We start from the raw sequence: 55112 nt of genomic DNA on the forward strand, positions 1-55112 counted from the left end.
AGATCAGCCATGGCCAGACGCGCCGCGTTCTCAAGGCTCCGCGCCAGTTCGGCGTCGCCGGAATTTCCCGATCCCGCCGGAACCAAAAGTGCGACCGGAACGGGTTTGGACGTGTTGATTGACGGGCCTCCGCCAAGGCCGCCGGGCTCACATGCCGCGAGGAATGCGGCGGTTGCCAGGATCGCGGCGGATTTCGCCAGCTTGCGAACGGGCTTGCAAACGGTAAACATCTAAATGAAAACTCCCTGTCCCGGCGGCTTGGGGTACCACCAATCTGTTATGCCGCGATAATAAACGTCACGCTGTGAGGGTCCAGCTTTGAATTTTCAAAAAGTAAGATTGGGCGCGGGCCTGTATTTTGTTGCCACTCCGATCGGTGCGGCGCGCGATATCACGCTCAGAGCGCTGGATGTGCTGGCCTCGGCTGATGTCATTGCTGCCGAAGACACGCGCAGCTTGCGCCGGTTGATGGAGATTCACGGCGTACCGCTGGATGGGCGACGAATCTTGGCCTATCACGATCACAGCGGCGTGGGCGCGCGCGGCAAAATCCTTGATGCGTTGCAGGGCGGGAAGTCTGTCGCTTATGCATCTGAGGCCGGAATGCCGCTGATTGCCGATCCGGGATACGATTTGGGGAAGCAGGCCGCCGAAGCGGGTCATTCGGTGACCTGTGCACCGGGACCGTCAGCGGCGCTGATGGCGCTGACACTGGCCGGGCTGCCGACAGATGCGTTCTTTTTTGCGGGCTTTTTGCCGAACGCGACCGGCGCGCGCCGGTCGCGGATCGAGGCATTGCGAGACGTGCCGGGCACATTGGTGTTTTATGAATCTCCGAAACGCGTGGCGGCGTGCTTGTCGGATCTTGCAACCGTGCTGGGCAATGACCGTCAGGCCGCAATGTGCCGCGAGCTGACGAAGAAATTCGAAGAAGTTCGTCGCGGGACGTTGGAAGAACTGGCAGCCGACCTACAAGGGCAGACAGTCAAAGGTGAAATTGTTCTGCTCGTGGATCGCGGACATTCGGAAACTGTTAACGAATCCGACGTAGAAGAGGCGTTGAAACGAGCCTTGGAAACCCATTCGGTTCGCGATGCGGCCGATCTGGTATCAGAGATGTACAAGCTGCCGCGCCGCCCGATCTATCAGAAGGCTCTGAAATTGGGAAAGGGATGACATGGCCGCACGATCCGTTCGAAGTTCGGTGTCCTATCATGCCGGGCAGGCGGCGGAGCAGCAGGTTGCATCAAATTATGAACAACGCGGCTATTCCATCCTGAATCGCCGCTGGCGCGGTGCCGGTGGCGAGATCGATCTTATTGCGCGCGACGCTCACGGGATCGTCTTTGTCGAGGTGAAGAAAAGCACCAGTTTCGATGCGGCCGCCGCCCGGATCAATCGCCGCCAGATGGATCGCATCTGCGCATCTGCGGCCCAATTTCTGGAAACAGAACCAAACGGGCAATTGACGGATGTGCGGTTTGACGCAGCTTTGGTGGATGCTTCGGGCGCCGTTCAAATTATCGAAAACGCCTTCGGTTTAGCCTGATCCCCATTGAACCCCCAGCCCGGCTGGGCCATGTATCTGGCGTGAAACTGAGGGACACGCCATGAAAATCGCCTTTCAGATGGACCCGATTGGGGCCGTGGATATCAATGCCGACAGCTCATTCCGTCTGGCCGAAGAGGCGCAGGTGCGCGGACATACGCTGTTTTTCTACAGCCCGGACCAGCTTGCCTATCAAGAGGGGCGGATCACCGCGCGCGGTCAGGACATGAAAGTTCAGCGGGTGGCGGGCAATCCGGCGGAACTTGGCGCCGAGCGTGAAGTGGACCTGTCAGAGTTCGACGTGATCTGGCTGCGCCAGGACCCGCCGTTTGACATGCATTACATCACATCAACCCACTTGCTGGACCGTCTAAAGGGGCAAGTTTTGGTTGTGAATGATCCGTTCTGGGTGCGGAACTACCCCGAGAAACTGCTGGTTCTGGATTTCCCGGACCTGACGCCGCCGACAACAATTGCGCGGGATCTGCAGACCATCAAGGCGTTCAAGGAAAAGCACGGCGACGTCATCCTAAAACCGCTTTATGGCAATGGCGGTGCAGGAGTTTTCCGGTTGGATGCGAATGACCGCAACCTAACTTCGCTGCACGAACTGTTCACCGGATTTTCGCGTGAGCCTTTGATTGTTCAGAAATTCCTGCCGGATGTCAGCAATGGCGACAAGCGTGTGATTTTGGTCGACGGTGACGCAGTCGGTGCAATCAACCGCGTACCGGCCGCGGGCGAAACACGTTCGAACATGCATGTGGGGGGTCGTCCCGAAAAGATTGGCCTGTCCGAACGCGACCTGGAAATTTGTGCCGCGATCGGACCGCTGCTGAAAGAAAAAGGTCAGGTTTTTGTCGGAATCGATGTAATCGGTGACTACTTGACAGAAATCAACGTGACCTCGCCGACCGGCATTCAGGAACTCGAACGATTTAATGGCGTGAACGTCGCCGAAAAGATCTGGCAAGCGATCGAGGCCAAGCTCTAAAGCGCAACCTTGGCGCTGATGCGAAAGCTCAGCGCCTCGGCGATATGAGGGCGCCGGACATCCGGTGCCCCGTCCAGATCAGCGATGGTACGCGCCACACGCAGGATTCGGTGAAAAGCGCGGGCGGACAGGCCAAATCGCTCGGCTGCCTTCAGCAACAGGTCTTTGCCCTCAGCATCCGGGGCAGCGATTTCATCCAGCAATTTACCCTCGACATCGGCGTTCTGACGGGTGGACGGTGTATCGCAAAACCGCTCTGCCTGAATCGACCGGGCTTGTTCGACACGCGCGGCAACGGTGGCGGAACTGTCGCCAGAGGGTGGCAGGTCCAGATCGGTGAATCCGACCGGAGGCACCTCAATCCGCAAATCGAACCGATCCATCAGCGGTCCGGAGATTCGGCTCAGATAATCCTCTCCGCAAACAGGAGCGCGGGAACAAGCGCGCCCGGGATCGGTGAGGTAGCCGCATTTGCAAGGGTTGGCCGCCGCGACCAGCATGAACCGGCAGGGGTATTTCACATGGGCATTTGCACGCGCGACCATGACCTCTCCGGTTTCGATCGGCTGGCGTAGTGTCTCCAGAACCGTGCGCGGAAATTCCAGGAGTTCGTCCATGAACAGAACGCCGTTGTGGGCCAGTGAAATCTCGCCCGGCTTTGCCCCCCTGCCGCCACCAACGATCGCAGCCATGGACGCCGTGTGATGAGGTTCGCGAAACGGCCGGCTGCGGCTGATCCCACCTTCGTCCAATAGCCCGCACAACGACTGAATCATCGAAGTTTCTAACGCCTCGGTCGGTGTCAGCGGCGGTAAAATCCCGGGCAGGCGTGCAGCCAGCATGGATTTGCCGGAACCGGGTGTGCCGGTCATGATCAGATGGTGCCGACCTGCTGCGGCGATTTCCAGGGCGCGCTTTGCACGTTCTTGCCCTTTGACGTCGCGCAGGTCACGCGCGCTGGGCTCAAGTGTGACTTCGCCGGGCTGTGCGGCGGGTAGCGGAGACTGGCCAGAGAAATGCCGCACCACGTCCCCAAGCGACCCAGCGCCGATCACCTGTGTTGCATCAACCCAAGCAGCCTCCGCACTAGAGGCGCGGGGGCAGAGCAAGGCCCGATCCTCAGCCGCCGCAGTCATTGCAGCGGGCAGGGCACCGACCACAGGCACCAGTGAGCCGTCCAAAGATAGCTCGCCTAGCGAAACCGAACCTTCGGCGGCGTCCCGCGGAATGATCTCTAAAGCAGACAGCAAGGCAACTGCGATGGGCAAGTCGAAATGGCTGCCCTCTTTGGGTAGGTCGGCAGGCGACAGGTTGATGGTGATCCGTTTTGAAGGCAACGCGATCGCCATCGAGCTCAGCGCGCTGCGGACGCGGTCCCGCGCTTCGGACACGGCTTTGTCGGGCAGCCCGACGATGGAAAATGCGGGCAGGCCCGGTGAGACGGCGCACTGCACCTCGACCGGGCGGGCATCGACCCCTTGAAAAGCAACAGTGTGGGCGCGGGCAACCATGAATGACCTTTTTGGTTAACAGGTCGTTGCTGCCACGGCTGCGGTTTAAGAATCGTTAACGGCGCGGGTCATCTCGGTGAATTTTGGCCAGGCACCGGGATCAGCGACTGTTTTGTCACGGCAAAACTGGTTGCAGAACCCCCAACGCTGGCCGTTCAGTTCAAGAACTGCGGTGATGGCTTTGCCGGAATAGGGGCAGGCGTCGTTGATTGACATATTTCCGTTCACGGCTTTTGCCTGAGAAGAACCGGCAATTGGCCAAGGTTCGGATGGCAGATCCACGGGGTATGGAAATGGGTCGTAGTTGACCGTCAGCCCCATCGCACGCCACTGGCGGACAGAAACATCCGACAGCAACTCAAGACAGTATTCGCGATTAGCATCAGCAACTGGCAAGCCATAGCCAATAATCCGTGCCGCGACCGGCGTATAGAACACGTCCGCAAGGGAATAGTGGCCGAACAAAGGACCGGAGTCCCCGCCTGACACATTACGGGCATGGGCCCACAAGGTCTCGATCCTTGCAAGATCGGTGCGTGTTTCGGTCGACGGAGCGAACCCCTGCCAGCACTGTTTGAGCTGCATTGGACACTGTCCGCGCAACGCGCCAAACCCGGCCACCATTTCAGCACATAGCCACCGCGCGGTGGCGCGCGCGGCGGGGTCTTTGGGCCAAAGCCCCGTTTCGGGATGTAACTCGGCAAGGGTTTCCGCCATCGCCAGGCTTTCCCCAACCACGGTGCCGTCGGGCAATCGCAGGGCCGGGACAAGGCGGGCCGGTGCGAGGGGTTTCATATCCTCGGCCATGGTGCCGGAATAGAGGCCGATCATGTGGGAACGATAGGGCAAGCCGAACTTTTCCAGCATCAACCACCCGCGCATGGACCAGCTGGAAAACAGGCGGTCTCCGATAAACAAATCATAAGTCATGCGGCTAGGATGGCGTGGCCGATCCATTCCGTAAATCAGTGATTTGTGCGCGGTTGCATCACGGAAGATGATTGATCAGTCCGACAGACCAGCGATCGCCGTGATGCGTGATTTCGGTAACCGAAAGGTTGTCGATGCGATGGCCAAAAGCCTCTTGCGCGTCAACGTCGAGCGCCCTTTGGACTTGGGTCAGGATCACGCCAAAATGCGCCACGACCACCAGATCGCATCCTGTGTGTTGTTGGATCAATTGGTCAACGGCTGCGTCGACGCGCGCGCGGACCTCGTTCCAGCTTTCCCCGTTTGGGGGGCGCACATCGCCGGGGTTGTCCCAATATGCAAAGGCAAGTTCGGGGTCTTCAGCCTCAATCTCTTTGAAGGCGCGCAGCTCCCAAGTGCCGAAATTGATTTCGCGCAGCGCAGACTGATGTTGCAGCCGCCGCCGTGTGCCTTGAATGGCCGATGCAGTATCGGCGGCGCGGCTCAGGTCAGAGGAAACAAAGATAGCGTCCGCAGGCAGGTGGTCATGCAACCGGGCAACGGCGGCGCGATCGCTGAGGTCAGCAGGCAGGTCGGACCAGCCAACCATCGTTTTGGCATGGGTTGGACCGTGACGCACGAGATGCAGACGTGTCAATCCAGTCGCCCCTTCAATACCAACGGCAGGCCAGCCGTGACTTGCACCACCAGATCGGCTTCGGCGGCCAATGCGATGTTCAGCCGTCCCTGCGCTTCGCGAAACCGGCGGGACAGCGCGTTGTCAGGGACGATCCCGTGTCCAACCTCGTTCGAGACGATGACGACCTGTGCGGAACACAGGCGTAGCGATTGTAAAAGCGCGCTTTGCGTCTGTTCCAGATCGTTTGCTGCAAGCAGGTGATTGGTCAGCCACATGGTGGCACAGTCGATCAGACAGACAGAGTTCGGGGGCAAATCCGCCAACGTCGGGCCAACGTCAAACGGTGCCTCGATTGTCTTCCAGCCTACGCCTCGTTGGGAAACATGGCGCTGGACCTTACCTCGCATCTCATCATCAAACACTTGTGATGTCGCCAGGTAAACTCTATTTTTTCCTGATGAAACAACAAGATGTTCGGCAAAAGCCGACTTGCCCGAGGCCGCGCCGCCCAACACAAAGGTTAAATCCGGACTCACGATAATTACCTTCCATGTGATCCACCCGGTTTTGTTTTGCGTATCGTTCATAGGTCGGCAAAGCAACCCCGGCCCGCGCCTGTGAAAAGGGGAGATTTCAATGGCACTGGACAATGCGAACGACTTCTCGATGTCCCGGAGGGCAATGAAAGCCGAGCTTCTGGACGCGGAAACCGAATTAAAGTTGGCATATGCGTGGCGGGACGACCGCGATGAACAGGCCCTTCACCGATTGATCACGGCCTATATGCGGCTGGCCATTTCGATGGCGGCCAAGTTCAAACGCTATGGGGCGCCGATGAATGATCTGATCCAGGAGGCCGGGTTAGGATTGATGAAAGCTGCCGACAAGTTCGACCCCGACCGGGGCGTGCGGTTTTCGACTTATGCGGTCTGGTGGATCAAGGCGAGCATTCAGGACTATGTGATGCGCAACTGGTCAATGGTGCGCACCGGGTCCACGTCTTCGCAAAAATCCCTGTTCTTCAACATGCGACGTGTGCAGGCCCGGCTAGAGCGTGAGGCCGCGTCCGATGGCATGGATCTGGACCGTCATCAATTGCACCAGATGATTGCCGCAGAGATCGGCGTTCCGCTGCGGGACGTGGAAATGATGGAAGGTCGTTTGTCCGGCTCCGATTTCTCGTTAAATGCCGTTCAATCGGCAGATGAAGACGGCCGGGAATGGATCGACGCGCTGGAAGATGAGCGCGAACAAGCCGCAGAGGCGGTCGAAAACAGTCACGATACCCAGCAATTGCGCGAATGGCTGGTGACGGCAATGCAGGCATTGAATGATCGCGAACGGTTCATTGTCCGCGAACGCAAGTTGCGCGAACCCGCCCGAACGCTGGAAAGCCTTGGGCAGGAACTTAGCCTATCCAAAGAACGCGTGCGTCAGCTTGAGGCGGCGGCTTTTGTGAAAATGCGCAAGAACCTTGAAGCCCAATCGCGTGAGGTGCAACACTTCATCGCATGAAACATCTTGCGATTCTGCTTTGTGCACTGGTGGTTATGGCCAACCCTGGCCATGCCGATGAGCTGATACCCGACGACGTTGTGTCTGCGATGACGTCTGCGGACGTCGTCATATTAGGCGAAATTCACGACAACCCGCAGCATCACATCATTCAGGCCGAGGCGTTGAAGGCCATCAATCCCTCGGCGGTTGTCTGGGAAATGGTGACTGAAGAAGGTGCTCAGAGATTGGCGGACAAGGCCATTTCCGATCCGGAAGAGCTTGCCAGAATTCTGAAGTGGCTCGAATCCGGCTGGCCGCCACTTAGCATGTACTACCCGGTCTTTCAGGCCTCAGACGCGCCGGTTTACGGTGCCATGGTTCCGCGCGCGGCGGCGCGCGCGGCAATGGAACGTGGCGCCGCCACGGCTCTGGGTGCTGATGCTGCCCGTTATGGATTGACGGTGCCATTGCCGAAGGTTGAGCAGGCCGAGCGTGAGGCCGATCAACTCGCTGCCCATTGCAATGCCATACCCGAGGCCGCCTTGCCACAACTGGTCGCAATCCAACGGTTGCGGGATGCGGTTCTGACAAGGGCCATATTGCGCGCTGTGGAGGATACCGGTGGACCGGTTGCGGTGATCACCGGCAATGGTCATGCCCGTAAGGACAGGGGGATTCCAACCTTTCTGTCCCGACTACGCCCCGGTTTGAAAGTTTTTGTACTGGGTCAGTCCGAGGATGGCGTCATCGACGGTGAGTTCGACGCTGTGATCGACAGCCCCGGCATCGAACGTGAAGACCCTTGTCTGGCGTTTGAGACACAGAATTAACCGCTGGAACTGTCCGTTGGCCTTGCCTAATGTCGGGCCGACCGGGACGGGAAGGGCACAATATGCTGGCATCGAAACGCATTCTTCTAATCATCGGCGCTGGAATCGCGGCCTATAAGTCGCTGGATCTGATCCGGCGGCTTAAAGAACGTGGTGCTTCGGTAACACCGGTTCTAACAGGCGCGGCAGAAGAGTTCGTAACCCCGCTGTCGGTCTCGGCGCTGGCTGGAGAGAAGGTTTATCGCGATCTATTTGACCTGACGGATGAGGCCGAGATGGGCCATATTCAACTGTCACGGTCCGCCGATCTGATCGTGGTCGCACCGGCAACGGCGGACATGATGGGAAAGATGGCGGCTGGGCTGGCCAACGATCTGGCCTCGACCCTGCTGATGGCGACAGATACCCCGGTTTTGTGCGCACCGGCGATGAATGTCCGCATGTGGGACCATCCGTCAACACAGCGCAACCTCAAGCAATTGCAAGAAGATGGCATCCGGTTTGTCGGACCCAATGAGGGTGACATGGCTTGCGGAGAGTACGGCCCAGGTCGAATGTCGGAGCCTCTTGAGATTGTGGCCGCGGTCGAGGCGCAACTTGGCAACGGTCCGCTGAAGGGCAAGCGCATTCTGGTCACCTCCGGCCCGACACATGAACCGATCGACCCTGTGCGCTACATCGCCAACCGGTCCTCGGGCGCGCAGGGCACCGCGGTGGCACGGGCGTTGTCTGCGCTGGGCGCTGATGTGGTTTTTGTTACCGGCCCTGCCGATGTTTCGCCGCCCGAAGGTGTGCAGGTGATCCACGTGGAAACCGCGCAGCAGATGTCTGACGCGGTCGACGCTGCACTGCCGGTAGATGCGGGTGTGTTTGCTGCTGCGGTTGCGGATTGGCGCATGGCGGCTGCTTCGGACAAGAAGCTTAAGAAAAGCCGCGATGGTCTTCCGGTGCTTGAGTTTGCTGAGAACCCGGACATCCTCAAACGCGTGTCCAGGCTGGATGCGGGGCGGCCGACGTTGGTAGTTGGCTTTGCTGCAGAAACTGACAACGTGCTTGAACACGCGACCGCAAAACGTGCGCGAAAAGGTTGTGATTGGATCGTCGCCAATGATGTCAGCCCGGCGACCGGCATCATGGGGGGCTCGGAAAACGCGGTTACCCTGATCTCGGACGATGGGGCTGAAGAATGGTCGCGTATGGGCAAGGATGCCGTGGCGCAACGTCTGGCGCAAAAGATCGCCGACGCTTTGGCAAGCTGAACAAGAGGTGCAGTGATGGTAGCAATTCGTGTGATCCGCGAAGACGGGGCTGATCCGGCCATCGCTTTGCCGTCTTATGAAACGACTGGCGCGGCGGGAGCGGATGTCAGGGCGAATCTGCCGAATGGAAATTCGATCATGTTGGAACCGGGGCAGCGCGCTTTGATTCCTACGGGTCTTCGGATCGAGATTCCAAACGGGTACGAGGTGCAGGTACGACCCCGATCCGGCCTTGCGCTGAAATACGGGATTACCCTGCCTAATACGCCCGGTACGATCGACAGTGACTATCGCGGCCCGCTGGGGGTGATCCTGCTGAACGCCGGTCAGGAAAGTTTTGAGATTGCGCATGGCGAACGCATCGCGCAACTGGTCGTCGCCCCAGTCGTGCAGGCTGCGTTTGAACCCGTTGAGGTGCTCAGCGACACAGATCGCGGCGCAGGCGGTTTTGGCTCGACTGGACGCGGTTGATGCTTCTGGTTCTGATCCTTGCCGGTGCTCTGTGGGGCATTGGGTACGTGGCGGGGGTGTCCCGAACTGCTCGCTCCGTGTCGGTCGGCGTTTTGCTGATCGGAGTACTTGTTATCCAACTGACGTTGCCGAGTGGACACCCGCTGCGCGAGGCAACCGGCGGGTCAGCGGCCTTGTGGTTGATCCTAGGAGGTGCCGCGGTTTTGGTATTGAGCTATGGCAAGGTGCTCAAAACGCTGCGCAACCGTGCCGCGCCACAGCCAGCCGAGGAAACCGCGATGCAGTCTGGCAAGTTCTCTGAGACCGAGTTGGAGCGGTATGCCCGCCATATCGTTTTGCGCGAATTGGGCGGGCCGGGGCAGAAAAAGATGAAACAGGCCCGTGTGCTGGTTATCGGCGCGGGCGGTCTTGGTGCGCCGGCGTTGCATTACCTTGCGGCGGCTGGCGTGGGCACCATCGGTGTGATCGACGACGATATTGTTGAAAACGCCAATCTGCAGCGGCAAGTGATCCACCGCGATGCCGACATTGGCATGCCCAAGGTTTTCTCGGCCCAGCAAGCCATGCAGGCGCAAAACCCGAACGTGATTGTTCTGCCCTACCATCGTCGTCTGACTGATGAGATTGCAGCAGACCTGTTCGCCGATTTCGACCTGATCCTCGACGGTACCGACAATTTTGACACGCGCTACTTGGCCAATCGTACTGCGGTCGCACTGGGAAAACCGCTTATTTCAGGTGCGCTGTCGCAATGGGAAGGTCAGCTAAGCGTCTTTGACCCCGCCAATGACGCGCCTTGTTATCAGTGTATCTTCCCCGAGGCACCGGCCCCCGGTCTGGCCCCGTCCTGTGCCGAAGCGGGGGTTATTGGTCCGTTGCCCGGCGTTGTGGGGTCGATGATGGCGGTTGAAGCGATCAAGGTGATCACTGGGGCCGGGCAGGCTCTGCGTGCCGAAATGCTGATCTATGACGCGCTCTATGGCGAAAGCCGCAAGATCACCCTGACCCGACGCTCTGATTGCCCCATTTGCGGAAAAGTCGACGCGTAAGCCTGCCGTCGCGCTAGATTGGCTAGAGATTTCGGCTGTATCGCGGGCACCCCCTCTGGACCATTTCGGCCCGCCTCCCTAGCTTGACCAGCAAAGGAGATCCGCATGACCAACCCGATCCTGTCCGCCTGGACCACTCCATTTGAAATCGCGCCATTTGCCGAGATTTCGGATGATGATTTTGCGCCTGCATTGGACGAGGCGTTGGCTGCCCATAACGCGCAGATCGACGCGATTGCCAACAATTCCGACCCAGCCAGTTTTGCCAATACAATCGAGGCGCTTGAGGCGGCCGGAGAGCAGATGGACAAGGTGCTGTCTGTCTTTTTCACCGTTTCAGGTGCCGACAGCAACCCGGCACGGGAAGAGCTGCAACGCGCATTCTCACCAAAACTCTCGGCGCATTTTTCGGGGATTTCGTCAAACAAGGCGCTGTTTCGGCGAGTTGCGGACCTGTGGGTGCGCAAGGATCAGCTTGACCTGACCGATGAACAGGCCCGCGTTCTGATGCTGACCCATCGCGGTTTTGTGCGCGCTGGTTCGGCTTTGGAAGGCAATGATGACACTCGCATGCAAGAGATCAAGTCGCGCCTTGCCACGCTGGGGACGTCCTTCACCCAGAACCTTTTGGCGGACGAGCGCGAATGGTTCATGAACTTGACCGAGAATGATCTGGAAGGATTGCCGGGTTTCGTCGTGGATGCAGCCCGCACTGCCGGGGAAGAGAAGGGTGCTGATGGTCCTGTCGTCACTCTGTCGCGGTCGTTGATTGTACCGTTCCTACAATTCTCACCGCGCCGCGATCTGCGTGAGAAGGCGTATCGGGCTTGGACCGCGCGTGGTGCCAATGGTGGTGAAACGGACAACCGCGAGATTGCGGCCGAGATCCTGAAATTGCGCGAAGAACGTGCCAAGCTATTGGGATATTCCAGTTTCGCGGACTACAAACTGGAAACCGAAATGGCCCGAACGCCGGACCGCGTTCGCGATCTGCTGATGCAGGTTTGGGGGCCGGCAAAGGCAAGGGCTGACGCCGACGCCGAATCCTTGACCGCGATGATGCAGGAAGACGGCATCAACGGTCCGCTCGAGGCGTGGGACTGGCGCTACTACGCCGAAAAGCGCCGCAAGGCTGAACATGATTTGGATGAAGCTGCGCTGAAGCCGTACTTGCAGCTGGATCGTATGATCGAGGCCGCCTTTTCCTGCGCCAACCGGCTGTTCAGGCTGGAGTTTGCCCCGCTGGATGTACCGCTTTATCACTCCGATTGCCGGGCTTGGGACGTAACACGCGACGGGCAGCATATCGCTGTTTTCATCGGTGACTACTTCGCGCGGGGTTCCAAACGATCGGGCGCATGGTGCAGCGCCATGCGGAGCCAGGCAAAGTTCCCCGAGGTGCAGGCCCCCGTCGTGATCAACGTTTGCAACTTCGCCAAGGGCGACCCGGCGCTGCTGTCTTATGACGATGCGCGCACGCTTTTCCACGAGTTCGGTCACGCATTGCACCAGATGTTGTCCAACGTGACCTATGAAAGCATCTCTGGCACCAGCGTCGCGCGTGACTTCGTAGAGCTTCCCAGCCAGCTTTATGAACACTGGCTGGAGGTGCCCGAAGTACTGGCCGAATTTGCGACCCATGCCGAAACTGGTGAACCGATGCCGCAAGATATGCTTGAGAAGGTTCTGAAGGCCGCGAATTTTAATCAGGGGTTCCAGACCGTGGAATACGTAGCCTCAGCCTTGGTCGATCTGGCATTCCACGAAGGCGAAGCGCCAGCTGATCCGATGGCGAAACAGGGCGAGGTCCTTGATGGTATCGGCATGCCGAAAGCCATCGGTATGCGCCACGCGACACCGCATTTTGCCCATGTCTTCGCCGGCGATGGCTATAGCTCGGGCTATTACAGCTACATGTGGTCCGAGGTCATGGATGCCGACGCATTCGCGGCCTTCGAAGAAGCTGGGGGTGCCTTTGACACAGAGCGCGCCAAAGCACTGGAGGACAATATCCTGTCCACCGGCGGCTCGCGCGAAGCTGAGGAGCTGTATCTGGCGTTCCGCGGGCGTTTGCCAGGGGTCGAGGCGCTTTTGAAAGGTCGCGGGCTTATCGCGACCTGACCGGATCAGTAGCCCAGATTGCGGTCGACGAGGTGGAGGAAGGGTTTGCCTTCCTCACCTCGGATAATATTTTGGCAGATCACTTGGGCCGCAGTTGTCGGACGGGTTTCCGACGCGATATGCGGCGTGACGGTCACATTGGCATGCGCCCAATACGGGTGTTCCGGCGGCAGGGGTTCCACGCGGAATACGTCTAACGTGGCGTGGGCAATGTGTCCTGAATCCAGTGCGGCCAGCAGTGCGTTGTCATCGATCAATGGACCGCGACCGGGATTGATGATCCGAGCGCCTTTGGGCAACAAGGCCAAAGTGTCCGCATTCAGTGCGTTTTCCGTTGCGGGGGTGTCGGGCAGCAACAGGACAACGATCTCGGCACTGGACAACGCGGCGCGCAGACCTTCAACGCCATGCAGGCACGTTACCCCGGGGATGTCCTTTGCGGTTCTGCTCCAACCGGTCACTTTGAAATTCAGCGCGGAAAGCGCTGTTGCTGCGGCTTCTCCCAACGCACCAAGGCCCAGCACGCACACATTCCGTTCGCTGGCAAGCGGTGGGGCATCGGGCGTCCACACGCCGTCCTGCACGGTGATATAGCGGTCCATGCCCAGGTGATAGCGCAGCACGTGGCCGACGACCCACTCGGTCATGCCATGCATCAGCCCGTGGTCCACCATCCGGGCCAATGGCACGGTCAGCGTTTCGTTGCCCGCGATTTTTTCAACACCTGCCCAAAGACTCAGAACCGCCTTCAAACGTGCATAGGGTGAAAAATCCAGCAACCCGCTTGTCGGTGCATAGACAACATAGTCGACCTGATCAGGCGCAAACTCGGTTGCCAGACGGAAATCCAGACCGGTATAGGACAACCCTTTTGTAAGCAGAGGTTCATATTCCGGCCATTGTTCAGGGCGCGCGGAAAACAGGATGTTGACGGGCATGAAGGGCCTTTCAATTCAGCGAGGGCGGTGAATATGCGCGCTTTGAACAATGCCGAAGGCAGCCATCAGAACCAGCATGGCGGACCCGCCGTAGCTGACCATCGGCAGGGGCACGCCCACAACCGGCGCAAGGCCCATGACCATGGACATATTGACCGCAAAGAACAGGAAGAAGTTGAGCGCAACCCCCAAGGTGACCAGGGATGAGAACCGGTCCTTTGTCGCCAAAGCCGTAACCATGCAGAAGATAATAATCAGGGCGTAAAGGGTCAGCAAAGTGATGCCTCCGACAAACCCGAATTCCTCGGCCAACGTGGTAAAGATGAAGTCCGTGTGCTTTTCGGGCAGAAAGTTCAGGCGCGACTGCGTCCCTTGCATAAACCCGCGCCCGTTCCAGCCGCCTGACCCCAGCGCAATTTTCGACTGGGTAATGTGATAGCCTGCACCCAGCGGATCGGTGGAGGGATCAAGGAAAGTGTCTATTCGGCGGAACTGATAATCCTTGAGCAACTGCCACTCGGTGCCCCGACTGTTGAACACGGTCGCAATCAAGCCGACCACTGCCGCGATAACGGCGGCGAAATAAGCCCAGTGCACACCAGCCAGGAACATCAGTCCCCCGCCCGCCGCTAACAACAGGATCGAGGTGCCCAGATCGGGTTGTTTCAGAACCATAGCCGTAGGGATCAGGATCAGGATGACCGGAATAAGCACCCAGAGCGGTCGCGATGTCTTATGAGACGGCAACCAATCGTAGTAGGCAGCCAGAACCATGACCAGCGCAATCTTCATGACTTCGGAAGGCTGGAGCCTCATGAAGCCAAGGTCGATCCAACGCTGCGCACCCATGCCGATGGTGCCGAAGAGTTCCACAAAAATTAGCAGAACGATCGAGCCGAGATAGGCCAAGACGGACATGTTGCGCCAGAACCAGATCGGTACCAACGCGATGATGAACATAACGGTCAGTCCCAGTCCGAACCGCTCAATCTGGGGTTCGGCCCAGGGCATCCAGGACCCGCCCGCGACCGAATACAGCATCAGGAATCCGGCGCTGGCGACGCTGATCAGCAACAAAGTCAGCGGCCAGTTCATGTAGAGGAACTTGCGAAACCCTGTTGGCGTGGATTTGACGGCGTACTCAAGATAGCTCATGCGCGGTCCTTTTCATCAGGTCGCGCTTTGGGGCGGCGGTCGCCCTCAAGCCGTTTTTGTTGTTCCTTGATGCGGTCACGATCTGCAACCGGATAAGCCTCGAGCGGTGGCGTGCCGTTGTACAGAGCCTGCAGCATGATATCCCGCGCGACCGGCGCCGCTGCCTTGGATCCGCCACCGCCGTGTTCCACCACCACTGCCACGGCGTATTTCGGATTGTCGTACGGCGCATAGCTGACGAACAGCGCATGGTCGCGCCGTTCCCACGGCAGGTCTTCGTTGCGGATTACGCCAGCCGCGCGTTCGGCCTTGGTGATGTTGCGCACCTGGCTGGTGCCGGTTTTGCCGGCCATGCGGAATTCATCATTGATGATGCGGCTGCGATAGGCGGTGCCAGCCCTATCGTTTGAGACTGAGAACATCGCTTTGCGCACCTGATTCAGGTTGTACGGATTGACGTCCAGCGGCTCACCTGCTCCTGACGGTTCCTCGACGCCATTGACGGACCGCACCAAACGCGGCTTCACGGCCCGGCCTGTGGCGATCCTTGCCGTCATGACCGCAAGCTGAAGGGGCGAGGCCAGCATGAACCCTTGCCCGATCGAGGCATTCGCCGTGTCGCCCACTAGCCAACCTTCACCGTGGACCCGCTCTTTCCATTCCTGATTGGGGGCCAAACCGGCAGCGACAGCTGACATCGGGATGTCGTGCTTGACGCCCAGTCCGAACTTGCGCGCCATTTCAGAGATTTTGTCGATGCCAGTACGCACCGCGACATCGTAATAGTAGACGTCGCAGCTGCGCTTTAGCGACAAATTGAGATCCACTGTCCCATGCCCGCCGCGCTTCCAGCAGTGGAAGCGGCGGCTACCGACCTTCAGGTGGCCGGGGCAATAGACGGTGTTGCCGGGGCCAACAACTCCGGCCTCAAGTGCGGCAAGCGCGGTGATCATCTTGAAGGTCGAACCCGGCGGGTAGGTGCCCTGAACCGTCTTGTTGGCCAGCGGGCGGTAGTTATCTTCAGTCAATGCCCGGTAATCCGCGACCGATATCCCGCGCACGAACAGGTTCGGGTCGAAACTGGGGGCAGAACTGATGGCCCGGATATCCCCGGTTTCGCAGTCGATGACGACTGCAGCCGCGCTTTCACCGGCCAGGCGCGCTTGGGCGTATTGCTGCAGGTCCGCATCAACGGACAATTGCAGATCGGCCCCGGCCTCGCCTTCTTGCCGGTCAAGCTCGCGCATGATGCGGCCTGTGGCGTTGACCTCGACACGTTTTGCGCCAGCTTTTCCGCGCAGGCTGATTTCCTGTTTGGACTCCAGGCCGACCTTGCCGATCTGGAACCGGGGGATACGCAGCACCGGTTCGGGATCTTCGATCAGGCTGAGATCATAGTCACTGACCGGCCCGACGTAACCAACGACATGAGCGAAATCCTCGTAGCGGGGATACTGACGGGCCATGCCCACCTCAGGCGTAACGCCGGGTAGCGCGGGCGCATTGACCGCGACCTTGGAGATATCTTCCCACGTGACCTGATCGGCCAGTGTGACTGGCAGGAACGGGGCAGAGCGGCGCATCTCAGACTTGGCGCGATTAATCTCTTCCTGAGTCAGCGGGATAAGCTCTGAAAGTTTGGCGATGACTTTGTCGACGTCGCCTGCATCTTCGCGGACCATAACAATACGATATGACTGCGTGTTTTGTCCGATGATCTGGCCGTTGCGGTCATAGATGCGCCCGCGCGTTGGCGGGATCAGGCGAATGTTGATCCGGTTTTCTTCGGCCAGAAGACGGTACTCGTCAGCCTGATCCACTTGCATAAAGCGCATTCGCGCTGCCAGGCCGCCGATAAACGCAGTCTGCAACCCGCCCAGGATCAACGCGCGGCGCGGTAGGCGTTTGTATGCCAATCCTTGCGCTTTGGGATTGCGTTGTTTCATGCCCTGGCCCCTCTTGTGCCGGGGTCCGACACTGATACGCGCCGAACGCCAAGCACATTCTGGCTGAGAAGAACGACCAGAGGGTAAACCGCAATTGTCAGAACCACTTGTATCACCACAGGACCCAAAGCTGCTTGCTGTACCGATAGAATAGCAAGAATGACACGGTTCAATATGAAAATTCCCGCGATCACCACAGCGGCCGTTGTCCATTCAGCCATAAACCCGGCGTCGCGCATTCCGGGTGCGGCCGAGCGCAGATACGACGATCCCAAAACCACAAGTGCTGCCAGCAGGCCCGGAGGTCGTTGCAGCAGCAAATCGGCCATCAGCATCACCGCAGCAACCAGAAAAATGGGAACGTATTCCGGTCGACGAAGAACCCAGGCGAACGTTAACGCAATAAGCATGTCCGGAAACGGCCAACGGTCCGGCTGTGTATCCAGAGGCAGAAGATGCAGGAACATAATCAGTAACGACAGAAACACGTACAAACAGCGTTTGAGCCAAAGATGAGAGGTTTGCCTATCCATCGCCGACCTCCGGTGGGGTCAGGGCAGCCTCGGGTTGCCGTGGACCCACGATGCCGCCAGGATCCGAGATCACCGGGGCCAAGTGGAAGCGTAGAACGCGAAGGAATTCCAGTCGTTCGAAATCTGCCGAGAGGCGCACCCGCAAACGCCCGCCTGGGTCTTCGGTGATCTGCCCGATCAGCAACCCTCCGGGGAACACGCCGCCATCACCCGAGGTTACAACGCGGTCGCCGGGACGTACCAGTTCGCGGTTTTCCAGAAACTCCACAGACGGGGATTGTGTGTTGTCGCCGGTGATCAGAGCGGTTTGGCCAGACGGTTGAATCGTGGCAGGAATTGCGCTGGATGCATCTGTCATCAGGATGACACGGGCGGTGTCGGGGCCAACGCCCGAGATACGCCCGACGACGCCAATCCCGTCCATGGTGGCCCAGCCGTCCCTGATCCCATCCCTTTCACCCACGTTCAGCAGGACTGACTGGCGGAAGGGCGAGCCGCTATCGGCCATGACCACCCCGGTGATATAGGTCAGGCGCGGATCAAGACGCACATTGTTCAGGTCCAGAAGCCGGGCATTTTCCTGCTCCAGCTGCAACGCGGCCTCTTTCCAGGCGCGCATGATGCGCAACTCGCTGCGTAATTCCTGGTTCTGGTCGCTCAGCCGTTGGTAACTTTGGAAATCGCGCACCAGATTTACGGCGGCGGTGACAGGAACCATGGCCCATTCCATCGACGGCACAACACTGTCCACGACCTGTGCGCGAAACCGTTCCACGCGCGGGCTGTCGATCCGCCAGATCAGAAAGATGCCTAGCAGACACAACACAACAATCCCCAGCAGCAGGCGGCGCAAGGGGGGTGTGTATTCATCGCGCTGTGATCGGTCTTTTGCCACAGGACTCCTTCCCGTGCTGCTCGCGCCGAATTTACCCTATGTAGTAAAGGGTGCGCGCCTTAGCTTTCGTAGTCAATCGCGTGGCGCAGTTGTTTTTCGTATTCCAGCGCCTTGCCGGTGCCCAAAGCCACACAATTCAGGCTTTCGTCGGCTATCGACACGGCCAAGCCGGTCTGTTCGCGTAGGGCAAGGTCCAGATCGCCCAAAAGTGCACCGCCGCCGGTCAGCATCACGCCCCGGTCCACGATATCCGCCGCCAGATCAGGCGGAGTGGTTTCCAGTGCGGTCATTACCGCCTCGCAAATCTGCTGGACGGGTTCGGACAGCGCCTCGGCCACTTGGGCCTGGCTGATTTCAATTTCCTTGGGCACACCATTCAGCAAGTCGCGTCCGCGAATGTGCATCGACTGGCCGCGGCCGTCGTCGGGCATGCGCGCAGTGCCGATGGTGGTCTTGATCCGCTCGGCCGTGGATTCACCGACCAGCAGGTTCTGCTGGCGGCGCAAGTACGAGATGATCGCCTCATCCATACGGTCACCGCCAACGCGGACCGAGCGGGCATATACGATGTCACCCAGCGACAGAACAGCAACCTCGGTGGTGCCGCCGCCGATATCGACAACCATGTTGCCGGTCGGGTCGGTGATGGGCATGCCCGCTCCAATCGCGGCAGCGATAGGTTCGGCAATCAGACCGGCGCGGCGGGCGCCTGCGGACAGAACCGATTGACGGATCGCGCGTTTTTCAACAGGGGTCGCGCCGTGGGGAACGCAGACGATGATCTTGGGCTTCGAGAAAGTTGAACGCTTGTGCACTTTGCGGATGAAGTGCTTGATCATTTCCTCGGCAGTATCAAAGTCGGCAATCACGCCTTCGCGCATCGGGCGGATGGCTTCGATCGAACCGGGGGTCCGGCCCAACATCAGCTTGGCGTCTTCGCCAACGGCCAGAACCTTTTTCACGCCGTCTTTGACGTGATAAGCTACCACGGAGGGTTCAGAAAGGATAACACCGCGGCCCTTGACGTAAACCAGCGTGTTCGCTGTCCCAAGGTCGATAGCCATGTCCGCTGTGAACAGGCCGCCCAGATTGCCAAAGATCCCCATATTTTTCCCTGATCCTGTATGTCAGTTTTCTACTGCCCGCGACTCGACGGTTCCGGGACGGATGACTTATAGGGTGCCAACTCGCCCGGTAAAAGGGCTGATTCCGCGACAATCAGCACCTTTCCGCCTTAATTGCAGGGACTTTAGAAGGCATCATGCTCTCATATCAACATATTTACCACGCAGGTAACCTTGCGGACGTCCATAAGCACGCAATTTTGGCAGAAACGCTGGCCTATCTGACCCAAAAGGACAAACCGCTAAGCTACATCGAAACCCATTCGGGGCGCGGGCTGTACCAGTTGGACTCGGATCAGGCGGTTCAGACCGGTGAAGCAACAGCGGGAATTGAACGTGCGTTGACCGAAGGCTGGTTTGACGCCGATCATCCCCTAAGCAGGGCCATTGCCGTTGTGCACGATCGGTATGGCAAAACGGCGTATCCGGGGTCGCCACTGATCGCAGCGAGCCTGTTGCGTCCGCAGGACAAGATGAACCTTGCTGAATTGCATCCGCAGGAATATCGGGCGCTGAGCGACGCCATGATCACGACCGGTGCCCGGACCTATCAGCAGGATGGCATTGAACTAGCCCAGTCCCTTCTGCCGCCAACACCGCGCCGTGGCGTTTTGCTGATTGATCCAAGTTATGAAGTCAAATCCGATTATGACAGGCTGCCCGGCATCATCGCTTCGCTGAATCGGAAATGGAACGTGGGTGTCATCGCGCTGTGGTATCCGATACTGGCCAATGGACGGCATCAGGCCATGCGCGACGCTTTGGCGAAACGGGATTTCCCCAAAGTTTTGCATCACGAGGTGCGCTTTCCGGCCGCACGTGAAGGGCACGGTATGGTTGGTTCGGGCATGTTCGTCGTGAACGCGCCTTATGGTCTGAAGGAGTCCGCTAAAACGCTGGACGGCTTGTTCGGCAAACTTCGTTGAAGAAAAACCGGTGATTACACGGGATTTTGCCTGAAAGTGAACTTCTCAGGGGCAAAAACTGATGTGACAGCAATGGCTTTGTCGGAAGGTCCCGTTTTTCTATGCGGGGATCTTGATTTTTAGTATTGGCTCCGTAAATAAGTTGTCACATATGACAACGAACGGATTCGGATTACTTCGATGGACTTTCTAAGCCGCCATATCAGTGACTTTCACCTGAGTTACTGGGAAACTTTGATCGACGACTGGTTCTTTGTCTTCGCAATGGGCTTCCTGGCCTTCGAATTGGTCCGCTATGCCGTCCTCAAAAAACTGAACTGGCAGATGATGGGGGATACCTTCACCAACTTTATCACGCTGGTTTTCTTCATCGGTATCAGCTTTGTACTATTGGCCGGGTTTTACATCGGTGCATATGTCTGGGCTTCGCAATTTGCCGTGTTTGACATTCCGACGACATTGGCCTCGTTCATCATTGTGCTGATACTTGCAGACCTTGCCTACTACTGGGAGCATCGAATCCTGCACCGGATCAACTTCCTTTGGGCCACGCATTCGGTTCACCATAGCTCTCCCTTCTTCAATATATCAGTGGCTTATCGCCATGGTCCGCTGGATGGCTTCTGGCCGTTGTTTTTCCACTTGCCGCTTGTGCTTTTGGGGTTCAACCCATTCATGGTGCTGATCGCGGAACTGCTGGTGCAGCTGTATCAGACGGCCCTGCATACCGAAGTTATCAAAAAGCTGTGGCGCCCGATTGAATACATCTTCAACACGCCGTCGCATCACCGCGTTCACCATGGATCAAATCCGAAATACCTAGACAAGAACTATGCCGGGATTCTGATCATCTGGGACCGCATGTTCGGAACGTTCGAGGAAGAAAAGGAAGAGGTGGTCTATGGCCTCGTCAAACCGATCGACTCGATCAATCCCTTCGTCGCCTTCCTTCACGGCTTTGCCCGCCTGTTCAAGGATGTCCGGAACATGCCGGGGTTCGGCAACAAGCTGGGTGTTTTCTTCGGACCTCCGGGTTGGCAGCCAAAGAACGGTCGTAAACTGAACAAACCCGCCAAGTAACTCGAGGGATTGTAAAATATGCCAAGCAACACTCAACGCATCGTGGCGGCCATTGTAACGGCAGGTCTGTTCGTCGGAGGCGCCTGGGTCGCCTCGGGGTTCACCACAGATATTGACCAAGCAGCGGCTTCCACCACTGGGACCTCGCAAGACAAGGGTCTGACCGTCAATCTGCATGGTGCGCGCAGCAACAAGGGCAACGTGATTGTCATGGCTTTTGACCAGGCGACGGCCTTCGACAATATGGATTATACCAAGGCCGCCGGTTATCTTGAGGCACCAGCGTCCGAGGACCCGCTCCGCTTCGACTTTCCCGACCTCGACAATGGGTATTTTGCTGTTATCGCGTTTCACGATGAAAACGGGGATTACGATCTGAACTATGACGCGAACTACATACCAACCGAAGGGTATGCAGTATCGGGGCTGAACGATCTCAACGAAACGCCGGTGTATGACTACTCGTTGATTGGGACAGAGAAGCCAGCAGATCTGACCTTGTTCTATTGGCCGTAGTGCGGCTGGAGATAATAGAGAAGGGGCGGTCGACAATCGACCGCCCCTTTTTTGTTCAAGTAAGATCTTTGTAGCTGATTTCCCGGGTATCTGCGCCCGGACCGGCCTTTTGACGGCGCACGATCAGGCGGTTCAGCGCGTGGATATACGCCTTGGCCGATGCCACAACCGTATCGGTGTTGGCGGATTGGCCGGTTGCGATCATGCCGTCCTCTTCCAGACGCACCGATACCGTGGCTTGCGCGTCCGTGCCTTCGGTCACGGCGTGCACCTGATAAAGCTGCAGGTGCGCCGTATTCGGATGCACAACGCGAATGGCACGGAATGCTGCGTCGACTGGGCCGTCGCCTTGTTCGGTGGCGATGATTTCCTTGCCGCCCACTTCCATTTCGATTGTGGCTTCGGCCTTGCCGACAGTTCCGCAGGTGACTTTCATCGAAACCAGCTGCAGGTGATCGCTGCCGTCGTCGTCATCCAGTGTCATCAGCGCGATCAGGTCGTCGTCGAAAACTTCTTTTTTGCGATCGGCCAACTCTTTGAACCGAAAGAAGATATCCTTGAGTTGGTTGTCACCCACCTCATAGCCCAGCGTGTTCAGTTTGTCGCGAAGCGCCGCGCGGCCCGAGTGTTTGCCCAGCGGCAAAGATGTGCCAGACAGTCCAATATCCTCGGGGCGCATGATCTCAAAGTTTTCGCGGTTCTTAAGCATGCCGTCCTGGTGGATGCCGCTTTCATGCGCGAACGCGTTCTTACCGACAATGGCCTTGTTGAACTGCACGTTGAAGCCGGACACGGTCGCGACGCGGCGCGAGATATGCATGATCTTGGCCGTGTCGATACCGGTGGACCAAGGCATGATGTCATTGCGGGTGCGCAGCGCCATTACCACCTCTTCCAACGCGGTATTTCCTGCGCGTTCGCCCAGACCGTTGATGGTGCATTCGATCTGACGTGCACCACCCGCAACCGCAGCGAGGGAGTTCGCGGTCGCCAGGCCAAGGTCGTTGTGGCAGTGGGTAGCGAAGACCACCTCATCCGCGCCGGGAACCGTTTCGATCAGGCGTTTGATCAGGTCGGCGGATTCCATCGGTGCGGTGTAGCCGACCGTGTCGGGGATGTTGATTGTCGTTGCACCAGCTTTGATGGCGATCTCGATCACGCGGCAGAGGTAATCCCATTCGGTCCGCGTGGCATCCATCGGTGACCACTGCACGTTCTCACACAGATTGCGCGCATGGCTCACGGTTTCGTGGATTTTGTCGGCCATCTCGTCCTGCGTCAGGTTCGGGATGGCACGGTGCAGCGGTGAGGTGCCGATGAAGGTGTGAATTCGGCTCTTGCCTGCGTGTTTCACAGCTTCCCAACAGCGGTCGATATCCGCGAAATTGGCACGGGCCAAACCACAGATGCGGCTGTTTTTGGATCGTTCGGCAATTTCAGAGACGGCCTTGAAGTCGCCCTCGGAAGCGATTGGGAACCCGGCTTCGATGATGTCGACGCCCATTTCGTCCAGCAGCTCAGCAATCTCAAGCTTTTCGGAATGGGTCATGGTCGCGCCGGGGCTTTGCTCGCCGTCGCGCAGGGTTGTGTCAAAGATCAAGACGCGGTCTTGGTCGGTCACATTGGTCATGGGAATCTCTTTCTTGTCTGTCCTAAAGCCTATGGCGCGCGGGCGTCCTCCTCTGAGCGGGCGCGCCGGATGGCACGCTCAGAGGCGGATTAGGATCAGTAGGCCACGCAAAGACGCACCGCGAAGGGCGGTGTCGGCAATCAGGATATCTGCGCGGTTGATCATGGGGTTGAGGTTATACATCGCGCGGCGGGAATGAAAAGAACGAATTTTCCTCCGGCATATGAAGAGATTTCTTTTTTCCCACATGTGTTGATCACGCATTGCCGACGGCTAGTTCAACCCACATGGAAACAGCACTTATCATCGGCGCCTCGGGTGGGATCGGAGGTGCAATCGCCGACAGGCTTCGGCAACAGTCGGTCGACGTCACCACATTGTCCCGGTCACAGGACGGATTTGATTTGACCGACCCCGAGATCGTAGATCGGACGTTGGCGGGCGTTTCCGGTCCGTTCGACCTGATCCTGGTCGCGGCTGGCGCTCTTGAGGTTAATGGTGCCACCCCCGAGAAAACCATAAGACTGCTATCCGCGCCGGCGATGATGGATCAGTTCGCGCTGAATGCGGTCGGACCTGCGTTAGTTCTTGCGCATGCCGCGCGCTTGCTGCCGCGCGACCGGCGTGCCGTCTTTGCCGTGTTGTCTGCGCGAGTGGGTTCGATTGGTGACAACCGGCTTGGTGGATGGATCAGTTATCGGGCGTCCAAGGCGGCGCTGAACCAGATTGTCCGCACATCCGCGATCGAGCTTACCCGTAGCCATAAACAGGCGATTTGCGTCGCCTTGCACCCCGGTACGGTCACGACAGCATTCACCCGGAAATATGTCGGGCGGCATCCTGCGGTTGCACCTGATGAGGCCGCCCGGAACCTGCTAACCGTCGCAGCCGCCTTGGACCCTGTTGATACGGGTGGGTTTTTTGACTGGGCAGGAAAGCCAGTACCCTGGTAGCTTGATTACCCGTCAGAGGCTGATGTATCAGGCTCGGTTTCGGTATCCGTCGCGTCGGGCGCACTTACGTTCTCACTGGGCAGGACTCCGTTTTCCCAAACACCGGTTTCTTCCAGACCATTGGCATAACGCATCGTGCCATTACCGTGGCGTTTGTTATCCAGAAAGGTGCCTTCGTACACGTCGCCGGTGGCATAGGTTGCCACACCCTGACCACTGATTTTGCCTTCGGCCCAGCCGCCGGTATAGCTGAATCCGCGTGGGGTTTTTATAGTTCCCTCGCCGTGACGCTGACCGTCTTGGAAATCACCTTCATAGGATGTTCCGTCAGGAAAAGTTGCCTTGCCTTTACCCTGACGCGCGCCATCTACCCAGTCGCCTTCGTACCGATACCCGTTCGCGAATGTCAAAACGCCGGTGCCATGGCTGAGGCCGTTCTTGAACTGGCCCTGATAGACAACACCGTTGGGGTAGGTGGCCTTTCCATTCCCTTCGAAAATACCGGCCGTCCATTCGCCGTCATAGACGGTGCCATCCGGATAGGTTTGAACCCCTTTGCCGTGCGGCAGATCTGCGCTGAAATCACCTGTATAGGTGGCGCCGTCGGGGTACGTGACCTCACCCAGCCCTTCAATTTGACCGTCCACCCATTCGCCGGTGTAGTCAAAGCCGTCGGTCCCAAGAAAGCGTCCTTTGCCATGGCGGCGGTCATCGGCATATTCGCCTTCATAGGTCGCGCCGTTGGCATAGGTCGCTTTGCCATTGCCTTCGCGGCGGCCGTCCACAAGATCGCCTTCGTAGAGGTCACCATTGGCCTGCAACAGGCGGCCCTTGCCGGTCATGCGGTCCTGAGACCATTCGCCAGTATATGTCATGCCATCCGGGATGGTCAGTGTGCCCTGGCCATCGCGCAGACCGTTCTTGATTTCCCCTTCATAGATGCTGCCTTGCGTCGAGGTGATTTTGCCCTCGCCATGCTTTACACCATCGGCCCAGTTGCCATCGTAAACGTAACCACTGGGGTCCGTCAGGACGCCTTTGCCGTGATAACGAGCGTCCTTGAAGCTGCCCTCGTACCGGACGCCATTCGTGTATTTTGCGACTCCGGTTCCATTTATCGACCCTTCAGCCCATTCCCCTTCATAGCTGCCGCCGTCGGGGTAGATGATCTTGCCCTGCCCCTCGGGTTGCCCCTTTGCGAACATCCCCTCATAGACCGAGCCGTTGACATAGCGCGCTATGCCGTTGCCCTGAATTTCGCCTTCGACCCATTCGCCGACATATTCGAACCCGTTCGGCAGGCGGTAAGTGCCTTCGCCGTGGCGCAGGCCGTTCAGGAAAGTGCCCTCGTACACGCCGCCAACATCATCATCCGCAACGATAACCTGCCCGTCCTGCGCAAAGGCGGATGTGGCCAGCAAAGCCATCGCCGTGGCGGCCAAAGAAATGCGGATAGCGTTCATGGTTTTTCCTGCCTTGCCCGGTTGTCACGTTTTAAAGCAAAACTAAGATACCTGTGCGGACAGAGCAACGTGTTTTGCCGCATTTGACTTTCACTCGCGGTGCGATCTGCTAAATGGCATTAGGACTGACGAGGGCAAGAGGGCAGCATGGCCAACCGTTTCCGCATTACTCTGGCACAACTCAATCCCGTTGTTGGGGACATCCAAGGCAATTTGGACAAGGCGCTTGCGGCGTGGGAGCAGGGGCGCGAAGCTGGTGCCGACCTTGTGGCTTTCCCTGAAATGTTCATCACAGGTTACAACACACAGGATCTGGTGATGAAGCCGGTCTTTCACCAGGCTGCAATGGCTGCGGTTCAGGAGTTGGCGGCCCAATGTGCCGATGGGCCGGCCATTGCAATCGGTGGTCCGTGGACCGAAGACGACAAGCTTTTCAATGCTTACCTAATCCTCAAGGCTGGTCGTATTGGTAGCAAGGTGTTGAAGCACCACCTGCCGAATGAAACAGTGTTCGACGAGGTGCGCTTGTACGACGCCGGCCCGTTGGGCGGCCCATACTCGGTTGGCAACTCGCGGATCGGTAGCCCGATCTGCGAAGATAGCTGGCATCCGGACGTCTCGGAAACTCTGGAAGAAACCGGGGCCGAGTTTTTGCTGATCCCCAATGGCTCGCCTTATTTCCGCAACAAATATGATGTGCGCCTGAACCATATGGTCGCCCGTGTGGTCGAGACCGGTTTACCGCTGATCTATCTGAACATGGTGGGCGGTCAGGACGATCAGGTCTTTGATGGCGCGACTTTCGGCCTGAATCCGGGCGGAGAACTGGCCTTTCGAATGCCGGTCTTCGATGAGGCCGTAACACATGTCGATTTGGAGCGCGGTGATGAAGGTTGGCGTATTGTGCCTGCTGAAGTTGTGCCGCAGCCGGATGAATGGGAGCAGGACTATCGCGCTATGGTCCAATCCCTGCGCGATTACATGGGCAAGACCGGGTTCAAAAAGGCGTTGTTGGGGCTGTCGGGTGGAGTGGACTCGGCGTTGGTCGCGGCAATTGCTGTTGATGCAATCGGTGCGGAAAACGTCCGTTGCGTGATGCTGCCGTCGGAATACACCAGCCAGGCCTCGCTAGATGACGCTGAAGCCGTCGCCAAGGCGCTGGGCGCGCATTACGACTATGTTCCGATCTCGGACAGTCGGGCGGCGGTGACAGACACTCTGGCCCCGTTGTTTGCGGGCCGCGAGGCGGATTTGACCGAGGAAAACGTCCAATCCCGCCTGCGCGGTTTGCTGCTGATGGCGATCTCGAACAAGTTTGGCGAAATGCTGCTGACCACGGGCAACAAGTCCGAGGTGGCTGTGGGTTACGCGACCATCTATGGCGACATGAATGGCGGCTACAACCCGATCAAGGATCTGTATAAAACGCGCGTGTTCGAAACATGCCGCTGGCGCAATGCCAATCACCGTGACTGGATGATGGGCCCCGAAGGCGAGGTGATCCGACCGTCGGTCATTGATAAACCCCCCAGTGCTGAGCTGCGCGAAGACCAGAAAGACAGTGACAGCCTGCCGGACTACCCGGAACTGGACGCGATCCTGGAAATCCTGGTCGACCGCGATGGCTCGATCGCTGATTGCGAAGCAGCAGGATTCGAAGCAGATGTCGCCCGTCGCGTAGAGCATCTGATCTATATCAGCGAATATAAGCGGTTTCAGTCCGCACCAGGTACGCGCTTGACCAAGCGAGCCTTCTGGCTGGACCGCAGATACCCGATTGTGAATCGTTGGCGTGATCGGTCTTGAGCTGAAACCACGCGTATTTTTTAAGTCTCCTATCGTTTCCAAAAAGGGTGCTTGATGGCGCCCTTTTGTTCATTGCCCCTGTGGCGGGGACAGTGCGTATCTAGAATCGGCTTAGGCCGTTTAACACGCTTGAAATCAGGACATTTTTCTGACACATTTTAGCTTAATTGCCGCCTCATGTGGGGCAGATGCGGCGCATTCTTAAGTGGCTCGATGTTTATGATCGAGTTTTGTTTGTTACGCATCGTGAATTGCGTGTCTGTGTTAACGATTTGGTGTGAAAATGCGTGAGCAATACGATAGACCACTCCACTCGCCACTTCCGTGGCGTTCGATGGAAACCAAGGGTCATGAACTAGACGAAGATCAGGTTGATTCTGCCATTGCCGACCTTTTGGGGGCTGAAATGCCGTCAGAGCAAAAATCGGAACCAGCGGAATCTGTGGCCTCTTCGGTTCTGCCTGAACTGCCTTCACAAGAAAGCATGGGTGAAGATTTGGCCGGCAACGATGCCGGATTGACAGCCACATTGCGTCAGAAGTGGGCTGAACTCTGCGGCGCGGCTTAACGGCTGGACCTGTTGAATCCAACAGTGCCAGAGATCATTCTGGCACTATAACCACAGCTTGTGAAAATTATGATCCGTGCATCCGGCGGCATGTTGCCTATTGCCTGATACCGCGCATTCATTGCAGTCCGAGCAATGAAGTAAGAGCGGCGGATGCCCGGTCCAAAACCAACTCCTGTAGAACCTGATCTGCATCTGCCCAAGTCTGTTGACGTTGTGGTCATAGGCGGCGGAATCATCGGCGCATCAACGGCTTTAGAGCTATCAGAGCGGGGCGCGTCGGTTTTGCTGTGCGAAAAAGGCCATATCGCGGGCGAACAAAGTTCGCGAAACTGGGGATGGGTGCGATTGGGGCTGCGAGACCCCCGGGAAATCCCGCTCATGTTAGAGGCGCAGCAGATCTGGCAGGGCCTGGATCAACGTACCGGACGCCAAACCGGTTTTACGCGTTCCGGCATCCTTTTTGGCGCATCGGGGAAACGGGATCATGCAAATCTTGGACGCTGGATGCGCCATGTTGAAGGTTTGCAAACTGGCGCTCAGATGGTTTCGGGTGCTGAATTGGATGGCTTGTTGCCCAACAATCAATCGGGGCTGAAAGTTGCCCTGCACATGCCAAGGGATGGACGAGCCGAGCCGCAATGGGCCGCCCCTGCGATCGCTGAAGCCGCACGTGACAAAGGGGCGTGCCTGATGACCAACTGCGCTGTGCGCAGCGTGGATGTTGAGAACGGTCATGTCTCGGGCGTGTTTACTGAGCGTGGTCGGGTGGCCTGTGCGCGAGTGGTTCTGGCCGGGGGGTCATGGTCGCGCCTTTTTGCGGGAAATGCGGGGATTGACCTGCCACAGCTTAAGGTTCTCAACACGGTCTTACGCACTTCACCGGTGAATGGGCCGGAAACAGCAATATGGTCAGATGACTTCGCGATGCGAAAAAGGGCCGATGGCGGTTATACAATTGCATCCGGGCACGAGAATACGGTTGATATTGTCCCGGATAGTTTTCGGCTTGCGCTTCAGTTTGTTCCGGCGTTCCGACAGGAATGGCGATCCTTGCGTTTCAGGCTGTCCGAACGCTGGGCGGCAGAGGCCGGTGAGGACCGAACATGGTTGCACACCGACGTCACGCCATTCGAACATTGCCGTGTGCTGGATCCTGAGCCTTCGGCCAAGGTCCTGAGGCGGACATGGGCGCGCGCGCGCAAAGGGTTCCCGGTGCTGGAGCAGGCAGAGATCGTTCAAAGCTGGGCAGGTTTGATCGACGTCACCCCGGACGCCATTCCGGTAATATCTTCAGTCGATACCATGCCAGGGATGTTCATCGCCACGGGGTTTTCAGGTCATGGATTTGGGATCGGCCCCGGAGCGGGGCGTTTAATGGCCGATCTGGTTTGTGAAACCACGCCATGCGTCGATCCGGCCGCCTTTCGCCTGTCCCGATTTACGGATGGTTCAAAGGTGCGGCCGGACCCGGGATACTAGGGTACTATCCCATCATCTGGTAGCTGACCGGCACAAAGCGGAACCCGTCGCCACGGGGTTCAACGAAGCCAGCTGCCGGGAATGGCATGTGATAGCCGATCATCGGAACCTTGTCGGCGGCCAGCATGCCCAGCACGTCGCGGCGCGATGCCGTGGCGGCTGCTTTGTCCATGTCAAAACGGACTTCCCATTCCGGATGGGCAAAGGACCAGACATAGTGGTTTGCCAGATCGGCGGTCAGAACCAGACGCTGCCCGTTGCTTTCTAGATGATACACCGTGTGGCCAGGTGTATGGCCATAAGCTGCAACAGCGGTGATACCCGACGAGACTTCGCCGCCATTTTCAACAAAGGACATCTTCTCGGCCAAAGGTGTGACCTTGGCCGCGACCAGATCTCCGACACGATTGCCTGCGTCCTGCGCCGCCCAGAAGTCATATTCCGGAGAGGAGGTGACATAGCGCGCGTTCGGGAAGGTCGGCGCGTCATCGGTCGTCATGCCGCCGATATGGTCGGGATGCATATGGGTGATGACGACGACATTGATTTGATCGGGTGTCACACCCGCATCGGCCAAGGCCGCCTGAATACCACCTTGCCCCAGCCCCGTGTCGAACAGGACCAGCTCAGACCCGGTGTTGACCAGAGTCGGGGTAAAGAAGAACTGCGCGACATCCGGCGAGATGAAATTGTCTGCTGAGACTTTCGCGAAGTCTTCATCTGACGCTCCGCCGCCAAAGATTTCTTGGGCGCCATCGCGCGGCAGGCTGCCGTCCAGCAATGTCGTTACGGTAAAATCGCCCAACGCAAAGGATTTGGCGACGGTTGAATTTGCCTTTGTCTCAGCTCCGGCTGCCAGAACCGGCGCTGCAGCTGCGGCAAAGGGCAAAGCTGCCGCAGTTCCCAGTGCCGCGCGGCGGGTCAATTTGATGGTCATATTGGTTCTCCCTGTCAGAACAGCATTCAGTGAGTTTAGGTCGGTGCGAGTCTCTTGCCAGTGTATACCCTTTTCAAATGGGCTGCGTGGATGAACATTACGTGTTAATTTTTGTTTATGGCGCGATCTGAAAACAAAACCGTTCCCACAGGGCAAAGCGTCGAGGGCTTTTTGGCGGCTGTTCAACCGGCGAAGAAGGCAGATGATGCGCGGGCGTTGGATGCCCTCTTTCGGCACGCGACCGGGTTTGAACCTGTTATGTGGGGTGCCTCGATTGTGGGCTATGGTCGTTACCATTATCGCTACAAGTCCGGGCGCGAAGGAGAGTTTCTAGCAACCGGGTTTTCCCCGCGCAAAACGGCTTTGTCGATCTACATCATGCCCGGCTACGCGGATTTCGGGGATATTCTGTCACGACTTGGTAAACACAAATTGGGCAAGTCCTGTCTCTATGTGAACAAGTTGGCGGATATTGACACGAATGTTCTGTCTGAACTGATCTGCGCCGGGTTAAAGGACTTGGATCGGCACTGGCCGGTCCAGCCGACCTGAACGCCTTTGCTGGACAATTGGCCAATCCTGTGACAAGAGCCGCGCCAACAGGAGACACCTATGACAACCACCCGTTTTGCCCCGTCGCCCACCGGTTACATCCACGTGGGCAACCTGCGCACCGCCTTGATGAACTATCTGATCGCCCGCAAAGCAGGCGGCACGTTCATCTTGCGGATCGACGACACCGATCCTGAGCGGTCGAAAGAAGAATATGTCGACGCCATCAAACAGGACATGGAGTGGCTGGGCCTGCATTGGGACCGGGTTGAACGTCAGTCGGATCGTCTGGACCGGTATGCCGAAGCCGCAGACAAGCTGCGCGAGATGGGCCGGTTCTATGAGGCGTTCGAGACGCCGACCGAGCTGGACTTGAAGCGCAAGAAGCAACTGAACATGGGCAAGCCGCCGGTTTATGACCGCGCTGCGCTGAACCTCTCGGATGCTGAGAAAGAGGCGCTGCGGGCCGAGCGTGGCAGCGGCGTCTGGCGCTTCAAACTGGATCATGAGCGGATTGAGTGGAATGACGGCATTTTGGGCGACATCTCGATCGATGCGGCATCTGTGTCCGATCCGGTTCTGATCCGGGGCGATGGTCAGGTTCTCTACACGATTGCGTCGGTGGTGGATGACACCGAAATGGGCGTCACCGATGTGGTGCGTGGCTCGGACCATGTGACCAACACCGCAACACAGATTCAGATCATCGAAGCGCTGGGCGGCACCTGCCCTCGCTTTGCACACCATTCGCTGTTGACCGGTCCGCAAGGAGAGGCCCTGTCGAAGCGACTTGGCACGCTTGCCCTGCGTGATCTGCGTGAACAGGGCGTGCAGCCGATGGCGTTGCTGAGCCTGATGGCGCGTCTGGGCTCCTCCGACCCGGTTGAGCTGCGCTCGGAAATGGCGGAACTGATTGAAGGCTTCGATGTGAACCGTTTTGGGGCCGCGCCGACCAAGTTCGATGTGCAGGACCTGTTCCCGCTGACGGCAAAGCATTTGCAATCCCTGCCTTTGGCCGTCGTGGCCGAGGCCGTGGCTGATGCTGGTGTTCCTGCCGATCTGGCCGAACCCTTCTGGGCGATGGCACGCGAGAACATCACCACTTTGGCTGATCTCAAGGGCTGGTGGGAGCTGTGCCGCGATGGGGCTGAGCCGCTGATCGCGGATGAGGACCGTGAGTTTATCGCCGAGGCTATGGCGCTGCTGCCTGAAGGTTCGTTCGATGGCGAAACCTGGGGCAAATGGACCAGCACTGTCAAAGAAGCGACCGGCCGTAAGGGCAAAGGGCTGTTCATGCCGCTGCGCAAGGCGCTGACCGGCATGGAGCGGGGGCCTGAGATGGCCACTCTGTTGCCACTGCTGCAGGTGATCCGCGCAAAAGCTTGAACATATTGCAGAGAATGAGGAAAGGCGGGGTCGTTCGATCCCGCCTTTTTTCTATGCGTTCTGAACAATCCGGGCTGAGAGACGGCTGAGACGATCATCCACGAATTCGGTCTCAACCGGATTCAACTGCTGATGGCGCGGGTATCGGGGCTCGGCCCGGTCGTTCAAGATTGGTGCATCCCATCCATCTGTGGTGGCAAAGAAACGATCTGCGCCGTCTTCACCAAATGCGCGCAGGTATCCCTGCACGACCACATCAATGTAACTCAGTAGCAATGGGTGGTGATTGCTTGGAGCGTTGTGCCGGTCAAGAGGCACAGCGTAGACGGCAATCTCGACCTCGTACTTTATCGGGTGCGTGACGGATTGTGTGGCGGGAATTCGGCTATAGGCCCACTCCCGTTCGTCTAGCGCGATCCAATCATTTTTCGGCACATGCGCAATCATGCCTTCGATCTTGGACGCAGGGTCCGAAACTGCCGTCAGAAAGGCGACCGGTCGCAGGTCAGTGTGTCGCCACGCGCGCCGCCAGCCTTTTAGCCGGGCAGGATGCGGATCGGGAAAGTCATGCGTCGAAAGGTTCACAAGGCTGCCGTAGCCAAAGAAATAGGGATCTGCCATGGGCCTGTGCGTCCTTTCCTGACGATTGATGTATGTCAAACCGCTTTTTGGCCAGACATGCAATAAGTCTGCATCTTGAAATTTGGGAGGTCACGATGCGGATAACCAAACGGACGAACATTGCGGTGCGGCTGCTGATGTATTGTGCAGCGCATCAGGATAGGCTGGTTACCAAGTCCGAGATTGCCGAAGTGTGTAATATTTCCGAGAACCATCTGGCGCAGGTCATCAATCAGCTTAGCCAGTTGGACTATCTTAGCACCCAACGCGGTCGTAACGGTGGTATGGTTCTGGCGCGTTCGGCCGAACAGATCCGGATCGGATCGGTGTTTCGTGATGTCGAAGGCAACCTGCCGCTGGCCGAGTGTTTTGCGGATGCCGACAACACCTGCCCATTGACGGATGCATGTCGATTGCGGATGGCGCTTCAGGACGCGGCTGAGGTCTTCTATGCCTCACTGGACGAGATCACGCTGGACGCCCTGATCTGTGACAACGATCCTTTGCTGCAGATTCTGCAACCGGTTGCCTGCGCGCGCGCAGGTTAATCGCTGGCACGCAGGATGCGGGCAGGACGGACAGCCAGAGGACGCAGGGCAAAGATCAGCCCCGCGCCAAGCGTCACGATGATGCCCGCCAGAACAATTCCGATTGCGGACGGCCAGATCACCGAGAATTTCGTGTCGAAAATATAGGTGGCAACGGCCCACCCACCTAGGACGCCGGTCAGTAGCGCAACGCCACCAGCAGCCGCACCCAACAGCGCGGCGCGCAGGGCAAAGCTGAACAGGATGCGCCGCCGGTCCGCGCCCAGTGTTTTGAGAATCGCGGCCTCATATCGGCGCGCGGGTTCCCCGGCCGCGGCAGCACCGATGAGGACCAAGAAGCCGGTCAGCAGAGAAATACCCGCGCCATAAGACGTGGCCGCTGCGATGCCCGCCAGCAGGCCCGAAACGCGGTCAATCGCGTCGCGCACCCGGATCGCCGTTATGTTGGGGTACTTCCCGGCCAAATCGCGCAGAATTTCCGTTTCGGCCTGTTCTTCGGCATAGACCGTCGCGATAAAGCTGTGCGGGGCACCTGCAAGGGCCGATGGATTCATAGACATAATAAAGCCCATACCGGCGTTTGAGAAATCAACCTCGCGCGTCGATGTGAGTTCTGCGGTAATGTCCCGGCCCAAAATGTTCACGGTCAGTTGGTCGCCGAGCTTAAGGCCCATTTCTTCCGCCTCCTCGGCTGCGAAACTCACCTGTGGGGTACCGGTATAGTCATCGGCCCACCATTCGCCCGAGGTGATGCGTGCGTTTTCGGGCGGACGGACGGAATAGGTGACGCCCCGGTCGCCATCCAAAACCCAATGATCGCCTGCCATTTCGCGGGCGGGTTTGCCGTTGATCTGTGTGATGATCCCGCGCAGCATCGGTGCGCTTTCAATCCGGCTGACGCCGGGGTCGGTGGTTAACCTGTCGTTAAAACCCGGCATTTGGTCCTTCTGGATGTCGACGAAGAAGTAAGACGGGGCAACGTCCGGCAAGTTGCCGGAAATTGCATTGCGCAAGGTGCCGTCGATCTGTCCAACGGCCGCCAGAACCGAAAGTCCAAGACCCAGAGACAGTACAACGGATGCAGCGCCCTCTCGCGGGTCGGAAATGGCCGACAAGGCCCACCGAAGGGCCGGACGCCCGCGCGCTGATGGGGCGCTAAGCCGAGCCAGCCGGCGCACCGCATAGGCCGCAGTGGACAGCAGCAGCAACGCGCCCACCAACCCTCCGGCGGTCCAGAACGTCAGGCGCGCCGAGCCGCTGAACCAGGCAGCTGACGCGATCAGCAGCGCGAGGCCGAAACCAGTTGCGATGAGGTATACCCCTCGTGGAACCGTACGCGCCGAGGTCAAAGCATCCCGAAACAGGGTCGCTGCGCGGACGTCTTCGGTGCGGGCAAGGGGCCAGAGCGTGAACAGAAAGGCCGTCAGTAAACCGTACAACGCTGCTTCGGCAAGCGGCGCCGGATAAAACGAGAAAACTGCGGGTACAGGCAGCCGTGCTTCAATCAAGGGGGCCAGCAGCAGCGGCAGCAACCCGCCCAAGGCAAGGCCCAGCAAGATGCCGATCCCGGACAGGACACCGATCTGGATCATATAAGTTTGGAATATTGTCGCCTTGTCAGCGCCCAGTGTGCGCAGTGTCGCGATGGTCTCTGTCTTTTGGGACAGATAGGCGCGTACGGCTGCGGAAACTCCGATGCCGCCGACTGCAAGGCCTGATAACCCGACCAGAACCAGAAATGCGCTGAGCCGTCCGACGAATTCCGCAATCCCCGGCGCTCCGTTGCGAGCATCAGTCCATCGCATACCGGTGCCCTCAAAATTCTGACGCGCTTCTACCGCTAGATCTTGCAGATCGGTTCCTGATGGCAGGGCCAGGCGGTATTTGGTGGAAAACAGAGTTCCCGGGGCCAACAGGCCGGATGCTTGCAAGTCTTCGGTCCGCACCAGCGTGCGAGGGCCCAGACCAAAGCCATCTGCCGCCCCGTCCGGTTCATGGATCAATGCGGCGGTCAGGATGAATTCCTGCGTCCCCAGTGCAAAGCGATCTCCGACGGAAAGACCCAACCGGTCAATCAGCGACGGATCCATTACCGCGCCGGGAAGACCTTGATGTGTCCCTAAAGCCGCCGACAGGGGCATTGCAGGTTTCAAAACCGGAGATCCCAACAACGGGTAGGTGTCGTCGACTGATTTAACCTGTGTCAGCGCGCGTTGCGTTTCAGCGTCCTGATCGGCAACGGCCATTGAGCGAAAATCGACCACTTCAGAGACAGCTGTTCCGGTCTGGTCCATCCAGGCGCGTTCGTCATTTGTAGCAAACCTGTAGGTGAATTCCAGTTGCGCATCCCCGCCCAACAGGGCCGCGCCTTCCTCGGCCAATCCAGCCTGGATCGCGTGGCGCACCGACCCAACTGCTGCGATTGCTGCGACACCCAGCGCAAGACACGCGAGGAAAACGCGAAACCCACGCAGCCCGCCCCGAAGTTCACGGCGTGCCAGCCGCCCGGCCAGCCGAAGGCTCATTCCGCTGCCTTTTGCTGGCTGTCTTCCGAAATCCGCCCGTCGCGCAAGCGCACCACCCGATCGCACCTGCGCGCCAGACTATGACTATGGGTTACAAGCACCAGAGTGGCACCGTGTTTGTCGCGCAGGCCGAACAATAGATCGACGATCGCCGCGCCGTTCGTTTCGTCCAGATTTCCTGTCGGCTCATCCGCCAGCAAAATTTGCGGACGCGGTGCGGCGGCCCGGGCCAGCGCAACGCGTTGTTGTTCGCCGCCCGACAATTGCGCCGGATAATGATCGCGGCGGTGCGACAGGCCAACCGCGTCAAGTTCTGCCGCAGCGCGTTGAAACGCATCCTTGTGTCCGGCCAATTCCAGCGGCGTGGCCACATTTTCCAGGGCGGTCATTGTTGGGATCAGATGAAAGTTCTGAAAGACGACCCCCATCGCATTGCGCCGGAAACGGGCCAGAGAATCCTCATCCATACCAGTCAGATCCTGGCCAAGGGCCGTGATCTTGCCCGCGCTTGCCTGTTCCAACCCGCCCATCAGCATCAACAGCGAGGATTTGCCAGACCCGGACGGCCCGACAAGCCCAAGCGTTTCGCCTTTTGCGACGGTCAGGTTAATCTCATGCAGGATATTGACCCGGCCGGCATTGCCATCCAGCGACAAAGCGGCATTTTGGAGCGAAAGAACAGGTGTCGTCATAGGTACTTCCAAAAGGAGGCGGTCATTTTGGGATATGGAGTGGTTGGAAAAATGCGCAAGGCTCTGATGGCTTTACTGTTTGCGTGTTGCGGCTTTGCCGCCACAGCGGAACCGTTGGTCATCGCGGCGCTCGGGGACTCGCTGACACAAGGATATGGGCTACCGGAACAGGACGGGTTCGTACCACAGTTGGATCAATGGCTGAAGGATCAGGGCGCAGATGTGCAATTGATCAATGCCGGAGTTTCCGGGGATACGACAGCCGGCGGCGCGGCTCGTGTGGATTGGACGCTGACACCTGACGTGGACGCGATGATCGTAGCGCTGGGCGGCAATGACCTGCTGCGCGGTATCGACCCGGCTGTCTCGCGCGCACACCTTGAGACAATCGTAACCTCCGCCCGGGCGGCGGAGGTTGAGGTTTTGCTGATCGGAATGCAGGCACCGGGGAATTACGGGGTCGATTACAAGCAGGCATTTGATGCGATGTACCCTGATCTAGCCAAGGCATATCAGCTTGTGTTTGCGGAAAGCTTTTTTGAAGGGTTGCAGCCAAACGGCGACCCGAGCGCAGTCCGGCAGTTCATGCAATCGGACGGAATTCACCCCAACAAAGAAGGCGTGGCGCGGATTGTAGCAGCGCTTGGGCCTTACGTGCTGGAGCTGGTCGAAACCTCGACCAAGCAGGATTGAGAAGATGCCCGGGCGATTTTTTCTGACACGGCCAATGTCTGAGATCGCCCAGTTTTTGAATGTCCGGTGTGATGTGGACCCACAGCCGCCGCGAAGGAACATTCAACCGGGTCAGGAACTGATCGTTCTGACTACCCAAGGTCTGACGCCCATGCGTTGGGGCATGATCCCGGTTGGGCGCGTCAATGCGCGCGGTCGACCGGTGATGGAAATCATAATCAACGCCCGATCCGAAACCGTCTTTGACAAAACCGCCTTCGATGGCGTTGGCCGAGCCGTTGTTCCAGTCGACGGGTGGTACGAGTGGACAGGCGAAAAACGTCGAAAAACCGCATGGCGCATCGCCTCGGCGGATGGCTCACCTCTGTTCTTCGCTGCGATCTTCGACAGTTGGCAGGCTCCGGGCGGTCTGCGGGTTGACCAGTTTGCAGCTGTGACCTGCCCACCTAATGCTGATCTGGAGCCGATACACCATCGAATGGGCGTCCTGCTGCAACCTGCCGACATTCAGACATGGGTTACAGGAACCGAGGACGACGCCAAGGCGCTGGCGCAACCTTGGCCGGACGGGTTGTTGCAGATCGAAGAGGCGACGGACGTAGACTGGTCCGGGTCGTGACCGCCTCAGACCACCGTGACCACAGTTCCGACCGGTACACGCTCATACAGGTCGATGACATGGGCGTTCAGCATCCGAATGCATCCGTTTGAGGCCGCGCGGCCGATGGTTTGCGGCTGCGTCGTGCCGTGGATACGGAAATAGGTGTCGACTCCATTCTGAAACAGGTAGAGCGCGCGCGCGCCTAGCGGATTATCCCCGCCGCCGGGCTGGACAAAATCATTGTCCTTGAACTTGGCGTAAGTCAGCGGTTCACGTTCGATCATCTCGTTCGTGGGGCGCCATGTCGGCCACTCTTTCTTGACGTCGATCGTGGCTGTGCCGGTGAATTCCAAACCTGCCTTGCCAACGCCGCACCCATAGCGGATCGCCTTGCGCGGTTCGGTGATGAGATAAAGATAGAAAGACCGAGGCGCGACGAGAAGCTGCCCCGGCAGAAATTGTTTCTTGACCCGAACGAACTGGGGCGTGGGGTCGTATTCAACGGCTTTCTTCTTGGCCGAAGCAATACCGGGTGTCAGGCCAGCGGCAGCAGATGCTGCAAGGAAAGTACGACGTGTGAACATATCGGTTCTCTTAAGGACAACAGGAAAATCGTAAACCAGTGTCGGAATGATAACCGATCTGGTCAATCATCTGCCAAGAGTAACCGTATTGTGATGTAATCGCAGAGACACACTTGTGTTGCAGTTTTGTCCCGCGTGATGTGAAAAGGGCAGAGGTGACCTCTGCCCTTTCACGGCCTTAGGCCAGTGCGATATCGTCGGCGCTTTCGCGGCCGTCACGACCAGCGCGCAGCTCGTAAGTGACTTTCTGGTTGTCGGCCAGACCGGTCAGGCCCGAACGCTCGACAGCCGAGATGTGAACGAAGATGTCTTTGCCGCCATCTTCAGGTGCGATAAAGCCAAAACCTTTGGTGGTGTTGAACCATTTTACGGTGCCTGTGGGCATATCCGTTGTCTCCTGTTTAGTGCTGCCCACGGAGTTGCGGCAGCCCGGCGTCGTTGTCTGTATCGATAGACTGAGCGCCGGAAACGGTGACAGTGGGTCGAAATAGAAAAACGTAAGCCCCATTGATATGGCATCGGGGTGGGCGTGTGACAAGGGATTTTGTGCGTTTCCTACAAGGGTTTGAGGGCCAGTTTCCCGATTTGCACAAGAATCCGCCGACGGGTTTGGTTATTGGTTCAGCGGCCATTGATAAGGTAAAGCTATGCGATCGGGGCGCTGGATGGGCATTTAGAAACCTTTGACCAAGCCTGTGATCAGGTTGCGGCATGACGAGTTACTGCCGCATCCGAATGCCCGGAGCCAGGTACTTTCCCACCGTGTCTCTGGCTGATCGGTCATCGGAGCAGTTAGTGCGCGAGGTGGCACATTTGCGGGCGGCCTTTGAGATGACACAGAGAGAGCGGCCATTCTGGTGTGATGCGTTTATTGTGTTGCCCGATCATCTGCACGCGGTTTGGACCTTGCCGCCGGGGATGCGGATAATTCCACACGGTGGTGGTTAATAAAAAGTCGCTTTGTGTGGGGCGTCGGCGCGTTTGGCCCGCGGAGTGGGTCGAAAGTTGTCAAACAGGAACGTGGGTATTGGCAACGCAGGTTTTGGGAGCGCTGGATCCGTGATGGACGAGATTATCGCAATCACATGGCATATTGCTGGGTTAATCCCATCAAACACGGATTCGTAAACCATCCAACCCAATAGCCATGTTCGCCGATGTACCGCGATATTCGTGCGGATCGGGTTGATCTGGAATGAAGAGGCTGCGTTACCAAAAGGAAGCTTGGGGGACCGTAGGGTCGGTGAATTCACCTATCCTTTTTATAGTTGGATTCTTTAAAACTGAGGAATGAAGGTTGCGAGCACCCATCCCGCGCTGCCGAAAAACCTCAGTTTAGAATCCAGACAATCCGCAAAAGAAGCACCCAAAACTATCAGCAATAAATAGTGTCGTAACGTCACAATTGGGGCAGTGGCGTGAGCTTTAGCTCGCAAAGCCGCATCACAAAATGACTTTTTGACGGGCTATTCAAAAATGATGCGGAGCGCGGTTTTCTTCCCCGTTGGCGCTTGATCTTTCTTTCATATGTACGCTGCACCGCTGCGGGTGGCCACTCACGGAAACACGGTCCTTGAGCCGACGTCCACCGCACGCTCGGATCGGCCCGCAGCGGGACATTGCGACGAATATTCAGTTTCAAACAATTTCGAGAAACCCAACACGCACGGTGAAAGATATGTTTTTCAAGTTGATCCTAGACCATATTTTCAAGTCAGCGGAGCAGGCAAATTCGATGCCCAAAGAGCTTGCCGGGAAAACGCAAATTGCAAATTCTGGAGCGGTTAACAAAAAAGAACTGACTGTGCTTTTTGGAGATGTTCTGAACGAGAAACAGGTTGGGATTGGTGAAAACCAACAGCCAGTCGGCCAGTCGCGAAAGTAACTGATTTCCGCCGGCTGTTGTAAGGCACAGATCGAGAATGCGCAGACAACCTGATTTATGTTGTGAGAGGCTGAACTCTGACCGGCTGCTTGAGGCTCACAAGTGGTCTGGAGAAGCTGAGAAAGATAGCAGCACGCATCGGTCAAACCGTATTACCGATATCTACGCTGCTACTCACTCCAAACAGGCTATTTGAGGCCCGGAATCACATCCGTTGGTTCCGGGCTTCAAACAAAGTTTTTACCGCGCAAACTTCTTATGCTTCAACCGCTTGGGCTCCAGCGCGTCCGGTCCCAGGCGGCGCTTTTTGTCCTCTTCGTAGTCTTCGAAGTTGCCCTCGAACCATTCCACATGGGCATCGCCCTCGAACGCCAGAATATGCGTACAAATACGGTCCAGGAAAAAGCGGTCGTGTGAGATGACGACGGCGCAGCCGGCGAAATCGACCAACGCGTCTTCCAGCGCGCGCAGGGTTTCGACGTCCAGATCGTTGGTGGGTTCGTCGAGCAGCAGGACGTTGCCGCCCTCTTTCAGCAGGCGGGCCATGTGGACGCGGTTGCGCTCACCACCGGATAGCAGTGAGACCTTTTTCTGCTGATCGCCGCCCTTAAAGTTGAAGGACGAGCAGTAGGCGCGGGAATTGACCTGTGCGTCGCCCAGCTGGATGATCTCGGCGCCGCCGGTGATCGCCTCCCACACGGTGTCGTTGTCTTTCAGGTCGTCGCGGGACTGGTCGACATAAGACAGTTCGACCGTGTCGCCCAGAGTGATGGTGCCGCTGTCGGGCTGTTCCTGACCGGTGAGCATCTTGAACAGCGTCGATTTACCGGCACCGTTGGGGCCGATGACGCCGACGATGCCGCCAGGGGGCAGGGCAAAATCGAGGTTTTCGATCAGTTGCTTGTCGCCCATGTGCTTGGCCAAACCCTCAACCTCGATCACCTTGCCGCCAAGGCGCTGGCCGTTGGGAATGACGATCTGGGCGCGGGTCAGCTTTTCGCGTTCGGACTGGTCTGCCAGCTCGTTATAGGCGTTGATCCGGGCCTTGGATTTGGCCTGGCGGGCCTTCTGGCCCTGACGCATCCATTCCAGTTCGCGCTGTAGGGTCTTCTGCTTGGACTTGTCCTCGCGCGCCTCCTGCTCCAGCCGTTTGGCCTTTTGTTCAAGCCATGCGGAGTAGTTGCCCTCGTAAGGCAGACCCCGACCACGGTCGAGTTCAAGGATCCAGCCGGTGATGCTGTCCAGGAAATAGCGGTCGTGGGTGACGATCAGGATGGTGCCCTTGTAGTCGATTAGGTGTTGCTGCAGCCAGGCGATGGTTTCGGCGTCCAGGTGGTTGGTCGGTTCATCGAGCAGCAGCATGTCGGGGGCCTGCAGCAGAAGTTTGCAGAGCGCGACGCGGCGTTTCTCACCGCCCGAAAGGTTGGCTATGTTGGCGTCGTCGGCCGGGCAGCGCAGCGCCTCCATCGAGACGTCAATCTGGCTGTCGAGGTCCCACAGGTTCTGGCTGTCGATCTCGTCCTGCAGTTTGGCCATCTCATCAGCGGTTTCGTCGCTGTAGTTCATCGCCAGTTCGTTATAGCGATCAAGGATCGCCTTCTTTTCGGCCACGCCCAGCATGACGTTTTCACGAACGCTGAGGGTTTCATCCAGTTTAGGTTCCTGCGGCAGATAGCCGACCTTGGCACCCTCGGCGGCCCAGGCCTCGCCGGTGAAGTCCTTGTCGAGGCCCGCCATGATCTTCATCAGCGTCGATTTACCGGCGCCGTTGACGCCGACAACACCGATTTTCACGCCGGGCAGAAAGCTCAGGTGGATGTTTTCAAAGCACTTCTTGCCACCGGGATAGGTCTTGGAGACACCCTGCATGTGGTAGACATATTGATAGGCGGCCATGTCGCGTCCTCTGGGTCGGGGAAATCAAGTTGGGCGGTGTGATAGCGGATGGTTGGGATGGGGGCAATCGCGGATGATTGCAACGGCACTATCTGATTTCCAGTGCGCTAGAGTCAAAGACCTCCAGATATTCGTCACATGTTTCTGGAAGGAGATACTCGGATATCAATAGCTGGCCTGGTCCCCATTCCACTTGGCTTCCAGAAGCAGCCTTCAATACAAGATTCCACAGGTGCTGTTCGTCCGAACCAAAGCTAAAAACCTGTTGCAGGTTTTGTACCGTTACCTCGTTGCGTCTCATCGCTTCGTAAACGCCGGGAGCGCAAACCTTCACGATTTCTGCAGTGACCAATATCTCGTCTGAAATGTGTTGCGGCCTGTTTGGTGGAAGCAAGGCAAGAACTGACAGAATCCGTTGAATAGTCCTTGGGGTCATAGGTGTCGGACCTTTGTAAAGCTTTAGCAACGCACCTGTCATTTCGTGAATGGATTTGGGTATCTGCATTTGGCCAGACGCGTGAAGGAAGTAGAGTTCATAGTCCTGAGTGTACTGAATGCGTCGCGGCAGTTTCATAACGATAGAGTAGAACTTCTGAAGATAAGTCGCCGCATCTACTTTGCTCCCATACCGTACACGAACACTGTTCTCCAATTCCGATAGGTTTACCCCCAATACGAAGTGAACGCCTGATACGTTGAAGAAGTGCTTGATGATCTCCAGCAGCGAAAGTGCATAGTCCGGGCGGCACCTGTCCAACTCGTCAATTACAACGATGAGTTTTCGTGTTGGGGTTTCATCCTCGTTTGGTTCTGTCAAATCAATAAGTGCTTTACGGAAACCTTCCATAGCTGCGCGTTTTCCGCTCTCTCTTTTCCAGAACTCGGCTATTGCGCCGTCTAGCTCGCTGGAAACGGTGTTGATAGCGGCATCTGCCAATTCGTCTGCCTGAGTTACGAGGCCCGCCGTTGCCACTGAAACCCCAGTGCGCACAAGCGCGCGGCCGAGGGCGGGGGCGACTTGTTTGGCTTTTTTCCAAGCCTTCTGAGCGGTTTTGTCATCTGCTTCTTCGAACCGTTCGGCAATCGCTCCGGTCAGCGCAATCAAAGGATCGTCCAGAAAGTCATGTTCGAACGCGTCGAAATAAACGGTTTGAGTCGTGTTCCCGTCACGTTTCAGATGATCTCCAACCCAACACTTTAGGAATAACGATTTGCCGCCCCCCCCCCACGCTCCGTCCAAAGCAATCACAAGTGGGTCGTCGACGCGCTCAACCAGTTCCGATAGTTTTTCGCCGGTGGGTTTGCGTGAGAGTTTATCGTGTTCGTCAAACCCATCTTTGAAGAGCTTGATTTTGGGTTCGGGAATGGTCAGGCGCATGTTTGGCTCCAATTCACAAATCAATCAGCGCTACTATTAGCGGCTGCCTCGGGAACGGCCAGACTGCTAGATGAGGGGAGGTGTGAAATTCTCGGAGCCTTTTTTGTCCTTAAAAGATCTCATTGCCGGTTGGTCGCAGCCGGGTCATGTTGAATGGATCGGTCTTCGGTCTGAGCGGCGGTCGGAGATGGTTGTTGTGAACGAGGTCGTGATTTCCAATGACGGTCTCGACGGCGACCGCAGCCGCGCGGGCAAGCGGGCGGTGACTTTGATCCAGCAAGAACATCTGGCGGCGATCGGATCCTATCTTGGGCGGGGTGCCGTCTCCCCGGACATCCTACGGCGCAATCTGGTGGTGTCAGGGATCAATCTGGCGGCGCTCAAGGGGCGCGAGGTGCAGGTGGGGGAGGCCGTTTTACGCATCACCATCATCTGTGCGCCTTGCAGCCGGATGGAAGAGGCGCTGGGCACAGGCGGGTACTCTGCCGTGCGCGGCCATGGGGGATGGTGCGCCGAAGTGCTGCGGCCCGGGCGGGGCAAGCTGGGCGATGAGGTTCGACCGATTGATTGACAACGTTGTCCAGTTCTGAACATCAGCAAGGCATGGATCGTTTTAGTATTCCATACGCGCGGCCCGGGCAGGTCATCGGGCTGTTCGGAGGGTCGTTTGACCCGCCGCACCAGGGGCATGTGCATGTCACGCTTGAGGCGATGAAGGCGTTTGGACTGGATCGGGTTTGGTGGTTGGTGTCTCCGGGCAACCCTTTGAAGGCGCGGGGGCCTGCGCCGCTTGCGCAGCGAATGGCAGTGGCGCGTGGGCTGATGCAACACCCTGGGGTCGAGGTGACGGATATCGAGGCGCTCACCAGGACGCGCGCAACAGCGGATACGTTGGCCGAACTGCGGCGTCTTTATCCCAAAGTGCGGTTTGTCTGGATCATGGGCGCGGATAATCTGGCGCAGTTCCATAAGTGGAAGAATTGGCGGTTGATCATGGACAGCGTGCCTGTCGGTGTGATTGCGCGCCCCGGCGACCGGATTTCTGCGCGAATGTCCCCTGCTGCGCGGCTTTACGCCAAGTACCGCATAGATGGGCAGGCGCGGCGTCTGCTGGGGCGCGCCGATGCGCCCGCGTGGTGTTTCGTGAACGTACCGATGGTCGATGTAAGTTCCAGCCAAATCCGGGAGCGCGGTGGCTGGGGCGCTGAGGTGTTGCCGGAATAGCCCCATGCGCGCATAATCCATATCTGTGGTTGTGCGTATTTAATCTGTGAGATTTTATTCGACTTATGACTGATCGATTTTCTCGACGTGGATTTTTAGCAGGGCTGGGGGCAGCTTTGATCCCTTCTGCTGTGCTGGCCGAGGCGCCTTTGGTCTCGTTGCGCCCTCAATTGCGAGGCGACGTACCGACCAGGGTCGAGCGACTTGTCCAAGCGGCCGGGTTACGTGGTGAGGTGGTGTTCGCGGTGGCGGATGCAACAACGGGCACGCAGCTGGAAGAGTTCAGCGGCGATCAGGGGCTGCCGCCGGCAAGCGTGGCCAAGGCGCTGACAGCTCTTTATGCGTTGGATGTCTTGGGATCGGACTACCGGTTCGAGACCGCCCTTATGGCGGATGGACCGATCGAAAATGGTATCCTGAAAGGTGACTTGATCCTTGTGGGAGGTGGCGACCCGCTGCTGGACACCGATGCGTTGGCCAATATGGCGGCGAATTTGCGTGAGGCCGGGATTTCCGAGGTTCAGGGTGCGTTCAAGGTTTATGAGGGGGCGCTGCCTTATGTGTTCAGTATCGATCCGGGGCAGCCGGATCATCTGGGCTATAGCCCTTCCATCAGTGGCATATCGTTGAATTTCAACCGGGTGCACTTTGAGTGGAAACGTGATGGTACCCGTTATGACGTGTCCATGGATGCGCGCAGCGCGCGGTACAAACCGTCGGTCGATGTGGCCTCTATGCAGGTTGAGAAACGAAAAGCGCCTATCTACACCTATGAATCCAGCGCGCGGCAAGACCGCTGGACCGTGGCGCAAGGGGCGCTTGGCACTGGTGGGGCGCGGTGGTTGCCAGTGCGTAAGCCTGCGCTTTATGCGGGGGATGTGTTCAGGACGCTGGCGCGCGCAAATGGGATCCAGTTGGGTCGCGTGCAGGTCATGCGCGAAGCGCCGAAGGGGACCTTGCTTGTGGTGCATCACAGTGATCCGCTGGACAGTATCTTGCGCGGCATGTTAAAGTACTCGACCAACCTGACGGCTGAGATGGTTGGTATGGCGGCCTCGCAAGCGCGCGGTGCAAATCTGCAAACCTTGGCGGATTCTGCGGCCGAAATGAACCGTTGGGCGACCGAGACATATGGCGTAACGGGGATCGCGATGGTGGACCACTCGGGTCTAAGCGATGCGTCCCGAATGGCACCGGGCGCTTTGGTGACAGCACTGGTCGCGGCGAAACAAGCGGACGCATTGAAACCATTGCTAAAAAAATTCACCCTTGCGGACAGTCAGGGCCGGCCGGTCAAAGATCACCCGATCAAGGTCGATGCCAAGACCGGTACGCTGAATTTTGTTTCTGGTCTTGGCGGCTTCATCACAACGCCGGACGGCTCCGAATTGGCCTTTGCCATTTTCACCGCCGATGTCGACCATCGGGCCACGATCCCGCGCGCGCAGCGCGAACGACCGCAAGGCGCGCGAAGCTGGAACAATCGCTCGCGCAAACTCCAACGCGCTCTGATCGAGCGCTGGGGGTCTATGGCCGGAAGCTAAGATCAGGTGGTGTGACGTGCCCGCGCGCCGCGTTCGATCGCGGCGGCATGCAGGCGATCAATGCTTAGCTCATAACGAATTTCTTCAAGCAGGCGCAGCTCGGATTCCGCCAGCGAACCATCAGCGGCGGCCACATCACAGGCCAACGCATAGGCGGTTTCGTTCAGCCGTTCGGGCAGGTTGTCGCGGATCAGGCCGAACAGCGCATCCAGCCCGTCTTCTTGTTCAAACAGGTCAAACACGGTTTGCGAAACGCGGCGGGTACGATCGATGTCATATTCGGCAAAAACCGGCAGCATATTGACCGCGCCTTCGATTTTGACCAACTCAGCTGTGCGGATGGTTTCATCAGATGCAGAGATCGCAACCATGATCGCAACAAGGCAATCCTGAGGGGACATCGGGTGGGGTACTTGTTCGGTCATGGTGTCGTCCTGATTAGGCTTTCTGCGTCAGCACGATAGGTGGGCAAGCGGGCAGGTTCAACGGGTTTCGCTTCGGCGAGGCTAGAGAATGGGCAAGGGACCGCGCGTTTTGGTTTGTCGCAATACAAAATTGCTGCGCGTGTCGCGCACAAGGCCGGATTTCAAAAGCCGCTGCATAATGAAGTGCTCAAGCTCTTCCGGCGTCTTGGCATAGACTTTCAAAATGAAATCGTGATCCCCGGTGATTGAGGCACACTCTACGATCTGAGGTTCGGTTTCAATCAGGCGCAGGAATGCATTGATGCTGTCCTCTTGATGTTCGCGCAGAGCCACGTGGACGTAGGCGATGGCGTTCAACCCAACAGATTTGGCGCGCACCTGCGCTGTGTAGCCAGAGATTATATCAGTGGCCTCAAGGTCACGCACACGCCGCCAACATTGCGACGCGGATAGCCCTGTGCGATCCGCAAGGTCCTGCATGGACTGGCGGCCGTCCATTTGAAGCTCTTGCAAAATAGAGATGTCGGCAGATTGAAGCGTTTGTTTCATGAATTGTCGCTTAGTGATACGTATTTGCCAAATTTTTCACATTTACCTGCTATTTTAAACCAATTTCCTCAATTCACGAGAGTAGACTTTTCACAAGGAGGAAAAGTGATGCCCAAGTCGACCAAATATCTCGCAAAGATCGCCGATGAGCGCGGCCATATCGCGTACACATCAGAAGAGGATGCGGTTTGGGCCGACCTGTACGCGGCCCAAGAGGAAAATGTTCTGCGATATATGGCGCGGGACTATCTCGACGGGTTGAAAAGACTGGGCCTGCCAAAAACCACTGTGCCGTCCTGTGCCGATATCTCTGAACGGCTTTTGGATATGACTGGGTGGCGCGTTCAGCCGGTTCCAGCGCTGATCGGGTTTAAGACTTTTTTTGGCATGTTGGCGGACCGGGTGTTTCCCGCGGCATCCTTTATCCGGTCGCGCGAGGATTTCGACTATATCGAAGAACCGGACATTTTTCATGAGATTTTCGGCCATACACCTCTGCTGAGCGATCCCCGCTTTGCAGCCTTTAGCCACGCCATCGGAAAAGCCGGGGTTCAGGCCGGTGAGAAAGACTACTCATGGCTCATCCGACTTTATTGGTTCTCGATCGAGTTCGGGTTGCGCCTTCAGGATGGTAACATCAAGGCGCTTGGATCCGGACTCGCGTCTTCGCCGACCGAGCTTGTCTATGCTGTCGAGAGTGACATTCCCGACCGGGACCGGTTCGATGTCATGACGATTCTGCGTACCCCCTATCGGATCGACATGCACCAGATGGGCTATTTCGTGCTAGACTCGCCCGAGGAGTTGTTCGCAGCCGCCGATCGTGACCTGTTGGCGGACGTGCGCAAAGCTCAATCCCTTGGATTGCTGCCGAACAAGTTTCCGGAAAAAGCAACCGCAGCGGAGTAAGCGCATCATGACCACATCAGGAGAAACCTGCAGTCTGTCGGACCGTACTTGTGCGCCCTGTTCCGGCGGCATCCCGGCTTTAACGCGCGATGAGGCTAACACCCACATGGCCGAGCTTTCTGCTGATTGGCAGTTGGATGCAGATGCAAAAATGCTGAGCAGGCATTTTAAGTTCAAGGGTTTTGCCAAGGCAACCTATCTAGCAAATCTCTGCGCGTGGTTGGCTGATCAGCAAGGACATCATCCTGATGTCAGCTTCGGGTGGGGTTATGTGGATGTCAAACTGACGACCCATGAAATAGATGGCCTGAGTGAGAACGACTTTATCTGGGCTGCCAAACTGGACCAGTTGACCGCTTAAATCGGCCAATCCATCAGGAAAAACAGCGCGCTTTATTGACTCATGCTGCACCGGCACAATAGGAGGGGTCGGTCGGTTGCATGGGGCGACCGACACTGTTTTTCCCGATGGAGCAAATCTGATGTCTGAACTGCGTGAAACCGCAATGTCGTCCAAGGCTTGGCCTTTTGAAGAGGCGCGCCGGTTGCTCAAACGCTATCAGAAAGGGGCTCCGGAAAAGGGATACGTGCTGTTTGAAACGGGCTATGGTCCCTCAGGTCTGCCGCATATCGGCACGTTTGGCGAAGTTGCGCGGACCACGATGGTCAAACGTGCATTCGAGGCGCTGTCGGACATCCCGACGAAGCTGATCTGTTTCTCGGATGATTTGGACGGCATGCGCAAGGTGCCAACCAATGTGCCAAACCCCGAGATTTTAGAACAGCACTTGCAGCGTCCATTGACCTCGGTGCCGGATCCGTTTGGTACGCATGACAGCTTTGGTGAACATAACAACGCGATGCTGCGAAGGTTCCTTGATACCTTTGGGTTCGAGTATGAGTTCTATTCGGCCAAGGAATTCTACGAATCCGGTCAGTTTGACGAGATACTGAAACGCGCGGTTGAGCGTTACGACGAGATCATGGCGATCATGCTCAAAAGCCTGCGCGACGAGCGTAAGCAGACCTATTCTATATTCCTGCCATTGCACCCCGAAAGTGGGCGGGTGATGTATGTGCCGATGAAAAAGGTCTGTGCAGAGACCTACACCGTGACCTTTGACGATGAAACGGGCAAGGAATGGACCGTTCCGGTCACAGGCGGCCACGTCAAGCTGCAGTGGAAACCGGATTTCGGCGCGCGCTGGGCTGCTTTGGGTGTCGATTTTGAGATGTACGGCAAGGAACACGCCACGAACGAAAAGATCTATGACGCGATCTGTCGTGCGCTGGGTGGCCGCGCGCCCGAGCATTTCTCGTATGAACTGTTCCTGGACGAAAACGGTCAGAAGATTTCCAAATCTTCGGGCAATGGTGTGTCGATCGACGAATGGCTGACCTATGCGCCGACCGAAAGCCTGACTTACTTCATGTATCAAAAGCCCAAGACGGCCAAGCGGATGCATTTCGACGTTATTCCGAAAGCCTATGACGAATACCACCAGCAATTGCGCGCCTATCCGGGGCAGGACCTGAAGGCACAGCTAAACAACCCTGTCTGGCACATCCACGGAGGAAACGTTCCCGCGTCCACATTGATGGTGCCCTTCGCGATGCTGCTAAATCTGGCATCTGTGTCCGGGGCGGAGGATAAAGAGGCCCTGTGGGGCTTTATCCGTCGCTATGCGCCCGAGGCCACACCCGACACCCATCCTGACCTGGATCAGGCTGCGGGCTTTGCCGTGCGTTACTTCAACGATTTTGTCAAACCCACCCGCCAGCACCGCGCGCCGACCGATCAGGAACGCGAAGCGCTGGAGGCTTTGAAAGCCGCGCTTGAGGCGTACGATGGCCCGGTCGAGGACGAGGCGCTGCAGTCGGTGGTTTATTCCGTCGGGCGGGAACGGTTCGACCCGATGCGCGGTTGGTTCACTGCGCTTTATGAGGTGCTGCTGGGTGCCTCGCAGGGTCCACGCTTTGGCGGGTTTATCGCCCTCTACGGCGTGCCCGAAACCATCGCACTGATCGACAAGGCTTTGGCCGGGGATCTGGCCTGATTTGACCTGAAACCGCATGGGGCTACTCTTTCAACAGGAGGTGGCCCCATGCGTCGTTTACTACTTGCTGTATCATTCAGTGCCGGACTGGCTACGGGCGCGTTTGCCCAAAGTGCCGAGATCGAGGCAAATATTGCGGCGCAAATACAGGCGTTTAAGGCAGATGATTTTGCCACTGCCTTTACCTTCGCAAGTCCCAACATCCAGAGCTTTTTCGGAACGCCTGAGAATTTCGGAGCGATGGTTCGCAATGGCTATCCCATGGTCTGGAGACCTGCAGATGTTCGCTTTCTGGAACTGCGAGAGGTTGCCGGCGCATTGTGGCAGAAGGTCATGATCACGGATAGCAACGGGCAAGTGCACGTATTGGATTATCAGATGGTTCAGAAGGAAAACGGCTGGAAGATCAATGGTGTGCAGCTTCTGGGAAACTCAGATCCGGCCGCTTGATGCAACACCATCGTCACGGTGATATGAGCGGCGGTTAATCCCTATTCGGTACTCAGACTTTTGCGTTCGGGCAGCCCCGGACACTGGGTTTGTGCGCGCGGTGACCTGCTGCGCGTAATTGGGAAAGGGATTTCTATGAACAAGGCAATCACCGACGGAATCGTCTTCATGCCGCCTGCTTTTGCGAATGGTCTGAGCGTCTGGTCCAGAGGCAACGGGACACCAGGTTCGCCAACCTATAACGGCGCACCGAATGGGGCATTTGTTCCGGCGGATCCGGATTTTGGCGGTTGTTTGGAAATCCTGAAAGTGCAGGCCACGCAACAGCTTCGCTATATGGGACAGACGCCCCTGATCCCGGGATGCTATTTGCAAATCAAGGCGCGGGTCAAAGCTATCAGCGGTCCCTTGCCGCAGGTGCGTATTGCGGCTTGGGCGGGCGGGGCCGGAGAGCAGCAGGTACCCGGTGTGGTCGATCAGGGGCCGGTCACGCAGCTATCGGGCTATGGCACCGTCCACGAAATCACAGCGATCGTAGGCAATGGTCAACGCTCGGGCGTCGATATGCCCTGGGGCGTTGCAGCGCTTTATGGGCATTTCGGTCTGAACATCGACGGTGCCAATGGTTCGCTCGTTCGGGTCGATGATATCGAGATTACCGATGTCACCAGTATCTTCCTGCGCGAAATGATCAGCACTGTCGACGTGCGTGACTATGGTGCAATCGGCGATGGCGTCGTCGACGATTCCGTAGCGTTCGAAGCAGCGGATCAGGCCACTGGCGGTCGCAGGATTTATGTCCCGAAAGGCACTTATTTGCTGGCGCAGAACACGTCGATGTCGTCCGAGATGGATTTCGAGGGCACTATCATCATGCCCGACGACAAGATGTTGTTGCTGACAAAGAATTTCGACCTTCCGGCTTACATCGCAGCATTCGGGGACGAGGAGCTGGCGTTCAAAAAGGCGTTTCAGGCATTGTTGAACAATTCGGATCATGAATCACTCGACATGGGCGGGCGCAAAATTTCGGTCACAGCGCCAATTGACATGGCCGCTGCCGTTCCGAACCGGCAGGGCGGCTTTTCGACCCGGCGCATCGTCCGTAACGGGCAGTTCGATGTCAAAAGCAGCTCGGCCTGGGATACCGAGACCTTCACCTCGGTCGCAACCTACAACCCGGCCGATTCGACCAAGCTGACTAATGTGGAGAACATCGCCAACATTCCGGTTGGCGCGCTGGTGCAGGGCAATGGTGTTGGGCGTGAAATCTATGTGCGCTCCAAGGATGTCGGTGCCGGAGAGATCAGGCTGAATGACCCGCTTTTTGATGCGGCGGGGACGCAAAACTTCACGTTCCAGTCGTTCAAATACCTGTTGGATTTCAGTGGCTTCAGTACCTTGCGCAAATTTGGCATGGAAGAGATCGAATTTCAGTGCAACGGTCGCAGCAGCGCGATCCGGCTTGCGCCGTCCGGCAGTACTTTTGCGGTGACGAATTGCTTTATCAGCCGGCCCAAAGATCGGGGCATCACCTCGCACGGGACCGGATGTCAGGGGATGCTGATCGACAATTGCCAGTTCCTGTCGACCGAAGAATCCTTCAACGTGTCTGACCGCAAATCCATCGCGTTGAATGCCAATGCTAACGATATCAAACTACGGCACAATCGCGCCGTGCGGTTCCTGCATTTTGCTGTGTTGGCCGGATCCAACAACCTGATCTTAGGCAACCACTTTTTCCAGGGTGACAGCATCCCGCAGGGTATCCGCAGCGCCGGGTTGATCATGACCGGGACCTATAACAGCTCGACCATTTCCGAGAATTATGTCGATAACTGCTTTGTCGAATGGACCAATGAACGGGATGCAAACCCGGTCTACACGAGCGGGTATTCCTTCAGTTCGATGACCATTTCGGACAACATTTTTTATGCCAGCGAAGTCGCGCCGTGGTTCAGTCAGATTGTCATTCGCCCTCATGGGGCCGGGCACTATTTGAACGGAGTGGTCGTGACCGGGAACAAATTCCGTTCAAGCAGTGGTCGCATCGACCGGGCCGACCGGGTCGATACCAGTTTTGCCGATCTGAACCATTCGGCGCATCTGAACGTGATTTTCGAAGACAACACGTTCAATGGCATCAACGCAAAGGTGGAGAACCCGTTGCGGATCCGACGCTCGCAACAATCGGCATCCTCGGTTTGGACCATTCCTGCTGACGGCCGGCTGCCCTTTGGCGGCAAGGCACGCGGGTGCGATGCGGTTACGGTGCTGGGGCCGCTCAGAAATGCGGGCGGGCAGATCGTTCACGCCACGCCCTATGTCGAGCTAGAGCAGGGCGCAAATCATGACACTATCCAACTACGTTGGCCTTTGCCTGTCAGTGGATCGGTGTCGGCCATCATGCGCATGGAATACTAAGCGGCGCGTGCCACAGGCGTTCTAGAATGTATTCCAGATTGCCAGCCTGATGCCCGTATTTTTGCGGGCATCATTGCGCTCCAAGCCTAGAACCCACGTGGTGGGGCTGTCCTTGGTGCGGATCATGATCGAAGGCTTGATCCTCCAGTGCAGGGGTTGGTCGCTTTGGTACGCGGTTTCGATCTGCAGCAGGGGGTTAATAAGCCGCGGGGATGACAGGCCTGCTGTAAGGTCCAACTTGCGATATACCGCATCATGCGTTCGAAACTCCAGCGCAGCATCAATGGCGATCCAGCCATTGCCCCAGCCGGTTTGAAACCCCTTGCCGTACGAAAGCGTGGCTTTGTACAAGGCCCAGGCTCGCATCTGGCGATGATGGGCTCCGATTGCAATCTCGGCAGCAAAGCGCCCTGCCTTTTCGAATTCGGCGACAGGCAAGCGGGCAAACACCAGAGCATGCCCATAAATGTCGCGGTGCTCTTCAACGTCCAGGCCAAGGGTTAGCTTTTCTCGCAACCCGTACTCGGCATAAAATGACCCTTTGTAGTCGTATCCGTAATCCGGTTCCTTAAACGCCGTTACGGTAGTCGATACAAAAGCTGCGCCCTTATCCCGCAACCAAGCACCAGACCAGGCTGGCGAGGCTGCCAACAGCAAAATTAGAATGATCGAAACCCGGCGCATGCGCGCAGCATCCGCCAGCATGGTTAACGGATCGTTAGGATTTGGCTCAAATCTGCGGGAACTCTACGCCGCTGAATGGCAAAGGAAACACAAGACCTTTTCAAAACCTATGTTAGGTTTGAAACAGATAGAGGAGAATCCAGATGCCGAAGATTGCCAAAGACGCCAGCGTCCAGACAGTTATCACGACCTTTGAGATGACGCCCGGCACTTGCCAGGATCTGCTGGAAGCTCTGACGGATGCTTATGCGGAGTTCATCTCGAAACAGCCCGGATTTGTCGCCGCGGGACTGCACGTGAATGACGCGCAGACGCGGATCGCCAACTATTCGCAATGGGAACGCCGCGAGGATTTTCTGGCCATGCTGCGCACCACGGAAATGCGAAACCGCAATCGGCAAATTAACGAGCTGTGCAAAAGTTTTGAGCCCGTGATGTATGAGGTGGCCGGGACCTTTGGTGGAGCCTGATCTGAATCAATGCCTAACGGCCTGAGATAGTGCAGGCTTCAGGCGTGAAAACGGAGGTGCGCGTCATGTATCACAATATTCTTGTCCCCATTTCCTTTGATGCCGAAAGGGATATCTCTGGGCCGTTGAAGCTGGCCGAAATACTGGCGACATCGGATGCGCAGGTCACGTTGCTGCACGTGGTCGAGCATATTCCGAGCTACGCCATTTCCTACATGCCACCCGAGTATCTG

56 protein-coding genes (2 of these 56 only partly in view) are annotated in these 55112 nt (G+C 57.6%); 32 read left to right on the top strand and 24 right to left on the bottom strand.

Annotated features, from left to right (window positions below; genetic code table 11):
• Positions 1-230, bottom strand: partial view of a penicillin-binding protein activator gene (locus AC2FIB_RS09760; RefSeq protein ID WP_496841979.1) — the 5' end (the start) only. It extends 943 nt beyond the left edge of the window; the window shows 230 of its 1173 coding nt (coding positions 1-230); the start codon lies at positions 228-230; the stop codon falls past the left edge of the window.
• Between the two features lie 88 nt (positions 231-318).
• Here AC2FIB_RS09760 and rsmI point away from each other — a divergent pair, with 88 nt between their 5' ends.
• From rsmI to gshB, 3 genes are all read left to right on the top strand, one after another.
• Positions 319-1176 carry a 16S rRNA (cytidine(1402)-2'-O)-methyltransferase gene (gene rsmI, locus AC2FIB_RS09765; protein ID WP_496734394.1) on the top strand — a complete coding sequence of 286 codons (858 nt, stop codon included), beginning with the start codon at positions 319-321 and terminating at the stop codon, positions 1174-1176.
• A 1-nt stretch (position 1177) separates the two neighbouring features.
• Positions 1178-1549, top strand: a complete 372-nt coding sequence (locus AC2FIB_RS09770; protein WP_496734396.1) for a YraN family protein — start codon at positions 1178-1180, stop codon at positions 1547-1549.
• A 61-nt stretch (positions 1550-1610) separates the two neighbouring features.
• Complete coding sequence (gshB, locus tag AC2FIB_RS09775) at positions 1611-2543, top strand: glutathione synthase (protein WP_496734398.1); 933 nt, start codon at positions 1611-1613, stop codon at positions 2541-2543.
• Here the strand turns inward: gshB and AC2FIB_RS09780 are convergent.
• Genes AC2FIB_RS09780 through cobU form a run of 4 tightly spaced genes read right to left on the bottom strand, consistent with a single transcriptional unit; the run spans position 2540 to position 6139 of the window.
• Positions 2540-4054: a YifB family Mg chelatase-like AAA ATPase gene (locus AC2FIB_RS09780; protein WP_496734400.1), complete on the bottom strand. Its 1515-nt coding sequence runs from the start codon at positions 4052-4054 to the stop codon at positions 2540-2542. The two genes, gshB and AC2FIB_RS09780, sit on opposite strands and share 4 nt — an antisense overlap.
• Before the next feature lie 45 nt (positions 4055-4099).
• On the bottom strand, positions 4100-4984 hold the full coding sequence (locus AC2FIB_RS09785) for a glutathione S-transferase (RefSeq protein ID WP_496734559.1): 885 nt from the start codon (positions 4982-4984) through the stop codon (positions 4100-4102).
• Between the two features lie 58 nt (positions 4985-5042).
• A complete protein-coding gene (locus AC2FIB_RS09790; protein WP_496734401.1) occupies positions 5043-5621 on the bottom strand; it encodes a histidine phosphatase family protein in 579 nt (192 codons plus the stop codon).
• On the bottom strand, positions 5618-6139 hold the full coding sequence (gene cobU / locus AC2FIB_RS09795) for a bifunctional adenosylcobinamide kinase/adenosylcobinamide-phosphate guanylyltransferase (RefSeq protein WP_496841981.1): 522 nt from the start codon (positions 6137-6139) through the stop codon (positions 5618-5620). The genes AC2FIB_RS09790 and cobU overlap by 4 nt, the downstream gene beginning before the upstream one ends.
• 100 nt (positions 6140-6239) lie before the next feature.
• Between cobU and AC2FIB_RS09800 the strand changes: the two genes are divergently transcribed.
• The 6 genes from AC2FIB_RS09800 (at position 6240) to AC2FIB_RS09825 (ending at position 12830) form a co-directional block, all read left to right on the top strand.
• The gene (locus AC2FIB_RS09800) at positions 6240-7118 is read left to right on the top strand and encodes an RNA polymerase factor sigma-32 (protein WP_058273490.1); all 879 of its coding nucleotides are present in this window, start codon (positions 6240-6242) and stop codon (positions 7116-7118) included.
• Positions 7115-7930, top strand: a complete 816-nt coding sequence (locus tag AC2FIB_RS09805) for a ChaN family lipoprotein (protein ID WP_496734405.1) — start codon at positions 7115-7117, stop codon at positions 7928-7930. Before AC2FIB_RS09800 ends, AC2FIB_RS09805 begins: the two co-directional genes overlap by 4 nt.
• Before the next feature lie 62 nt (positions 7931-7992).
• The gene (gene coaBC / locus AC2FIB_RS09810; RefSeq protein WP_496734406.1) at positions 7993-9189 is read left to right on the top strand and encodes a bifunctional phosphopantothenoylcysteine decarboxylase/phosphopantothenate--cysteine ligase CoaBC; all 1197 of its coding nucleotides are present in this window, start codon (positions 7993-7995) and stop codon (positions 9187-9189) included.
• Between the two features lie 15 nt (positions 9190-9204).
• Positions 9205-9660 (top strand): dUTP diphosphatase, encoded by a 456-nt coding sequence (gene dut, locus AC2FIB_RS09815; RefSeq protein WP_496734408.1) that lies wholly within the window; start codon positions 9205-9207, stop codon positions 9658-9660.
• Positions 9660-10709, top strand: a complete 1050-nt coding sequence (locus tag AC2FIB_RS09820; protein ID WP_496734410.1) for a HesA/MoeB/ThiF family protein — start codon at positions 9660-9662, stop codon at positions 10707-10709. The genes dut and AC2FIB_RS09820 overlap by 1 nt, the downstream gene beginning before the upstream one ends.
• Positions 10710-10814: 105 nt before the next feature.
• Positions 10815-12830, top strand: coding sequence for a M3 family metallopeptidase (locus AC2FIB_RS09825; protein WP_496734412.1), 2016 nt, complete (start codon positions 10815-10817; stop codon positions 12828-12830).
• A gap of 5 nt (positions 12831-12835) precedes the next feature.
• Here AC2FIB_RS09825 and AC2FIB_RS09830 read toward each other — a convergent pair whose 3' ends face one another.
• The 6 genes from AC2FIB_RS09830 to AC2FIB_RS09855 are packed head-to-tail and all read right to left on the bottom strand — an operon-like array spanning position 12836 to position 19403.
• A complete protein-coding gene (locus AC2FIB_RS09830) occupies positions 12836-13768 on the bottom strand; it encodes a 2-hydroxyacid dehydrogenase (RefSeq protein WP_496734413.1) in 933 nt (310 codons plus the stop codon).
• A 15-nt stretch (positions 13769-13783) separates the two neighbouring features.
• On the bottom strand, positions 13784-14923 hold the full coding sequence (gene rodA / locus AC2FIB_RS09835; RefSeq protein WP_058273483.1) for a rod shape-determining protein RodA: 1140 nt from the start codon (positions 14921-14923) through the stop codon (positions 13784-13786).
• Positions 14920-16869, bottom strand: a complete 1950-nt coding sequence (gene mrdA, locus AC2FIB_RS09840) for a penicillin-binding protein 2 (RefSeq protein WP_496734415.1) — start codon at positions 16867-16869, stop codon at positions 14920-14922. Before mrdA ends, rodA begins: the two co-directional genes overlap by 4 nt.
• Positions 16866-17402, bottom strand: coding sequence for a rod shape-determining protein MreD (locus AC2FIB_RS09845; protein ID WP_496734416.1), 537 nt, complete (start codon positions 17400-17402; stop codon positions 16866-16868). Before AC2FIB_RS09845 ends, mrdA begins: the two co-directional genes overlap by 4 nt.
• On the bottom strand, positions 17395-18297 hold the full coding sequence (mreC, locus tag AC2FIB_RS09850) for a rod shape-determining protein MreC (protein ID WP_282120151.1): 903 nt from the start codon (positions 18295-18297) through the stop codon (positions 17395-17397). The genes AC2FIB_RS09845 and mreC overlap by 8 nt, the downstream gene beginning before the upstream one ends.
• A 59-nt stretch (positions 18298-18356) precedes the next feature.
• Complete coding sequence (locus AC2FIB_RS09855; RefSeq protein WP_039523195.1) at positions 18357-19403, bottom strand: rod shape-determining protein; 1047 nt, start codon at positions 19401-19403, stop codon at positions 18357-18359.
• A 155-nt stretch (positions 19404-19558) separates the two neighbouring features.
• Between AC2FIB_RS09855 and AC2FIB_RS09860 the strand changes: the two genes are divergently transcribed.
• The 3 genes from AC2FIB_RS09860 (at position 19559) to AC2FIB_RS09870 (ending at position 21943) form a co-directional block, all read left to right on the top strand.
• Positions 19559-20347 carry a 23S rRNA (adenine(2030)-N(6))-methyltransferase RlmJ gene (locus tag AC2FIB_RS09860; RefSeq protein WP_496734417.1) on the top strand — a complete coding sequence of 263 codons (789 nt, stop codon included), beginning with the start codon at positions 19559-19561 and terminating at the stop codon, positions 20345-20347.
• A gap of 180 nt (positions 20348-20527) precedes the next feature.
• On the top strand, positions 20528-21427 hold the full coding sequence (locus AC2FIB_RS09865) for a sterol desaturase family protein (protein ID WP_496734419.1): 900 nt from the start codon (positions 20528-20530) through the stop codon (positions 21425-21427).
• Positions 21428-21445: 18 nt separating this feature from the next.
• The gene (locus AC2FIB_RS09870) at positions 21446-21943 is read left to right on the top strand and encodes a DUF2141 domain-containing protein (RefSeq protein ID WP_496734420.1); all 498 of its coding nucleotides are present in this window, start codon (positions 21446-21448) and stop codon (positions 21941-21943) included.
• 55 nt (positions 21944-21998) lie between these two features.
• Here the strand turns inward: AC2FIB_RS09870 and AC2FIB_RS09875 are convergent, their stop codons facing one another.
• Positions 21999-23573 (bottom strand): 2-isopropylmalate synthase, encoded by a 1575-nt coding sequence (locus AC2FIB_RS09875; RefSeq protein ID WP_496841982.1) that lies wholly within the window; start codon positions 23571-23573, stop codon positions 21999-22001.
• 287 nt (positions 23574-23860) lie between these two features.
• Here AC2FIB_RS09875 and AC2FIB_RS09880 point away from each other — a divergent pair, with 287 nt between their 5' ends.
• Positions 23861-24526: an SDR family NAD(P)-dependent oxidoreductase gene (locus AC2FIB_RS09880; RefSeq protein ID WP_496734423.1), complete on the top strand. Its 666-nt coding sequence runs from the start codon at positions 23861-23863 to the stop codon at positions 24524-24526.
• A 5-nt stretch (positions 24527-24531) separates the two neighbouring features.
• Here AC2FIB_RS09880 and AC2FIB_RS09885 read toward each other — a convergent pair whose 3' ends face one another.
• Positions 24532-25989 (bottom strand): MORN repeat-containing protein, encoded by a 1458-nt coding sequence (locus AC2FIB_RS09885; RefSeq protein WP_496734425.1) that lies wholly within the window; start codon positions 25987-25989, stop codon positions 24532-24534.
• A gap of 147 nt (positions 25990-26136) precedes the next feature.
• On the opposite strand from AC2FIB_RS09885, the gene AC2FIB_RS09890 reads away from it, so the two are divergent.
• From AC2FIB_RS09890 to AC2FIB_RS09900, 3 genes are all read left to right on the top strand, one after another.
• A complete protein-coding gene (locus AC2FIB_RS09890; protein WP_496734426.1) occupies positions 26137-27795 on the top strand; it encodes an NAD+ synthase in 1659 nt (552 codons plus the stop codon).
• A 334-nt stretch (positions 27796-28129) separates the two neighbouring features.
• A complete protein-coding gene (locus tag AC2FIB_RS09895) occupies positions 28130-28363 on the top strand; it encodes a hypothetical protein (RefSeq protein ID WP_496734427.1) in 234 nt (77 codons plus the stop codon).
• A 153-nt stretch (positions 28364-28516) separates the two neighbouring features.
• Positions 28517-29845: an NAD(P)/FAD-dependent oxidoreductase gene (locus AC2FIB_RS09900; RefSeq protein ID WP_496841983.1), complete on the top strand. Its 1329-nt coding sequence runs from the start codon at positions 28517-28519 to the stop codon at positions 29843-29845.
• Positions 29846-29849: 4 nt separating this feature from the next.
• Here the strand turns inward: AC2FIB_RS09900 and AC2FIB_RS09905 are convergent, their stop codons facing one another.
• On the bottom strand, positions 29850-30782 hold the full coding sequence (locus AC2FIB_RS09905; protein ID WP_496734429.1) for an MBL fold metallo-hydrolase: 933 nt from the start codon (positions 30780-30782) through the stop codon (positions 29850-29852).
• Positions 30783-30899: 117 nt separating this feature from the next.
• Between AC2FIB_RS09905 and AC2FIB_RS09910 the strand changes: the two genes are divergently transcribed.
• A complete protein-coding gene (locus AC2FIB_RS09910) occupies positions 30900-31334 on the top strand; it encodes a DUF1801 domain-containing protein (RefSeq protein ID WP_282169765.1) in 435 nt (144 codons plus the stop codon).
• 60 nt (positions 31335-31394) lie between these two features.
• Positions 31395-32720, top strand: coding sequence for a glutamate--tRNA ligase (gene gltX / locus AC2FIB_RS09915; protein WP_496734431.1), 1326 nt, complete (start codon positions 31395-31397; stop codon positions 32718-32720).
• 51 nt (positions 32721-32771) lie between these two features.
• Here the strand turns inward: gltX and AC2FIB_RS09920 are convergent, their stop codons facing one another.
• Positions 32772-33341: a gamma-glutamylcyclotransferase family protein gene (locus AC2FIB_RS09920; RefSeq protein WP_496734432.1), complete on the bottom strand. Its 570-nt coding sequence runs from the start codon at positions 33339-33341 to the stop codon at positions 32772-32774.
• Positions 33342-33436: 95 nt separating this feature from the next.
• Here AC2FIB_RS09920 and AC2FIB_RS09925 point away from each other — a divergent pair, with 95 nt between their 5' ends.
• Positions 33437-33889, top strand: coding sequence for an RrF2 family transcriptional regulator (locus tag AC2FIB_RS09925; RefSeq protein ID WP_282169762.1), 453 nt, complete (start codon positions 33437-33439; stop codon positions 33887-33889).
• Here AC2FIB_RS09925 and AC2FIB_RS09930 read toward each other — a convergent pair.
• Entirely contained in the window at positions 33886-36414 is a 2529-nt protein-coding gene (locus AC2FIB_RS09930) for an ABC transporter permease (RefSeq protein ID WP_496734434.1), read from the bottom strand. The genes AC2FIB_RS09925 and AC2FIB_RS09930 overlap by 4 nt on opposite strands.
• Positions 36411-37106 (bottom strand): ABC transporter ATP-binding protein, encoded by a 696-nt coding sequence (locus AC2FIB_RS09935; RefSeq protein ID WP_113792130.1) that lies wholly within the window; start codon positions 37104-37106, stop codon positions 36411-36413. Before AC2FIB_RS09935 ends, AC2FIB_RS09930 begins: the two co-directional genes overlap by 4 nt.
• A 51-nt stretch (positions 37107-37157) precedes the next feature.
• On the opposite strand from AC2FIB_RS09935, the gene AC2FIB_RS09940 reads away from it, so the two are divergent.
• Positions 37158-37799: an arylesterase gene (locus tag AC2FIB_RS09940; RefSeq protein ID WP_496734435.1), complete on the top strand. Its 642-nt coding sequence runs from the start codon at positions 37158-37160 to the stop codon at positions 37797-37799.
• A gap of 4 nt (positions 37800-37803) precedes the next feature.
• Positions 37804-38418, top strand: coding sequence for an SOS response-associated peptidase (locus tag AC2FIB_RS09945; protein WP_496734436.1), 615 nt, complete (start codon positions 37804-37806; stop codon positions 38416-38418).
• A 5-nt stretch (positions 38419-38423) separates the two neighbouring features.
• On the opposite strand, the gene AC2FIB_RS09950 is transcribed toward AC2FIB_RS09945, so the two are convergent.
• Both AC2FIB_RS09950 and AC2FIB_RS09955 read right to left on the bottom strand, forming a co-directional pair.
• Entirely contained in the window at positions 38424-38984 is a 561-nt protein-coding gene (locus tag AC2FIB_RS09950) for a L,D-transpeptidase (RefSeq protein WP_496734437.1), read from the bottom strand.
• Positions 38985-39162: 178 nt separating this feature from the next.
• Complete coding sequence (locus AC2FIB_RS09955) at positions 39163-39369, bottom strand: cold-shock protein (RefSeq protein WP_058273677.1); 207 nt, start codon at positions 39367-39369, stop codon at positions 39163-39165.
• Positions 39370-40557: 1188 nt separating this feature from the next.
• Here AC2FIB_RS09955 and AC2FIB_RS09960 point away from each other — a divergent pair.
• Entirely contained in the window at positions 40558-40869 is a 312-nt protein-coding gene (locus AC2FIB_RS09960) for a hypothetical protein (RefSeq protein ID WP_496734439.1), read from the top strand.
• Between the two features lie 240 nt (positions 40870-41109).
• Here AC2FIB_RS09960 and ettA read toward each other — a convergent pair whose 3' ends face one another.
• Positions 41110-42765, bottom strand: coding sequence for an energy-dependent translational throttle protein EttA (gene ettA, locus AC2FIB_RS09965; RefSeq protein ID WP_496734441.1), 1656 nt, complete (start codon positions 42763-42765; stop codon positions 41110-41112).
• Between the two features lie 88 nt (positions 42766-42853).
• Positions 42854-44143 carry a KAP family P-loop NTPase fold protein gene (locus AC2FIB_RS09970; RefSeq protein ID WP_496841985.1) on the bottom strand — a complete coding sequence of 430 codons (1290 nt, stop codon included), beginning with the start codon at positions 44141-44143 and terminating at the stop codon, positions 42854-42856.
• A 187-nt stretch (positions 44144-44330) separates the two neighbouring features.
• Here AC2FIB_RS09970 and AC2FIB_RS09975 point away from each other — a divergent pair, with 187 nt between their 5' ends.
• From AC2FIB_RS09975 to dacB, 3 genes are all read left to right on the top strand, one after another.
• Entirely contained in the window at positions 44331-44714 is a 384-nt protein-coding gene (locus tag AC2FIB_RS09975; RefSeq protein WP_496734444.1) for an MOSC domain-containing protein, read from the top strand.
• A gap of 32 nt (positions 44715-44746) precedes the next feature.
• On the top strand, positions 44747-45367 hold the full coding sequence (locus AC2FIB_RS09980) for a nicotinate-nucleotide adenylyltransferase (RefSeq protein ID WP_496734446.1): 621 nt from the start codon (positions 44747-44749) through the stop codon (positions 45365-45367).
• A 65-nt stretch (positions 45368-45432) separates the two neighbouring features.
• Complete coding sequence (dacB, locus tag AC2FIB_RS09985; RefSeq protein ID WP_496734448.1) at positions 45433-46911, top strand: D-alanyl-D-alanine carboxypeptidase/D-alanyl-D-alanine endopeptidase; 1479 nt, start codon at positions 45433-45435, stop codon at positions 46909-46911.
• Positions 46912-46913: 2 nt separating this feature from the next.
• Here the strand turns inward: dacB and AC2FIB_RS09990 are convergent, their stop codons facing one another.
• Together AC2FIB_RS09990 and AC2FIB_RS09995 are read right to left on the bottom strand one after the other, a co-directional pair.
• Positions 46914-47336: a tellurite resistance TerB family protein gene (locus tag AC2FIB_RS09990; RefSeq protein ID WP_058273455.1), complete on the bottom strand. Its 423-nt coding sequence runs from the start codon at positions 47334-47336 to the stop codon at positions 46914-46916.
• A gap of 81 nt (positions 47337-47417) precedes the next feature.
• Positions 47418-47885, bottom strand: a complete 468-nt coding sequence (locus AC2FIB_RS09995) for an Lrp/AsnC family transcriptional regulator (RefSeq protein WP_496734450.1) — start codon at positions 47883-47885, stop codon at positions 47418-47420.
• Between the two features lie 108 nt (positions 47886-47993).
• On the opposite strand from AC2FIB_RS09995, the gene AC2FIB_RS10000 reads away from it, so the two are divergent.
• The 5 genes from AC2FIB_RS10000 to AC2FIB_RS10020 all read left to right on the top strand — a co-directional run bounded on the left by AC2FIB_RS10000 (position 47994) and on the right by AC2FIB_RS10020 (position 53725).
• Positions 47994-48794 carry a phenylalanine 4-monooxygenase gene (locus AC2FIB_RS10000; RefSeq protein WP_496734451.1) on the top strand — a complete coding sequence of 267 codons (801 nt, stop codon included), beginning with the start codon at positions 47994-47996 and terminating at the stop codon, positions 48792-48794.
• A 7-nt stretch (positions 48795-48801) separates the two neighbouring features.
• Complete coding sequence (locus tag AC2FIB_RS10005; protein WP_496734452.1) at positions 48802-49155, top strand: 4a-hydroxytetrahydrobiopterin dehydratase; 354 nt, start codon at positions 48802-48804, stop codon at positions 49153-49155.
• Positions 49156-49276: 121 nt separating this feature from the next.
• A complete protein-coding gene (locus AC2FIB_RS10010; RefSeq protein ID WP_496734453.1) occupies positions 49277-50851 on the top strand; it encodes a lysine--tRNA ligase in 1575 nt (524 codons plus the stop codon).
• A gap of 48 nt (positions 50852-50899) precedes the next feature.
• Positions 50900-51301: a DUF4864 domain-containing protein gene (locus AC2FIB_RS10015; protein ID WP_496734455.1), complete on the top strand. Its 402-nt coding sequence runs from the start codon at positions 50900-50902 to the stop codon at positions 51299-51301.
• A 135-nt stretch (positions 51302-51436) separates the two neighbouring features.
• Entirely contained in the window at positions 51437-53725 is a 2289-nt protein-coding gene (locus AC2FIB_RS10020; protein WP_496734456.1) for a glycosyl hydrolase family 28-related protein, read from the top strand.
• Positions 53726-53746: 21 nt separating this feature from the next.
• Here AC2FIB_RS10020 and AC2FIB_RS10025 read toward each other — a convergent pair whose 3' ends face one another.
• Positions 53747-54430, bottom strand: a complete 684-nt coding sequence (locus tag AC2FIB_RS10025; protein ID WP_496734458.1) for a hypothetical protein — start codon at positions 54428-54430, stop codon at positions 53747-53749.
• Between the two features lie 122 nt (positions 54431-54552).
• On the opposite strand from AC2FIB_RS10025, the gene AC2FIB_RS10030 reads away from it, so the two are divergent.
• Both AC2FIB_RS10030 and AC2FIB_RS10035 read left to right on the top strand, forming a co-directional pair.
• Entirely contained in the window at positions 54553-54879 is a 327-nt protein-coding gene (locus tag AC2FIB_RS10030) for an antibiotic biosynthesis monooxygenase family protein (protein WP_058278712.1), read from the top strand.
• 65 nt (positions 54880-54944) lie between these two features.
• On the top strand, positions 54945-55112 hold the start of the coding sequence (locus AC2FIB_RS10035; protein WP_496734460.1) for a universal stress protein. Its footprint extends 240 nt past the window's final position; 168 of the gene's 408 nt are visible here — the first part of the coding sequence; its start codon is at positions 54945-54947; its stop codon lies beyond the right edge, outside the window.

The sequence above is a fragment of the Ruegeria sp. YTSA072 genome, assembly GCF_059610285.1.

Excerpts from the sequence above, each read along its gene's own strand:
- AC2FIB_RS09770 (WP_496734396.1), top strand. The coding sequence starts at position 1,178 with ATGGCCGCACGATCCGTTCGAAGTTCGGTGTCCTATCATGCCGGGCAG.
- gshB (WP_496734398.1), top strand. The coding sequence starts at position 1,611 with ATGAAAATCGCCTTTCAGATGGACCCGATTGGGGCCGTGGATATCAAT.
- AC2FIB_RS09780 (WP_496734400.1), bottom strand. The coding sequence starts at position 4,054 with ATGGTTGCCCGCGCCCACACTGTTGCTTTTCAAGGGGTCGATGCCCGC.
- AC2FIB_RS09785 (WP_496734559.1), bottom strand. The coding sequence starts at position 4,984 with ATGACTTATGATTTGTTTATCGGAGACCGCCTGTTTTCCAGCTGGTCC.
- AC2FIB_RS09800 (WP_058273490.1), top strand. The coding sequence starts at position 6,240 with ATGGCACTGGACAATGCGAACGACTTCTCGATGTCCCGGAGGGCAATG.
- AC2FIB_RS09805 (WP_496734405.1), top strand. The coding sequence starts at position 7,115 with ATGAAACATCTTGCGATTCTGCTTTGTGCACTGGTGGTTATGGCCAAC.
- coaBC (WP_496734406.1), top strand. The coding sequence starts at position 7,993 with ATGCTGGCATCGAAACGCATTCTTCTAATCATCGGCGCTGGAATCGCG.
- dut (WP_496734408.1), top strand. The coding sequence starts at position 9,205 with ATGGTAGCAATTCGTGTGATCCGCGAAGACGGGGCTGATCCGGCCATC.
- AC2FIB_RS09820 (WP_496734410.1), top strand. The coding sequence starts at position 9,660 with ATGCTTCTGGTTCTGATCCTTGCCGGTGCTCTGTGGGGCATTGGGTAC.
- AC2FIB_RS09825 (WP_496734412.1), top strand. The coding sequence starts at position 10,815 with ATGACCAACCCGATCCTGTCCGCCTGGACCACTCCATTTGAAATCGCG.
- AC2FIB_RS09830 (WP_496734413.1), bottom strand. The coding sequence starts at position 13,768 with ATGCCCGTCAACATCCTGTTTTCCGCGCGCCCTGAACAATGGCCGGAA.
- rodA (WP_058273483.1), bottom strand. The coding sequence starts at position 14,923 with ATGAGCTATCTTGAGTACGCCGTCAAATCCACGCCAACAGGGTTTCGC.
- mrdA (WP_496734415.1), bottom strand. The coding sequence starts at position 16,869 with ATGAAACAACGCAATCCCAAAGCGCAAGGATTGGCATACAAACGCCTA.
- AC2FIB_RS09845 (WP_496734416.1), bottom strand. The coding sequence starts at position 17,402 with ATGGATAGGCAAACCTCTCATCTTTGGCTCAAACGCTGTTTGTACGTG.
- AC2FIB_RS09855 (WP_039523195.1), bottom strand. The coding sequence starts at position 19,403 with ATGGGGATCTTTGGCAATCTGGGCGGCCTGTTCACAGCGGACATGGCT.
- AC2FIB_RS09860 (WP_496734417.1), top strand. The coding sequence starts at position 19,559 with ATGCTCTCATATCAACATATTTACCACGCAGGTAACCTTGCGGACGTC.
- AC2FIB_RS09865 (WP_496734419.1), top strand. The coding sequence starts at position 20,528 with ATGGACTTTCTAAGCCGCCATATCAGTGACTTTCACCTGAGTTACTGG.
- AC2FIB_RS09870 (WP_496734420.1), top strand. The coding sequence starts at position 21,446 with ATGCCAAGCAACACTCAACGCATCGTGGCGGCCATTGTAACGGCAGGT.
- AC2FIB_RS09875 (WP_496841982.1), bottom strand. The coding sequence starts at position 23,573 with ATGACCAATGTGACCGACCAAGACCGCGTCTTGATCTTTGACACAACC.
- AC2FIB_RS09880 (WP_496734423.1), top strand. The coding sequence starts at position 23,861 with ATGGAAACAGCACTTATCATCGGCGCCTCGGGTGGGATCGGAGGTGCA.
- AC2FIB_RS09885 (WP_496734425.1), bottom strand. The coding sequence starts at position 25,989 with ATGAACGCTATCCGCATTTCTTTGGCCGCCACGGCGATGGCTTTGCTG.
- AC2FIB_RS09890 (WP_496734426.1), top strand. The coding sequence starts at position 26,137 with ATGGCCAACCGTTTCCGCATTACTCTGGCACAACTCAATCCCGTTGTT.
- AC2FIB_RS09895 (WP_496734427.1), top strand. The coding sequence starts at position 28,130 with ATGGAAACCAAGGGTCATGAACTAGACGAAGATCAGGTTGATTCTGCC.
- AC2FIB_RS09900 (WP_496841983.1), top strand. The coding sequence starts at position 28,517 with ATGCCCGGTCCAAAACCAACTCCTGTAGAACCTGATCTGCATCTGCCC.
- AC2FIB_RS09905 (WP_496734429.1), bottom strand. The coding sequence starts at position 30,782 with ATGACCATCAAATTGACCCGCCGCGCGGCACTGGGAACTGCGGCAGCT.
- AC2FIB_RS09910 (WP_282169765.1), top strand. The coding sequence starts at position 30,900 with ATGGCGCGATCTGAAAACAAAACCGTTCCCACAGGGCAAAGCGTCGAG.
- gltX (WP_496734431.1), top strand. The coding sequence starts at position 31,395 with ATGACAACCACCCGTTTTGCCCCGTCGCCCACCGGTTACATCCACGTG.
- AC2FIB_RS09920 (WP_496734432.1), bottom strand. The coding sequence starts at position 33,341 with ATGGCAGATCCCTATTTCTTTGGCTACGGCAGCCTTGTGAACCTTTCG.
- AC2FIB_RS09925 (WP_282169762.1), top strand. The coding sequence starts at position 33,437 with ATGCGGATAACCAAACGGACGAACATTGCGGTGCGGCTGCTGATGTAT.
- AC2FIB_RS09930 (WP_496734434.1), bottom strand. The coding sequence starts at position 36,414 with ATGAGCCTTCGGCTGGCCGGGCGGCTGGCACGCCGTGAACTTCGGGGC.
- AC2FIB_RS09935 (WP_113792130.1), bottom strand. The coding sequence starts at position 37,106 with ATGACGACACCTGTTCTTTCGCTCCAAAATGCCGCTTTGTCGCTGGAT.
- AC2FIB_RS09940 (WP_496734435.1), top strand. The coding sequence starts at position 37,158 with ATGCGCAAGGCTCTGATGGCTTTACTGTTTGCGTGTTGCGGCTTTGCC.
- AC2FIB_RS09945 (WP_496734436.1), top strand. The coding sequence starts at position 37,804 with ATGCCCGGGCGATTTTTTCTGACACGGCCAATGTCTGAGATCGCCCAG.
- AC2FIB_RS09950 (WP_496734437.1), bottom strand. The coding sequence starts at position 38,984 with ATGTTCACACGTCGTACTTTCCTTGCAGCATCTGCTGCCGCTGGCCTG.
- AC2FIB_RS09955 (WP_058273677.1), bottom strand. The coding sequence starts at position 39,369 with ATGCCCACAGGCACCGTAAAATGGTTCAACACCACCAAAGGTTTTGGC.
- ettA (WP_496734441.1), bottom strand. The coding sequence starts at position 42,765 with ATGGCCGCCTATCAATATGTCTACCACATGCAGGGTGTCTCCAAGACC.
- AC2FIB_RS09970 (WP_496841985.1), bottom strand. The coding sequence starts at position 44,143 with ATGCGCCTGACCATTCCCGAACCCAAAATCAAGCTCTTCAAAGATGGG.
- AC2FIB_RS09975 (WP_496734444.1), top strand. The coding sequence starts at position 44,331 with ATGGTTGTTGTGAACGAGGTCGTGATTTCCAATGACGGTCTCGACGGC.
- AC2FIB_RS09980 (WP_496734446.1), top strand. The coding sequence starts at position 44,747 with ATGGATCGTTTTAGTATTCCATACGCGCGGCCCGGGCAGGTCATCGGG.
- dacB (WP_496734448.1), top strand. The coding sequence starts at position 45,433 with ATGACTGATCGATTTTCTCGACGTGGATTTTTAGCAGGGCTGGGGGCA.
- AC2FIB_RS09990 (WP_058273455.1), bottom strand. The coding sequence starts at position 47,336 with ATGACCGAACAAGTACCCCACCCGATGTCCCCTCAGGATTGCCTTGTT.
- AC2FIB_RS09995 (WP_496734450.1), bottom strand. The coding sequence starts at position 47,885 with ATGAAACAAACGCTTCAATCTGCCGACATCTCTATTTTGCAAGAGCTT.
- AC2FIB_RS10000 (WP_496734451.1), top strand. The coding sequence starts at position 47,994 with ATGCCCAAGTCGACCAAATATCTCGCAAAGATCGCCGATGAGCGCGGC.
- AC2FIB_RS10005 (WP_496734452.1), top strand. The coding sequence starts at position 48,802 with ATGACCACATCAGGAGAAACCTGCAGTCTGTCGGACCGTACTTGTGCG.
- AC2FIB_RS10010 (WP_496734453.1), top strand. The coding sequence starts at position 49,277 with ATGTCTGAACTGCGTGAAACCGCAATGTCGTCCAAGGCTTGGCCTTTT.
- AC2FIB_RS10015 (WP_496734455.1), top strand. The coding sequence starts at position 50,900 with ATGCGTCGTTTACTACTTGCTGTATCATTCAGTGCCGGACTGGCTACG.
- AC2FIB_RS10020 (WP_496734456.1), top strand. The coding sequence starts at position 51,437 with ATGAACAAGGCAATCACCGACGGAATCGTCTTCATGCCGCCTGCTTTT.
- AC2FIB_RS10025 (WP_496734458.1), bottom strand. The coding sequence starts at position 54,430 with ATGCTGGCGGATGCTGCGCGCATGCGCCGGGTTTCGATCATTCTAATT.
- AC2FIB_RS10030 (WP_058278712.1), top strand. The coding sequence starts at position 54,553 with ATGCCGAAGATTGCCAAAGACGCCAGCGTCCAGACAGTTATCACGACC.